49 protein-coding genes (2 of these 49 only partly in view) are annotated in these 57,671 nt (G+C 45.3%); 11 read left to right on the forward strand and 38 right to left on the reverse strand.

All coding sequences use genetic code 11. The annotated features are described in order from the left end of the window. The 5 genes from OM416_RS16600 to OM416_RS16620 form a co-directional block, all read right to left on the reverse strand. A protein-coding gene (locus OM416_RS16600) for a transporter substrate-binding domain-containing protein (protein ID WP_264931231.1) crosses the window boundary here: on the reverse strand, window positions 1-482 show its 5' portion. Its footprint begins 316 nt before the window's first position; 482 of the gene's 798 nt are visible here — the first part of the coding sequence; it begins with the start codon at window positions 480-482; its stop codon lies beyond the left edge, outside the window. 367 nt (window positions 483-849) lie between these two features. Beyond that, complete coding sequence (locus tag OM416_RS16605) at window positions 850-1,743, reverse strand: response regulator (protein WP_264931234.1); 894 nt, start codon at window positions 1,741-1,743, stop codon at window positions 850-852. Beyond that, window positions 1,715-3,034 carry an ATP-binding protein gene (locus OM416_RS16610; protein WP_264931236.1) on the reverse strand — a complete coding sequence of 440 codons (1,320 nt, stop codon included), beginning with the start codon at window positions 3,032-3,034 and terminating at the stop codon, window positions 1,715-1,717. The genes OM416_RS16605 and OM416_RS16610 overlap by 29 nt, the downstream gene beginning before the upstream one ends. Window positions 3,035-3,202: 168 nt before the next feature. Next, complete coding sequence (locus OM416_RS16615) at window positions 3,203-6,346, reverse strand: ATP-binding protein (protein ID WP_264931238.1); 3,144 nt, start codon at window positions 6,344-6,346, stop codon at window positions 3,203-3,205. A 3-nt stretch (window positions 6,347-6,349) separates the two neighbouring features. Then, window positions 6,350-7,507, reverse strand: coding sequence for a response regulator (locus OM416_RS16620; protein ID WP_264931240.1), 1,158 nt, complete (start codon window positions 7,505-7,507; stop codon window positions 6,350-6,352). A 168-nt stretch (window positions 7,508-7,675) separates the two neighbouring features. Between OM416_RS16620 and OM416_RS16625 the strand changes: the two genes are divergently transcribed. Further along, entirely contained in the window at window positions 7,676-8,173 is a 498-nt protein-coding gene (locus OM416_RS16625) for a DinB family protein (protein WP_264931242.1), read from the forward strand. 249 nt (window positions 8,174-8,422) lie between these two features. After that, the gene (locus OM416_RS16630; protein WP_264931244.1) at window positions 8,423-9,493 is read left to right on the forward strand and encodes an SDR family oxidoreductase; all 1,071 of its coding nucleotides are present in this window, start codon (window positions 8,423-8,425) and stop codon (window positions 9,491-9,493) included. 56 nt (window positions 9,494-9,549) lie between these two features. On the opposite strand, the gene OM416_RS16635 is transcribed toward OM416_RS16630, so the two are convergent. From OM416_RS16635 to OM416_RS16655, 5 genes are all read right to left on the reverse strand, one after another. Then, window positions 9,550-9,927 (reverse strand): winged helix-turn-helix transcriptional regulator, encoded by a 378-nt coding sequence (locus OM416_RS16635; protein WP_264931246.1) that lies wholly within the window; start codon window positions 9,925-9,927, stop codon window positions 9,550-9,552. An 83-nt stretch (window positions 9,928-10,010) separates the two neighbouring features. Beyond that, on the reverse strand, window positions 10,011-10,961 hold the full coding sequence (locus OM416_RS16640) for an SMI1/KNR4 family protein (protein WP_264931248.1): 951 nt from the start codon (window positions 10,959-10,961) through the stop codon (window positions 10,011-10,013). 214 nt (window positions 10,962-11,175) lie between these two features. Further along, complete coding sequence (locus OM416_RS16645) at window positions 11,176-12,801, reverse strand: rhamnogalacturonan lyase B N-terminal domain-containing protein (protein WP_264931250.1); 1,626 nt, start codon at window positions 12,799-12,801, stop codon at window positions 11,176-11,178. A 385-nt stretch (window positions 12,802-13,186) separates the two neighbouring features. Further along, complete coding sequence (locus OM416_RS16650; RefSeq protein WP_264931252.1) at window positions 13,187-15,295, reverse strand: TerD family protein; 2,109 nt, start codon at window positions 15,293-15,295, stop codon at window positions 13,187-13,189. Window positions 15,296-15,564: 269 nt separating this feature from the next. Next, complete coding sequence (locus tag OM416_RS16655) at window positions 15,565-16,158, reverse strand: cysteine hydrolase family protein (protein WP_264931254.1); 594 nt, start codon at window positions 16,156-16,158, stop codon at window positions 15,565-15,567. Between the two features lie 166 nt (window positions 16,159-16,324). Here OM416_RS16655 and OM416_RS16660 point away from each other — a divergent pair, with 166 nt between their 5' ends. Together OM416_RS16660 and OM416_RS16665 are read left to right on the forward strand one after the other, a co-directional pair. Then, window positions 16,325-16,942, forward strand: coding sequence for a TetR/AcrR family transcriptional regulator (locus tag OM416_RS16660; protein ID WP_264931256.1), 618 nt, complete (start codon window positions 16,325-16,327; stop codon window positions 16,940-16,942). Between the two features lie 32 nt (window positions 16,943-16,974). Continuing rightward, window positions 16,975-18,051, forward strand: a complete 1,077-nt coding sequence (locus OM416_RS16665) for a hypothetical protein (protein ID WP_264931258.1) — start codon at window positions 16,975-16,977, stop codon at window positions 18,049-18,051. A 121-nt stretch (window positions 18,052-18,172) separates the two neighbouring features. Here the strand turns inward: OM416_RS16665 and OM416_RS16670 are convergent, their stop codons facing one another. From OM416_RS16670 to OM416_RS16710, 9 genes are all read right to left on the reverse strand, one after another. Further along, window positions 18,173-19,678, reverse strand: coding sequence for a malate:quinone oxidoreductase (locus tag OM416_RS16670; protein WP_264931260.1), 1,506 nt, complete (start codon window positions 19,676-19,678; stop codon window positions 18,173-18,175). A gap of 379 nt (window positions 19,679-20,057) precedes the next feature. Then, window positions 20,058-21,029, reverse strand: coding sequence for a dipeptide/oligopeptide/nickel ABC transporter ATP-binding protein (locus tag OM416_RS16675; RefSeq protein ID WP_319951916.1), 972 nt, complete (start codon window positions 21,027-21,029; stop codon window positions 20,058-20,060). Further along, entirely contained in the window at window positions 21,029-21,826 is a 798-nt protein-coding gene (locus tag OM416_RS16680) for an ABC transporter ATP-binding protein (RefSeq protein WP_264931262.1), read from the reverse strand. Before OM416_RS16680 ends, OM416_RS16675 begins: the two co-directional genes overlap by 1 nt. Then, the gene (nikC, locus tag OM416_RS16685; RefSeq protein WP_264931263.1) at window positions 21,823-22,677 is read right to left on the reverse strand and encodes a nickel transporter permease; all 855 of its coding nucleotides are present in this window, start codon (window positions 22,675-22,677) and stop codon (window positions 21,823-21,825) included. The genes OM416_RS16680 and nikC overlap by 4 nt, the downstream gene beginning before the upstream one ends. Beyond that, entirely contained in the window at window positions 22,674-23,621 is a 948-nt protein-coding gene (gene nikB / locus OM416_RS16690) for a nickel ABC transporter permease (RefSeq protein WP_264931265.1), read from the reverse strand. Before nikB ends, nikC begins: the two co-directional genes overlap by 4 nt. Continuing rightward, on the reverse strand, window positions 23,621-25,171 hold the full coding sequence (nikA, locus tag OM416_RS16695; RefSeq protein ID WP_264931267.1) for a nickel ABC transporter substrate-binding protein: 1,551 nt from the start codon (window positions 25,169-25,171) through the stop codon (window positions 23,621-23,623). The genes nikB and nikA overlap by 1 nt, the downstream gene beginning before the upstream one ends. A 289-nt stretch (window positions 25,172-25,460) precedes the next feature. Beyond that, on the reverse strand, window positions 25,461-25,790 hold the full coding sequence (locus tag OM416_RS16700; protein WP_215077141.1) for a hypothetical protein: 330 nt from the start codon (window positions 25,788-25,790) through the stop codon (window positions 25,461-25,463). Beyond that, window positions 25,790-26,983: a WXG100 family type VII secretion target gene (locus tag OM416_RS16705; protein WP_264931271.1), complete on the reverse strand. Its 1,194-nt coding sequence runs from the start codon at window positions 26,981-26,983 to the stop codon at window positions 25,790-25,792. Before OM416_RS16705 ends, OM416_RS16700 begins: the two co-directional genes overlap by 1 nt. Window positions 26,984-27,168: 185 nt before the next feature. Further along, the gene (locus OM416_RS16710; protein ID WP_264931273.1) at window positions 27,169-27,972 is read right to left on the reverse strand and encodes a DNA-binding protein; all 804 of its coding nucleotides are present in this window, start codon (window positions 27,970-27,972) and stop codon (window positions 27,169-27,171) included. A gap of 218 nt (window positions 27,973-28,190) precedes the next feature. Here OM416_RS16710 and OM416_RS16715 point away from each other — a divergent pair, with 218 nt between their 5' ends. After that, the gene (locus OM416_RS16715; RefSeq protein ID WP_264931275.1) at window positions 28,191-28,538 is read left to right on the forward strand and encodes a helix-turn-helix domain-containing protein; all 348 of its coding nucleotides are present in this window, start codon (window positions 28,191-28,193) and stop codon (window positions 28,536-28,538) included. A gap of 136 nt (window positions 28,539-28,674) precedes the next feature. Here the strand turns inward: OM416_RS16715 and OM416_RS16720 are convergent, their stop codons facing one another. From OM416_RS16720 to OM416_RS16770, 11 genes are all read right to left on the reverse strand, one after another. Further along, the gene (locus OM416_RS16720; protein WP_264931277.1) at window positions 28,675-29,394 is read right to left on the reverse strand and encodes a hypothetical protein; all 720 of its coding nucleotides are present in this window, start codon (window positions 29,392-29,394) and stop codon (window positions 28,675-28,677) included. Between the two features lie 28 nt (window positions 29,395-29,422). Continuing rightward, the gene (gene dgt / locus OM416_RS16725) at window positions 29,423-30,847 is read right to left on the reverse strand and encodes a dGTP triphosphohydrolase (RefSeq protein ID WP_264931279.1); all 1,425 of its coding nucleotides are present in this window, start codon (window positions 30,845-30,847) and stop codon (window positions 29,423-29,425) included. 167 nt (window positions 30,848-31,014) lie between these two features. Then, window positions 31,015-31,635, reverse strand: coding sequence for a 7-cyano-7-deazaguanine synthase (locus OM416_RS16730; protein WP_264931281.1), 621 nt, complete (start codon window positions 31,633-31,635; stop codon window positions 31,015-31,017). Then, the gene (locus OM416_RS16735) at window positions 31,622-32,968 is read right to left on the reverse strand and encodes a nucleoside 2-deoxyribosyltransferase (protein ID WP_264931283.1); all 1,347 of its coding nucleotides are present in this window, start codon (window positions 32,966-32,968) and stop codon (window positions 31,622-31,624) included. The genes OM416_RS16730 and OM416_RS16735 overlap by 14 nt, the downstream gene beginning before the upstream one ends. A gap of 1 nt (window position 32,969) precedes the next feature. Beyond that, window positions 32,970-33,320, reverse strand: coding sequence for a hypothetical protein (locus OM416_RS16740; RefSeq protein ID WP_264931287.1), 351 nt, complete (start codon window positions 33,318-33,320; stop codon window positions 32,970-32,972). A 100-nt stretch (window positions 33,321-33,420) separates the two neighbouring features. Continuing rightward, entirely contained in the window at window positions 33,421-33,885 is a 465-nt protein-coding gene (locus tag OM416_RS16745) for an NUDIX hydrolase (protein WP_264931289.1), read from the reverse strand. A gap of 217 nt (window positions 33,886-34,102) precedes the next feature. Then, window positions 34,103-35,797 (reverse strand): diguanylate cyclase, encoded by a 1,695-nt coding sequence (locus OM416_RS16750; protein WP_264931292.1) that lies wholly within the window; start codon window positions 35,795-35,797, stop codon window positions 34,103-34,105. 336 nt (window positions 35,798-36,133) lie between these two features. After that, window positions 36,134-36,904, reverse strand: a complete 771-nt coding sequence (locus OM416_RS16755; protein WP_264931294.1) for an AAC(3) family N-acetyltransferase — start codon at window positions 36,902-36,904, stop codon at window positions 36,134-36,136. A 160-nt stretch (window positions 36,905-37,064) separates the two neighbouring features. Next, window positions 37,065-38,483, reverse strand: coding sequence for an L-arabinose isomerase (araA, locus tag OM416_RS16760; protein WP_017691494.1), 1,419 nt, complete (start codon window positions 38,481-38,483; stop codon window positions 37,065-37,067). Between the two features lie 272 nt (window positions 38,484-38,755). Further along, window positions 38,756-39,451: an L-ribulose-5-phosphate 4-epimerase gene (locus OM416_RS16765; RefSeq protein ID WP_036611813.1), complete on the reverse strand. Its 696-nt coding sequence runs from the start codon at window positions 39,449-39,451 to the stop codon at window positions 38,756-38,758. A 1-nt stretch (window position 39,452) separates the two neighbouring features. Then, on the reverse strand, window positions 39,453-41,069 hold the full coding sequence (locus OM416_RS16770) for a xylulokinase (protein ID WP_264931300.1): 1,617 nt from the start codon (window positions 41,067-41,069) through the stop codon (window positions 39,453-39,455). 435 nt (window positions 41,070-41,504) lie between these two features. Here OM416_RS16770 and OM416_RS16775 point away from each other — a divergent pair, with 435 nt between their 5' ends. The 5 genes from OM416_RS16775 (at window position 41,505) to OM416_RS16795 (ending at window position 46,984) form a co-directional block, all read left to right on the forward strand. Beyond that, the gene (locus OM416_RS16775; protein WP_264931516.1) at window positions 41,505-42,596 is read left to right on the forward strand and encodes a GntR family transcriptional regulator; all 1,092 of its coding nucleotides are present in this window, start codon (window positions 41,505-41,507) and stop codon (window positions 42,594-42,596) included. A 450-nt stretch (window positions 42,597-43,046) separates the two neighbouring features. Then, on the forward strand, window positions 43,047-44,123 hold the full coding sequence (locus OM416_RS16780; RefSeq protein ID WP_264931303.1) for an iron-siderophore ABC transporter substrate-binding protein: 1,077 nt from the start codon (window positions 43,047-43,049) through the stop codon (window positions 44,121-44,123). Next, window positions 44,116-45,156 (forward strand): FecCD family ABC transporter permease, encoded by a 1,041-nt coding sequence (locus tag OM416_RS16785; protein ID WP_264931305.1) that lies wholly within the window; start codon window positions 44,116-44,118, stop codon window positions 45,154-45,156. Before OM416_RS16780 ends, OM416_RS16785 begins: the two co-directional genes overlap by 8 nt. Further along, the gene (locus OM416_RS16790; RefSeq protein ID WP_264931307.1) at window positions 45,153-46,184 is read left to right on the forward strand and encodes a FecCD family ABC transporter permease; all 1,032 of its coding nucleotides are present in this window, start codon (window positions 45,153-45,155) and stop codon (window positions 46,182-46,184) included. The genes OM416_RS16785 and OM416_RS16790 overlap by 4 nt, the downstream gene beginning before the upstream one ends. After that, window positions 46,184-46,984, forward strand: a complete 801-nt coding sequence (locus OM416_RS16795; RefSeq protein WP_264931309.1) for an ABC transporter ATP-binding protein — start codon at window positions 46,184-46,186, stop codon at window positions 46,982-46,984. Before OM416_RS16790 ends, OM416_RS16795 begins: the two co-directional genes overlap by 1 nt. 61 nt (window positions 46,985-47,045) lie before the next feature. Here OM416_RS16795 and OM416_RS16800 read toward each other — a convergent pair whose 3' ends face one another. The 6 genes from OM416_RS16800 to OM416_RS16825 form a co-directional block, all read right to left on the reverse strand. Further along, window positions 47,046-48,260, reverse strand: a complete 1,215-nt coding sequence (locus OM416_RS16800) for a sensor histidine kinase (protein WP_264931311.1) — start codon at window positions 48,258-48,260, stop codon at window positions 47,046-47,048. 290 nt (window positions 48,261-48,550) lie between these two features. Continuing rightward, on the reverse strand, window positions 48,551-49,690 hold the full coding sequence (locus tag OM416_RS16805) for a 5-methyltetrahydropteroyltriglutamate--homocysteine S-methyltransferase (protein ID WP_264931313.1): 1,140 nt from the start codon (window positions 49,688-49,690) through the stop codon (window positions 48,551-48,553). 320 nt (window positions 49,691-50,010) lie between these two features. Then, the gene (locus OM416_RS16810; RefSeq protein WP_264931316.1) at window positions 50,011-51,864 is read right to left on the reverse strand and encodes a hypothetical protein; all 1,854 of its coding nucleotides are present in this window, start codon (window positions 51,862-51,864) and stop codon (window positions 50,011-50,013) included. An 11-nt stretch (window positions 51,865-51,875) separates the two neighbouring features. Then, window positions 51,876-54,167, reverse strand: a complete 2,292-nt coding sequence (locus tag OM416_RS16815) for a glycosyltransferase family 2 protein (RefSeq protein ID WP_264931318.1) — start codon at window positions 54,165-54,167, stop codon at window positions 51,876-51,878. After that, entirely contained in the window at window positions 54,167-55,261 is a 1,095-nt protein-coding gene (locus tag OM416_RS16820) for a bifunctional glycosyltransferase family 2/GtrA family protein (protein ID WP_169482594.1), read from the reverse strand. The genes OM416_RS16815 and OM416_RS16820 overlap by 1 nt, the downstream gene beginning before the upstream one ends. A 172-nt stretch (window positions 55,262-55,433) precedes the next feature. Further along, entirely contained in the window at window positions 55,434-55,622 is a 189-nt protein-coding gene (locus OM416_RS16825) for a hypothetical protein (protein ID WP_264931321.1), read from the reverse strand. 94 nt (window positions 55,623-55,716) lie between these two features. Between OM416_RS16825 and OM416_RS16830 the strand changes: the two genes are divergently transcribed. Continuing rightward, complete coding sequence (locus OM416_RS16830; RefSeq protein WP_264931323.1) at window positions 55,717-56,439, forward strand: YheC/YheD family protein; 723 nt, start codon at window positions 55,717-55,719, stop codon at window positions 56,437-56,439. Between the two features lie 83 nt (window positions 56,440-56,522). On the opposite strand, the gene OM416_RS16835 is transcribed toward OM416_RS16830, so the two are convergent. After that, window positions 56,523-56,864, reverse strand: coding sequence for a hypothetical protein (locus OM416_RS16835; protein WP_145150753.1), 342 nt, complete (start codon window positions 56,862-56,864; stop codon window positions 56,523-56,525). Between the two features lie 279 nt (window positions 56,865-57,143). After that, a protein-coding gene (locus OM416_RS16840; protein WP_264931327.1) for a DUF4303 domain-containing protein crosses the window boundary here: on the reverse strand, window positions 57,144-57,671 show its 3' portion. It continues 33 nt past the right edge of the window; 528 of the gene's 561 nt are visible here — the last part of the coding sequence; the start codon falls outside the window, past its right edge; the stop codon is at window positions 57,144-57,146.

The raw sequence follows: 57,671 nt of genomic DNA on the forward strand, positions 1-57,671 counted from the left end.
GCGAGATTGGCACCTGAGGTTCCTTTTTTAATCGCAATAATTTTTCCTTTTAAATCTTCAGGACTTAGGATGTCCGCGTTATCTTCATGAACGATTAAGGACAGACCGGCCTGATAATACGGTTCCGAGAAGTCCACTACTTTTTTACGTTCGTCTGTAATGCTAATGCCTGCAATGGCTCCGTCCAGCTGATTCGCCGTGATGGCTGGAATAATGCCTTTGAAGTCCATCGGTTTGATCTCTACCTCAAAGCCCTCTTCTTCCGCAATCGCGTTCATGAGGTCAATATCGATTCCTACATATTTGCCGTCCTTCTGAAACTCAAAAGGGGGATACGTTGCATCGGTACCAAATGTATATTTCTCAACAGCTGAACCACTTGCCGATTGTGCATTACTTTCTTCACCGGACTTTGCTGCACCGCAGGCACTAAGTGTTAGAGCAAGAACGGACGCCATTACAATGGATGCTACCTTTTTCATAGAAAAACCCCTTTTCCGAATTAGATTGGGATCGACCGAATCGACCGTTTGTATTTCAGCATTTTGCATAATTCGAATCAAAGGGATTTATGCAAAATGCTTATTCATGTACGTATTGTAGTTCGCTCCCTACGCCAACTTACAAGATCCTACATAAATTAATTACAACTCATGAAAATTAAATTAACATGTAATGTTTTTAAGTAGATAAACGAGCGAATATCGCTAATAAAAGATCCGTTTTCTGAGTTTTTGTGTAAGGTTATATAACAATGAAAAGAGTGATAAACAAAAAAAGCCGAGAATCCATGAAGGTGTTACCTTCGGGAATTCGGCTTTTGGATAAGAGATAGCATATCTCAGTTATTTAATTATTCATTTTTTCAATCGTCTCCATGTAGAACACATGCAGGAACTTTTTGATATTAACCTTGCCTTTGTCACCTGCCTGATCTTCTTCCATCGCTCTCATCTTCATCCGTACATCCTGGAAGTCAAAGTAGAGGGGCGCGTAATGCTCAAACTTATGGTTGCTATAATCGTTGAGTCCAATCGAGGCCATGTTGGTCAATGCGGCAATGACCGTTCTGCGAATGCGTTGTTCCATCGCCTTGCTCTCTTTCTCCACGTCTTTGGGCGTAGACTTGTAAGTCTGGGCCACCGCTTCATACGACTCCTTCAGCGGCGGCCACTCCCCGGCACGCTTCTGATCAATCGCATACTCCATAAGGGCCACAATATCCTTGCTACCACTTTCTCCTATGATCCCCAGATCCATCAGAATGCTTCTTGCCGCATCTCGCACCGTACGACCTTGGGCAGGGGCCGGCGCTTCCACCAGATTCAATCGGGCCATCGACTGCTTAATCTCCAGCACGTAACGTTCATACTTCCACTGTTCATTCACTTTGCTGAGCACATGCTCCACTTCCACCCGATTAATCGGTTTATGAATAAAGAATTCAATTCCGTTCTGGTAGGCCGCCCCTACCATTTCCTTGTTCTCCACCTGAGAGATCATGATGAATTTCCCGGTATATCCGCTCTGCCTCAGCTTCGCAACAGTCTCAATCCCGTCCTGATCCGGCATCAACAGATCAATCAGCACTACATCGGGACGCAGATCCATGATTATCCGTGCCCCTTCTATGCCGCCCTCTGCCATGCCTGCAAGCTCGCCGATTCCACAGGATTCAATGATATCATGCAGCATGCTCCGGCTCACCACATCATCATCCACGATTATGATAGAAAGTGTCATCGACATCGGCCCCCTTTATTAGATTCATCTTGGCAATAGCTATACCAAATGTAGTGCCTCTCGCTCCCGCAGGCGCCGATTGCACCGTAATCTGTCCCGCCAACGATTGAACGATATCACGTACATGGGACAAGCCAATACCCGTCGCGGCAATGCCGACTTCATTGAACTTCGTTGTATAGCCCGGTTCAAAGATAACATCCCGTTTGGCTTCAGGTACCCCTTTTCCAGAATCCATCACGACGAAATGCACGTCATCTTCCTGCTCATATACACGAATTCGGACCGTCCCATCATGCTCAATCGCCTCTACCGCATTGGCAATCAGGTTGTTCATTACCGTTAGAAGAGGAATGTAATACGGAGACTCACAATCATACTGTTGCTCGATATCAATCTCGACCTGCTTATGCAGCATCTCGCTGTATTTTCGGTTTGCTTTACTGGCAAAGTTAAGAACTTCAGATAGACTCATGTTGACCGCTTTTTCATTATCATACAGCTTCAGCAGACCCGCCAGAATACGTTGTGAATCCTTCTTTACTTCATGAATCTGCTGAGCAATACCCAGCGTGCGCTGACTGTATTGGTTCAAGTCCTGCTCCCGGAGATCGCGATATAGATCATAGCTGTCTGCCGTAATGCCTTCAATTGTATTCATTGCTTTCTTCAGGTAAAATACCTCGCCATACAGACCGGAGTTCACATTCAGCATCTGCTCCATCCGCTTCTCCTGCTCTGCATGCAAGAGCCGCATCTGCCTCACTGCAAAGCTGTTATATAGCCCAATGACGAAGTAACTTCGCAGACCACCCACCACAAGTAGATACAACCATTCCTTCATATAAAAGATATTGGTCCCGCTTAACATTCCGCGAAGCAGCAGCTCAACAAGATTAGAGGAGAAATCGATACATGTGATTAACCCGCCGAGCAGAAGAGGCTGCATCTCATGGAATTGATGCCTGAACTTGCTAAGCCCATAAGCAAAAACCACGTAATACACACCTGCCCCCAGATTGTCCCGCATGCTTTCCAGAATGGACACGGTCTGTACATGATTGATGAGATCTGCCGACTGGAACAGTAAATTCGCGATGCCTGTCAGGATTCCTGTCTTCACATAAGACAGATGCGGCATGATCATCAGCAGAAATAAAAGGATGCTGACCCCCAGCCCGATTCGGAAGTAGTCTTCCCGGAACGGATTTATTTTGAATTGTGCGCCTACCGCTGTGGCAAAGGCAATGGCCACCATCTGCACATTCTCATTTTTGACCCAATTGCGCATCGATCTCTTCACCCACTATAACAACGTTTAGCGCCCATTATCGGAATCCGCGCTTCTAATGTTAAATATACTAACATATGAAACAAGCATTAGAAATAATTAAAATTAGGGAATGGATACCCAAGCACAACAAAAAGGCCGGAAGTCATCACTTCTGCGGCCTTTTCCTTATATCTCATCCGGAATATCAAATGACACCATCGTTCCCTCACCCGGTTCACTTACAATCGATAATCCTTGACCATACCTTTGCAGTAATCTGCGGTTTGTATTCACAATACCTATTCCGCCTTTTCCACCGGGCGTAGCATGTAACAGCTCTGCAACCTTCTTCGGTTCGATGCCTTTGCCATTATCCTTCACCTCAATACGGGTATAACCCTCATGGCGAGTGATAGACAGGCATACCGTCCCACCCACATTTCGGCTTAATAACCCATGTCTTACGGCATTTTCGATCAAAGGCTGAATTGATAGCGGCGGGAGAAGCAACGGAAGGTCCGGCTCTACGTTTAATACCACCGACAATCGATCTTCAAATCGTGTTTTCTCAATAAAAAGATAGGCTTCCACGAGTTCCAGTTCGTATGATAATTTCACCAGTTCCCCTGTATTGAGATAGTTGAAGCTGATCCGTAAATAGGATGAGAAGGCCTCGCCAAGCTTTCGCATATGCTCTGTATCAATATCACTTAACACCATCAGTGAATTCAGCGTATTGAACAGGAAATGGGGCTGAATCTGAGCCTGCAAATAGGCAGCCTCCATGCGTAGGCGCTCTTGGATGGACTGATTTAACATGGTCAATGCTCTTATCCGATACTTTAGCTCCAACGCATCTACAGGCTTCGTGACATAATCATTCGCGCCCGACGCGAAACCCGTGTAGATATCTGGCGGCTGACTTCGTGCAGTCAACAGTAGTACAGGAAGCTCAGACATCGAGAACTGTTCCCGTACCTTCTGGGTTAACTCATATCCGGACATATTCGGCATCATCACATCTGTAATCAGTAGATCCCACTGACGTGTGCCGAGCAATTCCATCGCTTCCTGCCCCGAACGTGCTGTAGTTATATCGTATGGCTCCGTCGAGAGAATACTGACCAACACATCCAGATTAACCGGATCATCATCCACAGCCAGAATGGTGGCTCTCCCTTCTTTTAACAATGGAGCCATCTCCGCTGTCGCTGAAGATTCCACGTCTCCCATACCAGGGCGGGGTAGCAGGAAACCGCCAGGTGCATCTTCCATCATCTCCATCGCCTGCTCCCAGATTAGGGGAAGCTGCGACTCAGCCTGATGGGTAGTTTCATGCGCGAGCGGTAGATCGAAGCTGAATACCGAGCCTTTTCCGGGTTCCGACTGAACGGTTAGTGCCCCACCATGCAGTTCTACGAGTTGTTTGCAGATGTTCAGTCCAAGCCCGATGCCTTGTCCATCACTTATTCCATACGACCCTTGTTCATACGGAAGAAAAATACGCATCCGTGTGTCTTCATCCATTCCAATGCCTGTATCCGCCACATGAATTAGAGCATGTCCTTCACGAATCTCGGCATTTACGGAGATCGTTCCTTCCTCTGTATGTTTGAGCGCGTTATGCAGCAGATTATACAAAATCTGAACGAGTCTTTCTTCATCAGCCATGACCAAAGGGAAGGACTCCGGAATCTCCATATGCAGGCGGACCGGTTTCCGTTCTGCCATGAATTGCAGCATGGCGATAATGCCAGGTACCACCGACTGTATGGAAAGAGGAACCTGACGCAGCACAATGCGATGCTCCTTCAGCCGGACTACATCCAGTAGATCGCCAAGCAGATGGGACATCCGTCTACCGATCGTGATGAGCAGTTCCATATCCTCCAAGCTCCGTTCATCCAACCTGCTCTTCTCTCGGGTGACGACGTTATGGGCAATGTTAATGATCCCATGCAGCGGAGTCCGCAGTTCATGGGATGTATTCGCCAGGAACTGATCTTTAATTTTGTCACCCTTCTGCAATTCTATATTCAGCTTCATATTCTCACTGGCATTCCTGAAGTACTTTTTGAACCAATAGGCGGAGAAGCCGGTAATCGCAAAAATGATATCAATTGGATAATAGACTGTTGTCACATCTTTTGATGTCTCACTTGTACTCCACAACATATTGGATATGATGCCTCCAGCTGTCAGTAGCAGGAAAACCATATCCCGATCGGCCTGTTTCCTAAAGAGCATGACACCTACAATGTACAGGAACCAGAGAGAGGAGACGAGAAAGAAAATATCGATAAGAGAGTATTGAACCATAGCATAGACAACATGAATTGGAACCGCTAGAATAACGGCAATATAAGCTATTGTCATGACAATGCATAACTGAAGGCTTTTTGTTCGTATATGTACCAAGGTCAATCTCTGGAACAACAGCAGGATACAAGCATTTTGCAGCAGTAGACAGATCAGGCGAAGCTTGATCCCCCACGTATAGTTAATAGGGAGCCATAACATCAGAATATTATCATGACCCACCATAATGATGATGCCTACAGATAAGGTTAATATAGCTGCGACGAGTAAGGCCCGCTCCTGGGGGTTGAACACAAACAGAATACAGGCATACATGCCATGGAGTAATAAAATGAGAAAAATGGCCAGTTGAAAACCGATGGAATACCAACGTGCGTAATCAACCGCCGCCTGGGAACCAAGGCGAACGGGTTTGCCGATCCCGCCTATATACGGGCTATCATAATTGGCTACACGAATGAGCAATTCAATCTCTGTTGCGCCTTCATCTTCGTAGGTTGCCGTATAAGAGGTACTTCTCGGTTCATAGGTATCTGCATCCTCCGACACCTTCCCCATTCCGCCCACGATATCCCCATTGAGTTCAATTTCGGATGAACTTCGGATGTTTCTGAACCAGAAGGTCACAGGTACCTGGAGTGGATCAGTCAAAACACGCAATCGATATGTGGCATATCCAAGTGAACTCTCCTGATCCCGGTTCTCGGCATTTTTCCAATCTCCCGGAACCTGGACCACATCCGCCGGCTTCGACCGTACCCTATCCACAATATCCTTGCTGGTCAGTAATTCATTCGAATATAGTTCCCATTCTCCGTTCATATACATTACCGGCACTTGTTCCAGATCAACACCTCGCAAATCAACTACACCATTCACAGCGTGATGATCGTCCAAGGCAGGGAAGAACTGCGACCAGACCCAGCGCATACCAAGCAGTACGCCAAAAATAATCAGCATGATGATCATATATCTGTAACGGTTCACAGGTTTCGTTTGAAGTGATTTCATTATTTATGTTTTCATGACTTTGGTTAAACCGAGCTTCCAGTCCTGATACCATTCGCTAATGTTTTCACTGATCGGTATCTCCAAATCGTGCTCCATTCTGGTGGTTAAGAGACGATACTGCTCCTCCACACCGAGATCGTTGTGCATTTCATCATACAATTTCATTAGAACAAAATAACTTTCTTCCTCATCCGGAAGCATCTGCTGGATACGCCGCGTGCTCTCAATCACTTTCTCCCCCAGCCCCTGTTGCTGGTAATACAGACTTAGTTGTCTCATATGATACAACCACAGGTATCGTAATCTTTCCCGTTCAGGTTCAGCCCACATGTATTCGTAATTGCCAAGATACGTGCCCTTGTATAAATGAAGCGCTTGCTCATAGGCATGAATGGTACTGGCATCAACGACTTTCCATTGCCTGATCTCTTGTTCCCACTGCTCACTATCCAACTGAGCTTCACCCAATTCGAGCCGATAGCCGGCTTCAAGGTGTCCACTCTGAATCGTGATCATATCCATATCGCATGCTTTCAGGGTTTGGCGGACATGATACATCGTGGTGTAGAGTTGATGCACCGTCTTATCCTCTTCCAATTCAGGCCACAGCATCTCCAGCAACACACTGCGATGAATCGTCTGATTCCGGTGGTGAAGTAAATAGGCAAACAGCTCCTGCGCCTTGCTTGTGCGCCATTTGGCAACCTGGATATCCTGGCCTGGAAGCTTAAACTGAATCTGATTAAAACAGCAAATTAAAGGTACGATGGTATCCTTAGACCGCTGCTCGTGTTTTAACCTCAGTTTTTCCCGGACTCGACTCATCGTCTGCTTCAATCGATCTTTCTGGATGGGCTTCATCACATAATCCAAAGCCTGTAACTCAAAGGCATGCACCGCATATTGATCGTAACTGGTCACAAAAATAATCTCGGTTTCCTGCACAGAGGCCTGAATCTGTCTTCCCAGATCCATACCATCCATCTCCGGCATATGAATATCCAGAAATACAACATCAGGACGGTGCTCTACAATACCTGCCATAGCCTCTGTCGGATTCATGTATGTAGCGATAATTTCGATGTCGCTTACTTCTTTTTCTAGTGATTTTTGAAGGCCTATCAACGCTAGACGTTCGTCGTCAACCAATATCACTTTCACCGGAGCTTCCTCCTTGACCCGGAGGTCTTGAGATTTATTTTCACTATTATATCATAGGGATTTCAAGTATTTGGATTCGTGTTGTCCCTTTTTTAATTTTTAGCAATTTAATTGTATAATATATAATGCAGGTTAAAAGATCCGGTCTAAAAGAGAGGAAGGTTCCATATGTCAGATGCTAATCACAGCTTTGGACAAGCCCTTGTCAAATCATTAGTGGGGGAACGCGGTCATATCCGTATCGCTCGTGCTCTACCCGATATTGATGTCACACTTGCTGCTCGTACGCACGATGCTATGCCATATACCATCTATCAGTTGGTGAAGCACATGCATTATTGGCAGCAATTCATGCTCGAGCACTTGGAAGGACGTAAGCCACAGCTCCCTGCTAACGTGAGCGAGAGCTGGCCTGAAGAGAAAGGTCCACAGGATGAAGCTACATGGAAGGCAGATATCCAGGCATTCTTGGATGGGGTTGATCGAGCGGTAGTCATTGCGGAAACGGCACAATTGGATGATGCACTGCTCTATTTCCCAGGGGAAACCAAGGCAGGAGTTCTACGCAATATCGCATCTCATAACTCGTATCATCTGGGTGAGATTGTTTTGCTGCGTCGCTTCTACGGCGCATGGCCGCCTCCAGGTGGGGGATTCCCGGCGTAAACTATATTTACAACAGATCTATTGCACGGACATACAGACACATCTAAGCTGTGAAAGGACGATTGTTCCTTTTACAGCTTCTTGTGGTTACAGGCAAGTAGCATCACATTGAAGTACCAATTATAACTCCCATAACCTGCGCCAAGCTCATATATTACTTCAAAGTACGTATATGACTTTGAGGTGCGTACTTCTCATCCTTCTTTTTCTGACCCACAATATGATCAGAAGAAGAGAGGAGCATGTCCATTGAAACCCGAACAATCCGTTACCCGTTACACCGCACTTGTCATTGGTGCTGGAGGCGTTATTGGAAGAAACCTTATTGATTATCTGATGACACTTCCGCAATGGAATGTCATTGGTGTATCTCGCCGCGGAGGAGAAGATGCTCCCAAGTTACGTTATATATCAGCTGATTTACTGAACGAAGCAGACACACAAAACAAACTGAGTCATTTAACGACCGTTACGCATATTTTCTACGCCGCGTATCAGGATCGTCCAACCTGGGCCGAATTGGTGCAGCCCAACTTGGCTATGCTCGCCAATGTGGTGAATACGATTGAACCGATTGCCCCAAATCTCGAACATATCAGTCTGATGCAAGGTTATAAGGTGTACGGGGCACATCTGGGTCCATTTAAAACACCTGCCAAAGAAACAGACGCACATCATATGCCTCCTGAATTCAATGTCGATCAGCAACAGTTTCTCGAGGATCGGCAACTCGGAAGCAGCTGGACCTGGTCAGCACTGCGCCCATCTGTTGTATGTGGATTCGCCCTGGGTAATCCAATGAACCTTGCGATGGTGATCGGGGTATATGCTTCTATCTCTAAGGAACTTGGCTTACCACTTCGCTTTCCTGGGAAACCAGGAGCGTATCATTCGCTTCTTGAAATGACCGATGCAACATTGCTTGCTCACGCAACTGTATGGGCAGCAACTGAACCTCGCTGTGCCAATCAGGCATTTAACATCACCAATGGCGATCTGTTTCGCTGGAATGAACTATGGCCCAAAATCGCTTCATTTTTCAAACTGGAAACGGCTCCTCCACTGCCCCTCTCCCTTGCAACGGTAATGGCAGATAAAGAAGCTCTTTGGATTTCCATGATTGAAAAGTATGGTTTGGTAAACACCCCTTATGATGATGTCTCTTCCTGGGCATTTGGTGACTTTGTCTTCTCGTGGGATTATGACTTCTTTGCAGATGGTTCCAAAGCTCGCCGCTTCGGATTTCATGATTTCATTGACACTGAGGCTATGTTTATGGATATTTTCAGAAATCTACGTGAGCGCAATATCCTTCCGTAAATTAAATAAAATGCACAATAAGCCGATTCCCGAATTGCAGAATCGGCTTATATAAGTCACTCAACGTCAGTAGTAGTTGGCGGCTTAAACAGGATTTTTCCTCGATCACCATAAACATTCTCCACGTGTATATCGCCCCACCTACACATCAGATGAAGAATCTCTTTAAGGCTACATCCATACTCTGTTAACTCATACTCCACTTTAGGCGGGACCTGGTGATGGGAGATACGGACGATGATCCCCGCCTCCGTTAGTTCACCAAGCTGCTGAGTCAGCACTTTCTGGGTGATCGCGGGGATCAGCTTCATCAGTTCACCATTACGTTTCTTGCCAAAGGTAAGATGGAACAGAATAACGGGCTTCCACTTTCCCCCGATCACTTCAAGAAAAGCTTCAACTGCGGTGTTATATACTTTGAGCGGTTCCTCCATATCACCTTCTGCCCCCTTCCAGACAAAAGTACCTCCTAACGAATGATGTGTTTTTGCACAAAACAGTTTAAGGAAGTCGAATTCTAAACCTCCGGGGTCATTAATCCTTGGATAAACGTCTCAAAGTTCGGTGCCAGCGAAATAGTCTCTTTGGGATTCTCCCTTTTCACATAGACCACCTCGGGTTCTCCATCATTCCCGAATGAACGATAATCAAGCATGACAACCCCCGACTCCGAAGGAGATACTGCGATGACTACGCCAATCTCCGGATAGCCTTCACGTTCAATCAAAGTCCAGCTACCTTGTGCACCGGCTAATGTGCGAGGCTTCTCACGGCCAATGCCCAGTATGCCTTCAATTTCAACATAGTCCGTAGCTCCCGTATCTGTGTTCGCTACAGGGAAATAACGATTGTACGGAATACCGCCGTTATGTACCTTCATCATCTCAATGTAGGAGGCAGGAAGTCGAAACACCAATTGCTCCTCGACAGAGTCAATGAGACCATCACTCGGCGAGTTGGACACATAATGTTCCAGGGCCTGCTCACTATCGTTCCAGAATTCGCCGGATTCTGGTCTGGGAACCGTTGGAATGGTCGCTACAACGTCAACGGGTACACGGAATTCTTCGACAGCCTCTGGGTCCGTTTCAACTTCAGGTTCAGACTCGGACGGCTCCTCCATTTTACTTCGAATCCACTCCAGAAACTCCAGCGTATCTTCATCCTCAGGCTCCAATTCATCCGCTCTTTCGAACGCTTGCAGTGCATGCGCATATTGCTCCAGATAATAATAAGCCAGTCCAATCCGATAATGCCAGAGTGGGTCACCTGTTCCCTCTTTGGCAACTGTCAGGAATTGTTCGACCGCTTCTTCATACCGTTCCAGGTTATTCAGCGCTCGTCCCAAATGGTTAACCAGCTCATAATCTCTTTCTTCCACAGGAATCGCTTGAATTGCATCTACAATTTCCTGAAATTCATCTTCTTCATGCCAATCTTGCAATTGAACCAACAGATCGTCTCTCATTCCTTTGGCCTCCCCGTTCATTCACTCATGATTACGTATTGAAAATTATACCACTATCCGGATCACCATCTCCAGCAAAGCAATATCCTTAGGGATATCTTGAAACAATTTCTTTTCATTTCCGATGCCAAAGCTAAAAAAGGTAACCTGAACCCGGTTAAGAAAACCAGGCAGGCTACCTTCTTTATTCCTTCCACAACATTGCATTCTTAACTCAATTCAGCAGCTCAACACAATCGTAGACCCAACCTGCACTTAACCAGTTACCCAAATCACTGGAACCGCTGATCGGCGTAATTGTGATGGTATTGGAACCATTCACGAAGTAGGATGCTGGAACATTCCAGCTAAAGGTTGTGTTGTTGCCACGATACGTACCAATGGTGAAGCTACGAGAATTGGGCTGTGAAGACGCGGCAGGATTGGTTAAAGCATGTCCATTAACCGTTACACTAGGTCTGCCATTATTGTAGGCTGCGGTAATACCGATGTTGAGCATATGAGAAGATGCCGCTTGAGATGCATTCAAGTTAAACGTTATTGTGGTTGGAGAATTCTCACCACGGAACTGGATTGCCGGGAATCGATTGGTCGCACTACCGGTAGCATAGGTGACAGGCCCCCAGCTTGGGTTGCGACTATCGGACGGGTGACGAATCGGAATCGTCTGTCCATTCAGGAACTCTCGTGGTGTACCATCCCAGTTACCGATTCGCCAGATGCTTGCGGCTTGACTCGGGTCATTGTTAATCGTACGTGTATTCAGTGTCGTCGTTTGTCCTGCCGTGACATTAACCGTTTCCGTATATACGGCCAGTTCTCCCTTATAGGCTGTCATGGTGTACGTGCCCGGGATCATACTATATTTGGCGGCCGCCCCACTTGAAGACGTACCTACCCAATACTGGGCATTGCTATTGGCGAATCCAATTGTGTACGCATAACCTGTATCCATCCCGCTGAGACCATTGAGCACGACGTTCCCTCGACTGGATACCCAACCTTGCAGATTCAGACCAGACATCCAGCTAAAATCAGGTACACTCGGCGTACCATCCGTTGTGAAGATCAAAGCGTACGGCCCATGCAGACCCAGACGCCAATTTTCCGTCTGTGCATGTCCCGAGTTCATATAGTTATATACTTCCGTCTCTGTTCCACTTTGGAACTGGATGTCACGGAAGAATGGACCACCAGAGCTTTTTTCCCGATTGCCGTAGGCCATAAATACACCGACGCCATTCCCCGTAACTCCACGAACGGATAAATCTTTGGCCTGATCATTACCATAATATTTGGAGGCACTCTGGCCGTTTGCGAAACCAAATACATCCTGACTCTCGATTGCTCCAGTGTTACCTCGATTATTGGAATTCGCCGGAACACCTGTCAACACACTACCATCACCACGGAAAATGTACCGCAGCTCCCCAATCGAAGGTTGAGCCGTGATATGCGTTGCCATGTAAATGATGTTCTCACCACCACGCGAAGCATAATAGTGAGTTAGTGTGCTTGTCGATACCGTGATTAACACGGTTGATCCTGAAGGAGAGGTATTCCAAGTTACATTGGCGGAGGAGCCCAAACCTGAACCGATATGCGATCCCCTGTTGCTGTTTAGCTCCGTGCCGTTCATTTTGGCCGAGATAATATCCCCATTGGTTTTGTTCACCACGTAGACTAATCCTGAACCGGTGTTTACTTCAATTCTGGAGCCGTTATCGGTCACATTAATGGTTGCCGCGTGTCCGGTAGATGCAGGGTATACAGCAGCTGTTGCAATCATTACGACAATTAAAAATAAGCCAAGCGCTTTTCTCACTATACGTTGGTTCATAAGTAAATCGCTCCTTGGAATTCATTTTATAAAGCGCTTACATTATATTGTATAACAACTGACACTTCCGTCTTACATCGATATGTCTGCTAAGCGGGCATGTCCATCATCAATGAAATGTTATGTCTGCGTGCGTATAGCGTAGAGTCGTCACTTCAAGTGAATCTGATCTCTCCACCCCCTTCTTAAAACACTCTTCTAGTTACTAAAATCCTTACAATTCCAATAAAATAATACCATTATATTACATATATTTGCAATAAAAACGAACCGCAGATCTGGTCCCATTCCTTCTGAAGCGTGTCTGAAATGCAGAAAAAAGAGCAGCATCAGCTACTCTTTTCCTAATCTTGATACTCGCAGATCGCTATTCAAGTCAAACAGGTCAAACCAGATACTCCGCCATAATCTGCTCGATATCATACGGCGTAACGCCTTGATCCACCGAATAGATTGTATCCGCCTGATCCATTTTATCCACCAGTTCTCCTCTAGCTTTGGCATGAAGCATGAACAAGTCATGCAGATCGGGTTTGCGTAAATTCGTTAGCGCTTTGCCCATCAAGACCATGCCTTTTTGATTGCCTTCCACATTGTTGCAGTAATCCGGATGGCTTGTCAGCGCCAGGTCTGTCCAGATGACGGAACGTTCGACCAGGTCCATAATGACAGGGATCGCAATCTGCGTATCCGCGGTAATATCGATTTTGTTCGCTACGGTGGACGGTTCGAAAATCTCGCCAGACCCCGGTTTCTTCCTCATCATCCAGCCCACAAAACATTCGGGCAGATCACAATACGGATGACTGGTAAACGAAAGCAGTGTTGCTACCACATATCGTCCACCATAGGCCACGATGGATGGAATATGCAGATCAATAAACTCACTTGCTCCGTTAGGTGCGGTCACGATATCTCCGCTATGGACAGCCTTATAGTTAGAGGATCGCAGATTCGTATAGGAAATATGCTCTACATAGTTCCAGTCCTTATCGTACATCACTGCAGACAAGTCAATGTCCACGCGCCCTGTAGACTTGCCATCCACGTCTCCCTCTTTCCACCAGTTGAAGAAACGAATCGTATCTCCCTCTGCCATTGGCATACGGCTTCCTCGAACGATGGTACGAAGAGCCTTGCTCGCAGATCTCTGGGAAAAGGGCACCAGATAATCATGGAGCTGCGGATCGACATAGGTCTTCCCAAGCGGGGCAAGGGCAGCGAAGCGCTCTACCAGTGCCTGCTCGCACAATTGCACGACATCCTGACACGTGGTCTCATTGATCTCTGGCAGCTCATTTGGAACGGCAAAAGCTTTGGCTACATTGCCTTTCGGGAAGAAGACACGCAGATCCTGCAGTTCATTACGCTGGGCAAAATGCTGTCTGACCTGCAATAACACCGGGGTAGAGACTTGCTCCAGTACCTCGCCAAATGCCAGCAGTACATACGCTTCATCTTCGGTCACACGCAGCAAGTGATCCAGTCTTCTCGCGAATTCACCTGGACGCTGTGACAACAGATCAATCAGACTCCAGACATTCCGATATTGGAAGGCAAGCTCCACACTTCCGTTGAAGGTCGAATAAGGCTTATTATTACGTAAAATATCAAAGGCTTCTTCGCAGCGCGGATACCGAAGCTTATATTCCGAAGGATGCAGAATTTCGCCAAGGCGAATCCAGCGATCCTTATATCGAAGCATATCCTCCTTGATGGAACCGCATTGCTCCAATAATCCGAGCAAAAGACGTCTCTCGCGGCGTTTGAATCTCCGGAAAGGAGACGCTGCTGCCAGGCTGACATCACCATTGGACCACGCGACAGCCAGACGCAGGACATCACTTGCCGTTTTGAAATACGGACTGATCCGGTCGATGTTTGCTTTTTCATGCTTCAACAGCGAGGCGACCACAAAGCCCACATTTTCTTTGAACGGAATCTCGGTGGGTAATAGCGCATCCACTTCTTTCGGGTCTACATACTCCAATACCGTATCGATATCTGCCTTGTCTGTTTCCGAGATGGAACCCTTGGCTTCTATGATCTGGCGGATAAGCGTCTGGAATGCTTGTTTGTTTCCCAAACCAATGACTTTTAAGTCCGTCTTTTCCAGCAAAGGCATTCTCTCCACAGATGGTTGATCCGTATAGACCGCAGTCAGATTGGTCAGATAATGAATCATCGCATTAAGGTATAACTCCGCTTCATCCGCCTGCATTACCTGCATCGGGAATCCTGCATACATCGGTTTGTATTTCACATGTGCGCCGACCATGACTCTCAGATCAGCTACAAGTTGAATATATATTGCTTCGAATTGTTCCTTGGACAGCTGCCGCATCGCCTGCATTAACTCATCCGAGAAGGTGTATCCGAGTGATTCAATATTTTTGAGGGCAGTCGCCAGGTGTGTCTTCGGCAACTGTTGTTTCCCTTCGTTTGATTCGATAATAAGTTTGTTCGCTCTGCGCAAATAAATCGTATTGTTCATGATAAAAGAGTCCAGGAAAGCCACATCCCTATATAACGTGAAAGGTTAGGGTTAGAAGGAAGGAATGTGATAGCCTGGACGCCTCCTCTCTGAAATGAAATCTTCAGGAGAGCTGCGACCCTATTTTCGCCAATGAAGTTAGAAGGAAGGATCGCAATAGCCTGAAGGCCAGCGGTTCGAAGTTTGTCACCCAAACCTCTGGTGAACCCATCATCTCAGATTCCACGATCTGCCAACAGGGCGAAAGTATTACGACATGATAAGATGACCTAATTGGTACCGGATAACGAGTCCGCCCACTCGTCCACAGATCTAACCTCTGCTTGAAGAGGGAACACTTTTTCCGTAAGCACACGATGAACCTCGGGATCTGCATCGATGCAGGCATCCGAGAGCACGGTGAGCGCATAGTCTTTATCCGCCGCCTCCCTCAAAGTCGATAGAACAACCCCGCTTGTCGCAATCCCACTAAGAATGAGTGTGTCTATCTGTTGAGACCGAAGAATGACCTCCAGATCGCTTCCGGCGAATGCGCTGACCCGAACTTTGGTCACAATAGGCTCGTCCGGCTGGGGTTGCAAAGATTCATCAATCTGCACCGCTGCTTCCATGGCTGCCACCGCATCTGCTCCAGCTCCAGCCCGATCAGGGATTCCGCCGAACATTTTGTTGCGTGAACTGATCTCGGGATAACCCGGGCGGAATGCCACTCTCACGTAAATCACAGGAATCGCATGACGACGTGCAGTCTCAATCGCTTTTTGGAATGGAAGCAGGTCCTCTCTGTCTTTAACAAACTGGGACACGACACTCTTTTGCATATCCATGATCAGCAATGCACTTTTGCTCATTGAATGTGACATGTTATCCTTCTCCTTTGGAATTGGGTTAAGAAATTCAGAATAGTTCGTATATTATTCTCCAGTGATAAACGGAGGATAAGTTCCGTTTAAAATTATACGGAGGTGATCCTCCGTTTGTCAACCAACCAACAGTGGGGTATATTTATGAAAGAGGTGTGATCCCATAATGTCTAAAAACAATAATCCTACTCCTGACGGTGAGGTTACGGATAATGATTCCATCGTCACTCAGGTTCCAGAGAAGACACTGCGTGCAGATGCCAAGAAAAATCGGGATAAGCTGCTCCGTATTGCGCATGAAATTTTCAAAACGGAGGGCATTGCTGTCTCCATGGATGAGATTGCAAAGCGTGCCGGTGTTGGTATAGGCACGGTCTATCGCCATTTTCCAACGAAGGAAGATCTGTTCGGGGCCGTCATTGCCAGCCACAAGATGCGTCTGATGGAAGAGGCCGATCAATGGCTTCATCACGACGATCCGGGCGAAGCATTTTTTCAATATTTCACCAAGATCATAAGCGAGGGGATTGCCAACAAGGCGATTACCGATGCTCTGGTTAGCAGTCTGACCATAGACACGGGCCGCTCAGAGATAGCGAATGAGTTCTGGCGGGGCATTACCCAACTGCTTGAGCGAGCACAGCAACATGGCTCTGTCCGAGCAGATGCCAGCATTGAGGATATTAAAATCATGCTGATCGGTGTGCTTCAGGCCACCGGACATCGAGGAATTTTCCCGGAACGGGTTGTATCGATCCTATGTGATGGTCTGCGTAACGTGTAGAGAGAAATCCATACAAGAACTGAGGATACAATATGCAACTTCAAACACTATATAACGAATACCTCAACATCAAATGGAAACGCGGACTAACGCCTGCCCATACAGAACCTTTAATGTATGGCATATATGAAGACGATAGCGCTGACTTATTCTTGAATGGTCAATCGGATGAGACCTTTACGAACTGGATCTTTGAGCTACAGCCCAAAGATCCATATTATGGCGCCAAGCCAAACGGGAACCCCCTTCTCAGCAATGTTTTCAGCCAACTGAATATGTATGACGAACTCACCCTATATTATTTGTTGTTTACTATTAATACCACGATGTCAGTTAACACGTATAATTGTTACAGTGACATGAATGACTTGATGAAAAACTATAGCTTCTTTCAACTAGCTCAATTGAGTGAATTATCCAGATTGAGTGATGAACAGAAGTATGAGTTAAGGGACTTTTTCTTCTTTTTCTACCTTTACGCCCATCCGGTTAACGAAGAGACCCTCTACGCCTGTTCGTATAGCAGAAATGATCTCGTACATACAAAAACCAACATTAAGCTAAGAGACTACATTGCAGCGTTTCATGATTACTACAGCACACATCTCGAGATATACAACGAGCAAATTCTCATTACACCATACGAAATACAGGCCTGCAAACAGCTTACGCTCGAACTGCTACGAGCAATAGAGAGTAAATCACCCAAGCTAAGCATGCCCACGGAAGAAGGATTAGAGACGATCATCGGGCTGATTAATGATGTAGATCAGATGCTGCATATGTACGCGGAAAATAGAACGATGTTCTTTGATATCATACGAGATTTTCTGGCTGACCATCGCTTAGGCCCCTATCGTGATTATTGCTTCACGACATTACTTCAGAATTACGTTTTATATATCCTGTATTTTGATTTTAATGAAATTCAAGTATTAATAAATAACTTCAGAGGCACTCCTGTATGGTGCGGGATTATCATCAATAAAATATTCACAGATACCATTTTCATGCAAAAGATTATTAGACAAAAGCATATCAATTTTACGTCCTACCCTGAAGTTACTGCGTTTTTTAACGAGCACTCCAGAAATTTCTATCGGCTATAAATCTGGCGCTGACAAAAACAGCTCAGACATGATATATCAAAAAAAGAGCTAAGCACGGGATTCATCCCGGCTTAGCTCTCTTCTTTGGCCTGATTCTTATTTAACACGATTAGATTAATCGTTATACGTGCAGGACATGTTTTTCATCCGATAATCCCAGCGCTTTGGCTGTTGAAGAATGAACCTCTTTGAGCAGATCCAAGTTCTCTACAAGCGATATACCGTAGGAAGGAATCATTTCCTTGATCTTCGGCTCCCATGCCTCCATATGCTGCGGGAAGCAACGCTGAAGAATCTCAAGCATGACCTGAACTGCGGTGGATGCACCCGGTGATGCACCTAGCAAAGCCGCAATCGTTCCATCTGCAGACGTGACCACTTCGGTACCAAATTGGAGCGTACCCTTGCCACCTTGAACGGTATCCTTGATCACCTGCACACGCTGCCCCGCCAGAACCATATCCCAATCCTCGCTCTTCGCACCCGGAACAAAGTCACGCAATTCAGCCATACGTTGTTCCTTGGATAACATCAGTTGTTGGATCAGGTACTTGGTCAAAGAGATTTCTTTGACACCTGCTGCGAGCATCGTAAGCAGATTATGCATCTTAACCGACGTAATTAAGTCGGCATTGGAACCGGTCTTCAGGAACTTCGGCGAGAAGCCGGCAAACGGACCGAATAGCAGCGACTTCTTATTGTCGATAAAACGGGTATCCAGATGGGGAACGGACATGGGCGGAGCCCCTACCGAAGCCTTGCCATATACTTTGGCGTGATGCTGTTCCACGACCTTTTGATTTTTGCACACCATAAAGATGCCACTGACCGGGAATCCACCGATATGTTTACCTTCCGGAATGCCCGTCTTCTGGAGCAAATGTAGACTTCCGCCGCCCGCGCCGATAAAGACGAACTTTGCCTTATGGCGTTCGACTGTACCGCTCTTCAGATTTTTCACGGATAATTCCCATTGTCCATCGCTGGTACGTTTCATATTCTTCACGCTATGTTCGTAGTGGATACCCACGTGTTGTTCCTTCAAATGTTTGATCAGCATACGCGTTAAAGCACCAAAGTTAACGTCCGTACCGGAGTCAATCTTGGTTGCTGCAACAGGTTCATTACTTGTACGATCTTTCATCATCAGCGGCATCCATTTCGCCAGCTCTTTCTTGTCATCCGAGAATTCCATGCCTGCGAACAGCGGGTGATTCGACAAGGAGTCATAGCGTCTTTTCAGAAACTGGACATTGCTCTCTCCGTGCACATAACTCAAATGAGGAATCGGCATAATGAAATCCCGCGGATTACGAATCAGACGGCTATTGACGAGATAGGACCAAAATTGCTTTGAGATCTGAAATTGTTCATTCACTTTAATCGCTTTGCTAATATCTACGGTTCCGTCTGGTCGTTCAACGGTATAGTTAAGTTCGCACAATGCAGCATGCCCGGTTCCGGCATTATTCCATTCGTTGGAGCTTTCCTCTCCTGCAGTGGCGAGCTTTTCAAAAACCTTAATATTCCAGTCTGGTGCCAATTCTTTTAGCAAAGTTCCCAAAGTTGCACTCATAATTCCGGCACCAATCAAGATAACATCTGTACTCGTTTGTCCCTGGCTCATGTCTACCGTCCTTATATCCTATATTTGCCAAAAGGATGTAAGCGTTATCGATTTGGCATTTGCAGCAAGCCCATTCTTGAACGGGGTCGCACCTTCTCTGAATGATTATAACCTTGATCTAGTGTATCAATAATATAGAGCAATTTAAATATGCAATTTCAAGATATTTGCTATTCCATCAGTATACGCTAGTTTACATCGGAACGTTAGCCCGGTTATAGGCCTGAAAGATATATTTGTTCAAAACAAAGAAAGGAGCCCGGTTTTAGGGGGACTTGGGTGATCAAATGGATGCACTAAAAGCCGCTCTCGAATCACTTCGTAAGGCGGCTTTTTATATAAAATCAACGATTAACACCCCCGGCGTTTCCGGGAGTACTCAGAAGATTGAAATTAATTCTTTCGTATACGGATGGCGTTCTTCAGCGAACAACGCATCCGCGCCAAAGCGATCAACGATCTGACCTTCCCGCATGACGATGATGCGCTGGCTCATGCGATGTACCGCAGCCAGATCATGCGAGATGAACACGTATGACAGACCAAGCGATGTCCGCAGATCGGTGAGCAACTGCAAAACCGCACCTTGCGAGATCACGTCCAGGCTGGCCGTCGGTTCATCCAGAACGACAACGTCCGGCTCAATACCAATGGCACGTGCGATCGTGACACGCTGACGCTGTCCACCACTTAGCTCATGGGGGTAACGTCCAGCCAAATCGCTTGGAAGCTCAACAGCTTCAAGTAGCTTTTGGACGTAAGCCTCCTTCGACGTATAGGTAAAGTGGGACAACTCGGCGTTCCGTCCAAGCTGTTCGTACGGATCGATTAGCGAATCGGCAATCTTGAGCTTTGGATTCAGTGCAGCCATCGGGTTCTGGAAAACAATCTGAATCTTCCGGCGATGAGGTCGCAACCGTCGGCCGCTCAGCCGTGCGATATCCTGTCCGCCCAGTGTAATCGAGCCCTTATCTGCATCTTCAATTCGTAGCAGACAGCGAGCGAGCGTACTCTTGCCGCACCCACTCTCACCAACCAGGCCAAGACACTCGCCACGGTTCAGGGCGAAGGAAATATCATTCACAGCCGGTCGGTCTGCACCTGCATACGTTCGGCTAAGATGTTCCACGTGAAGCACAGGATTGCTGAGGATACTGGAAGATGAAGCATTATCTGAACCGGCGGTATTTTTATTCGTATCTGTATCTGCAAGATCTGTATCTGTAGTCGTTATGACTGCATTATCTATGTCTACATGGTTTACGTCTTTTGCAAAATGGTGGCTTCGCACATCAGATTCTTCTTCGGACTGCACGATTCCACGGCGTTCATCATTTGCCGTCTTCATCATTAGGTTCCTGCCTCCTTCAATCCCGACTTCAGCGAGCGACTCAGGACGGGAGCCGCATCAATCAACTGGCGCGTGTATTCATGCTGAGGATGATCGAGAATGCGATGCTTCCCGCCAGATTCAACGATCTGCCCTTCCTTCATGACAGCCAAGCGACTAGCATAGCGACGTACATGGCGCCAGTCGTGTGTGATAAATAGAATTGCACAGCCTGTCTCCGCTTGTTTGCGTGCCAGCAACTCCAACACGCGATGCCCGGACACACTGTCCAGTGCCGTTGTCGCTTCATCAGCGATCAGCAGACGAGGTGAGAGCATCAGCGAGGTGGCAATCGAGGCCCGCTGAAGCTGCCCACCGCTCAACTGGAACGGATAGCGACGCAGCAATTCAGCGCCAAGGCCAACCGATTCCAGCGCTTCCTCAGCCCGTTTTTTGCGGATGGCAGAAGACTTTTCCCCATGTACCTTCTGGTATTCATCAAAGTGCCCACCAATGCTGCGAAATGGCGTAAATGCTCCCTGATAGTCTTGAAAAATATACGAGATGCGGCTTCCCCGCAGGGCGCGCATCTCCTTTGGCTTCCGTTCGAGCAGATTACTGCCCTCGAACATGACTCGCCCCGACGCATGCAGGTTGGTCGGCAGCAGACGACCAATCGCTTGCGAGAGCAAGCTTTTGCCGCTACCGCTCTGTCCAACCAATGCCATGAATTCACCTTCACGAACAGCCAGCGAGACTTGATCTACAATCGTACGATCCCGACTGGAGATGCTCAATTCCTCAATGGAGAGAATCATGGCTGCACCTCCTTCTTCACGTCAAACCGGTCTCGCAGATAGTCGCCCAGCATGTTCGCAAGCAGCACTACCGAGACAATGGCGAGACCAGGATAGATCATCAGCTCTGGCCGAGACTGGAAGTAAGGCCGTGAGTCATTCAGCATCGCACCCCATTCAGGTGTTGGCGGCTGTGCGCCAAGGCCGATGTAGGACAACGATGAGATAAGCAGAATAATTTTGCCCAGATCAAGACTGGCTAACACGAGCACATGGCCTGCGATATGCGGAAGCAGATGTTTTCTCATGATATGACCATCCGAAAGTCCGTTGGTCCGGGCGATGCGAATGTAATCCTTTTGGGACTCCGATAAAACTGTACTCCGAACGAGACGGGCGTAACTGACCCACTTCACGATCACAATTGCTAACACCAGATTACCGATTCCCGCGCCAAGCAGGCCACTGAGCACAATCGCCACGATGGTATCAGGAAAAGCGAGAAAAGCATCAGCGATTCGCATGAACAACTTATCGACCCAGCCACGTTTGTAACCCGCAATCAAGCCAAACGGAATGCCGATAAGCAATGCAGCACCGAGTGCCAGCAAGCTATAACCCAGTGTTTGGCCGCCGCCAAGCAGCAGACGTGTCAGTACATCGCGGCCTAGATGGTCGGTGCCGAACGGATGAAGAGCACTTGCGCCCTGCAATCGTCCGCGTAGATCCGTTAAGGTGTGATCATGTTTCAAGTATAAAAAGGCATATAAGGAGGCCGCGATGACAAGCAGTGCAAACAGCAGACCAATGATCGCCTGCCAGCTATGTTTTTTAGATTTTGTAGGCGAAATGGGCAGGGAAGTGGTTTTCATCGGTGGGCCTCCTTTTCCTTCAGTTTCATTTCAGGATTCAAATAACGATAAGATAGATCAACCGCCGTATTCACGAGGAATACCACGATAGCCATGATCAGAATATAACCCTGGATCGTTGGATAATCACGCTGACGGATAGCGTCGACAACGAGCTTGCCGATACCCGGATAAGCGAACAACACTTCAATCACGACAACTCCGCCAATCAGGCTGCCGAGACTTACGCCAAATACCGTAATGACAGGCGGAAGACTATGCCGAAACGCGTGTAGCATGAAGATCCGGCTTTCGGATAACCCTCTTGCCCGGGCGGACCGAACGAACTCCTGACTGAGTGAATCTAGCAGGCTGGAACGCAAAAGACGCACATAAACGCTGGAGATGGCAAGTCCCAGCGTCAGAGATGGCAGAATAAGTGAGGTGAATCCATCCCGGCCCATGGTCGGCAGATTGCCAAAGCGTACGCCGAACATGTCGATCAGGATCAGACCCAGCCAGAAGCTCGGCACCGCGGCACCCACAATGGAGAGCATGCGGCTGCCGCGGTCAATCCAACTACCACGATGGAGTGCTGATAGCGAGCCGAGCGGGATCGCTATAACGAGCATGACCAGAAGTGCGCCAATCGTCAGTTCAGCCGTAGCTGGCAGCGCACGCATCAGGGTCTGCATAACAGGCTGGCCTGTTGAATACGACACGCCGAAGTCGAGTCGAACGAAATCGAGCAACCAGTTGCCGAACTGGACAGGAAGCGAATCATTGAAGCCCATTTCTTCGCGTACAGCTTCGACCTGCTCCTGACTAACAGACAGTTCGTCCACGTTCAGGATCGTCAGCACCGGATCACCGGGAGCCAGACGAATGAACAGAAAGCTCACAAACATAATGAACAACAAAAAGATAAATACCTCCAGGAACTTTCGAAGCAAAATGCGAAACATTACATCACATCCAGCTTATTGGTAATCATGTAATATTCACTGCGAGTGGTAAGCCAGTTCTTGATCTTCTTACCGTTGTAGGCAACGATTGTACCTGGATGCAGCACGAATGAGTTCAGCACGTTGTCATGCACGTAGTTGGCTGCCTTCTCGGCAAGTTCTGCGCGTTTCTCCGGTGCAACTGTGAGATTCAATTCGTCGATGATCTTGGTCAACTCCGGATCTTCCGATCCGCTGAAGTTAAGAGCACCCTTCGGATGGTATGTTGCATTCAGGTAATAGCCTGCATCCCCACGCGGAGCCGTCAAATTACTGTACGTCGCAATATCCCAGTCACGGTTGGATGCCATATAATCTTCTGGCGTGTCAATCTGGCGAATCTGCACGTCGATACCGATCTTCTTCGCATCAGATTGGAACACTTGAGCAATTAGTGGCAGATCGGCACGAGCCGAATACGTCAGCAGCGTCAACTGCAACGGTTTGCCGTCCTTGGTCATCACGCCGTTTTGCTGCGTGTACCCTGCTTCGTTGAGGTATTTTACAGCGACATCAGCTCCGGATTCCGTTGCTGTATCCGTATAGGTTGGCGCGAATGGCAGCGATGGCAAGAACGGGCCGATAGCAGCTTCGCCATATCCTAGCAGGATCGTATCCACGATGCCCTGACGGTCAATCAGCGCGTCCAGCGCACGACGAACATTGAGGTCCTTCATACTCTCCCGCTGCATGTTCATCGTTAGCTGATGCACGCGGAACGTCGATGTAGACTCCACCTTCATTCCGTCCATCGCTTTGAGCGATTCGAGGCTCTCGACTTCAGGACGGTATACGATATCTACCTGCCCAGATTTGAGCGCTAGTGTGCGGGCATTGGCATCTTCATTGAATGAGAACGTGATGGAATCCAGAGGCGATGCTCCGTCCCAATATTCATCATAGCGATCCAGTTCCAGCTTGCTGCCTGGGGTAAAAGAAGTCAGTTTAAACGGGCCCGTACCAATGGGCTTGTTCACAATGTCCGGCTCACTCACGTCGATAATCGCCGTGTTGGGATTCACCAGTTCCGAAGCGAACTCCGGGAACGGCTGAGTTGTAGTGATCTCCAGCTTGTCGCCCTCGGCTTCAATCGTATCGATCTTCAGCGCGTTCTGGATGGCTACATTCTCTTCCAGTGCCCGCTCAAGGGATGCCTTAACGGATTCACCCGTCATTGGCTTGCCGTTCTGGAAGGTCACATCATCTCGCAGGTCGATCGTCCAATGCTGACCGTCTTCGCTCTCCCAGCTCTCGGCGAGCCATGGAGCAACCGTCAAGTTCTCTTCATCGAGACGAACCAGCGTTTCCGTAATGCCCGCGCGCAGCGGCACATAGCTGGAATCCACATGTGGATCTAGCGAACTCGTGGAGAAGTTATATAGGAAGTGAACATTTTTATTATCGGTGGATGGTTGCGCAGCGGGACTGGACTCAGATGATCCGCAGGCGCTCAACAGTCCAGCGCTCAAGGCCAAGGAGACCAGCGCTAGCAGTGGCGTCTTTTTATTCAAGGTAATGCCCCTCTCTCTTAATCGTAATCATTATGATCTAAACAATGAGTATTATCATATCGTAATGATTACGTTTTGACAAGAGTTATGTTGGTGATGGAACGAGAAAAAATCCGACTCTCGGATGAGAGCGGATTCTTCATGTTTTTTGTTACATATGAGGGCTTAATTATGGTTTATTTCTGTTGCGCTAATTGTGTAAAAAGAGAGATTAATATAAAGTTACATGCCCTTCCAGCGAATGTGACCTAGCCCCTACCTTCATTAGTGCATAAGGTTTAAATCTTACCTAGAATATATAGAGTACCGTGTCTTCATTAATAAATGCATTAGGCAACACTTTTTGTAGATTCTCAATTCTCCCCTTCATATACTCTAAATCATTTCCATCCAAATTTTTTATTGACCATTCCTTCAAAAGCGCTAACTCAACTATTGCAGCTTCTAATTGGCTATAATTTATCTCAGATCCATCTTGAATAATTGTTATTCCTAATTCATGTATTGCTTTCTCCCAATGTTCTTCATAGAAATCTTGAGTTGATATATTCTCACTGAGTGTCAGCTCTGAATTCCGATCATTGATGTCACCGTTATATCTAAATAGACCTATGGACATTATTCTTTCCCTCCAAATTCAGCTGAAAAATTGTAATCCGGATATTTAGTTTTTAAGTTATTTAGTTCATTTTGAACTGCCGACCTTAACTTTGGAGTATCTGCATCAATTCTGAACACATACTTTCTAATGTTCGTTATATCCTCAAATAAGGGAACATCTTGAGAAACAGAACTGGACAGTTTCACTTCCGTTTGTTGAAGGGCTGTTATTCTGTTCGAACCCTTTTTAAATATCTGTTTAAGTGCCCATTGTTCTTCAGTTTGCGGAACATTGGGGTTATCCATGTACAATTTCTTCGCCGACTTATCCTCATATATTATTTTGTTTTTTAAATCTACCTCGTCAATTTCACTATTTAACTTACCATGAATGTTAACCTCTTTATAAGACTCTTGCTTAACTGGAAGTGGAGAAGATGGCCCTACCACTTTGCCATTCTTCGCCTTTGCAGCCTCAATATGCTGCTTAATCTTCGCCACAGCAGGATTAGAAGCTGGCAATCGATAAGGCCCTTTACCACCCGGCATGCTCCCACGAACCATCTGAATCGCCATGAATATCTGACTAAACTTCAGAGAGGTCACCATCATCTGAGCATACTTATCTGATACAGGCTCTCCCGTAGTAGGATGAATACCCATCTCAAACGCCTTGATCTGTAACGCAAAAATATCTTCCCCAGGCGGTTCAACGTTCACAGCTTGCATTCGATTAAAGTCCAGATTTCCCTGATCCCTCTGATAAGCCTGAAGAGCAGCCTGATCCGCAACACCATTCTCGTTGACAGGCATCCATACCAATTTACCGAACATATTGATTTGCGCCATCCGATAGCCCTTATCACCCGAACCTGAATCACCTGTTGATTTGGTCATCACAGCTGCGGCACCTACTGCTCCAATTGCACCACCCAGACTTACCTTCTGAGCATCTGCATCTTGGAAACGCGTGGCGATATCCTTCAATTCCTTGGATGTATTCACCATACTCTCCAGCGCTTTATCCAGTATAGGTCGTGACTGCTCGAACTCATAGTAAAATCGCTCCTGCGTCGCGCCCATCCACATCATCTGAACGAACATGATCTGTCTCGTCAGATCACTTCGTATACTCTCCAACTGTTGTCTGGCTTGATCCACCTGATTCGATACATGATGTAGTTGTTCAGGGGTAACTTTGATTGTACTCATACGTTTCTCCGCTCATTCGAAATAGGATTATCCTATGTTAGCAGAAGTTTAATATGTAAACTATCCGGCTAACATCCTGATTTCACCAACGTAAAAACACAAGCTGTGCTCCTCATCGGTGCTATGGTCCTATATGCATATACCCACTTCAAGGCATATCCTACCATTTTCAGTAAATACCTCTCCTACTTCATTTCCTCCAACATCACCCGATACCGCCCAATCTGCTCCACCGTCGCCTCTTCCCGCAATGATTCCAACAATGCCGTGCACCTTATAAAATACCGATCCATTCCAAGCTTATGCGCTAACCTGATTGCCTTCAAAATGAACTCCACGGCCCCCTGTGGTCTTCCCATCCACTGTTCATACAAAGCCCGCTGATAAAAGTAATGGTACGTATCATCGTTGTTTAAAGAATTCATTTCTCTGCCAACACCCTGTATCTGATCCTCGAACACATGTAATACCCGATCAATCTGCCATCTATGCCGCACTGCTGCTTCCGTAATCACTTTAAGACCCGCTAACCATTCCTCAGGATGCTCAAGCAAAAAGTTCACAAACTCCTCCAGCAGTTGCACCTGCCCGGCTTCAATCTCAAGAGCATACCGATTCACCTGTGCCTTATGCTTGAACTCCTGCGCCACTTGCATGCCTACCTCATCCAAATCCTCCATCCATCCCAGTTCTGCATATTGATCGATACATGCTCGCGCCTGATCTACCTGCCCCATCTTCTGGTGAGCCATGCCCCGCATTAGGTGACTGAACCCGTAATAGTAGACCAAGGGCCGCTCGATGTGTATATGTGGTGCAGGCACTCCCTTTGATTGATACTCCTGCCGCTCTTCATGGATAGACTCAACACATTGATATAACATGTCCGCCCTCTCCATCACCTTGTTCCAATTTTCAAAAGCCACAGCCATCTCCAACATTTCAACAATGATGTCAGGTTTGAGTGATTTTAGGATATATTTCCGCAAAGATAGTTCCTCCTTCTATGTAAGTTTAGGGATACTAAAACAAGTCAATTTTACGGTCACAAAAAACATTTTGTTCGATTTGCTTTTAGAAACTCCAAAGAAGTAGTACAATAAATTAAATATAGTACTTAATTGCAGTTATTTCAATATTTTTTACCGCCTTTGTATCTCTGCTAATTACATCAATACTCTCCTAACCTTTAGGAGAGGTGGTTATTATGACAACATTACGGAATTCGGTTGGTGAACGTATCAGGGCAATTCGTAAAGCTAAAGGCTTGACACAACAACAACTTGCAGAGCTTGCGGGCTTGGATGATGCATACATCGGGTCTGTAGAGCGAGGAGAAAGAAATTTTTCAATAGACACATTGGAAAAGATAGTTATCGGCTTAAAGGTCTCTGCCCATAATTTATTTGATTTTCCTCTAGCTGAACATGGTGAAGAGATTGATCGGAAGAAAGCAGTAGATGAATATATCATCTTGATCAGTGAGCTAAATTCAAGCCAGATTAAATCTATTAACAAGATTGTAAGCGAAGTCAAAAATGTTATTAAATATTAAGTTTATAACTTATAAAAAAAGATGAGCCCTGATTTTTCAGGCTCATCTAACATCATTTACAGTACCGAAATACTCATTCTTTATACATAACAATACACTATTATAGGCAGGTTTAATTTATATGAGTGGGCATCTTCTAATTTAATCTAAAAGAAGATATAGTAGTTAATTCATATTTAATATCCTCATAACTCAGCCTTGATTCTTTATAGTGAGCTATCTGTATTTTATAAAGATCAGAAATTATATGTTCTTCTTCTAATATTATTAATTTTTCAAACTCAGTAATGAGTTGTTCTGAATAATTAAGACTATACTTCTTCTTGAAAATCATAGCCCTGAGTAAATTAAGTTTCTTTTGGGGGTTATCTTGTAATACAATATCAATTACCTTTTTTTCTAAAGATTCATTTAACTCATTAAAGTATAGTATTTCTTTATTATAGTTATATACAATACCATCTACATTGAGATAAACAGTTTTAGTGAGATTTTCTTCACTTGGTACAACTTTTTTCTCTTTAAATGCCCACGTATTGTTCATGTCCCAAATATCAAATTCTATGTTATCAATAAGGACTTTGAATCCACCAAAGCGATTCTTTCTATAAGAATATTTTTCTATTAAGTTTGTGAAGTCAAATTTCGAATCATTTAAATCCGGATCAAATTTTATAGCTATATCAAAATCTCTTGGTAAAGAATTATACCCACTATTAATATAGCAATCACGTATAGATCCTCCAAAAAACAAAAGGTCTCCTATTTCGGACAATGAAGTAATAAAATTACTAGCTTCGATATAATCTTCTAGCAATAAAGTTATTTGATTTTTAATTTGAACATTGGTGTTCATGTGATCACCTTTTTTTATTAGTTATATACTAAGGTAGTTTAACCCCTAATAGCTGTTGATGCAAATTTACAGCATATGAGTCAGTCATTCCTGAGATAAAATCGGTAACTAATAGTAATCTATCGTACAAAGGTAACTTTCCAATCTCATAGTATGGTATTCCATCCTTTAATGTCTGAACATGCTTAAAATTAGCAGAAATCAAATGAAAAATTTTCTCTTCTCTAAGTTTGGCACGAGGTTTCTCTCCAATACTCAATACTGCGTCTACAAACAAGCTTAACAGATCAGTAATTACTCTATCTCCAACCAATTCAAGAGTTAATACTTCAGTATTTTTATAACAATATTTTATTGATATATTAGTTAAAATTTCTTTCAGTTCTTTTGCCTTGGAATTCTCTAACAGATCTCCACTAAAATCCCCTTCCATAATTAGATCATAGTTTACTTTAAAGGATTGGACAACTGCGTTGATCAAAATATTCTGGGCAGTTACCTTGAAGTTTTGTACATCCACCAATTCCTTATTTGGAACTTTATTTTCCACAGATTTCTTTCTGTACTTTTCAAGACGCTTATATTCATCATGATAATTAGCTTTGAGGAAATCAGATATAATACCTGTATAAATTTCTTCCCAAGGAACTGACTTTTTTTTCACACCATCCTCAATATCTGCTGTTAGGTAAGAAATATCATCTGCAGCTTCTAGTAAATATGTTGCGGGGTGCCTATGCGGTCCAATACCAACCTCACTTTGTAATATTTCAAATAATTTCTTTTCAGAATTGAAATATCCAAACTTCTTCTTCTTTTTAGCTAATTCGTGTTCAGAGGACCATGGATACTTCATTAAAGTTGCTAGAGATCCATATGTAAAATTTGCTCCATGCTCGTCATTTAAAAACTGCAGTTTCGATAAAATTCTAATTGCCTGTGCATTACCTTCAAAAAATTTAAAATCATTTTTTTGCTGATTTGTTAACGAAGCATATCCTCTATCATTAAATTCTTTTTCTCTTTCTTTATACGAATCACTTTCAAACCAATTTTCAAACCAATTTCTAATTACATCCTCACCATAATGTCCGAATGCAGGGTTTCCTAAATCATGAACCAAACAGGTTACTTCAACTAAAGATGCTAATTGTTTTGCTTGCCAAAAGTCCCTTAAAACTTTTTTATCTTCCATTAACCAAACGGCTACTTCCCAAGCAATGGATCTTCCCAATGAGGCAACTTCTAAAGAATGAGTTAGCCTTGTCCTAGTAAAATCATTTGTTTGTAAAGGGAACACCTGAGCTTTATCCTGTAGCCTACGTAGTGAAGATGAATAAATAATTCTTTCATAGTCCTTATCAAACTCATTCCGGTGTTTTTTCGTATATAAAGATTCTGAACTTCTAATTCTCTTCCCATTTAATAATTTATCCCATCTTAATCTTGCCATATGTCCTCAGCTCCAAATTCATAATTATTCAAGATATGTCACATGCATAACAGCATATTAGTTAAAGATGTATACTTAACAATTGATATTCTTTAATATGGTCAAAGAATACATTGAGACCGGAGTTATATCCTTAACAAAGAAGAACTTTTCTCTAAATTTCCTAACTAAAGGCTGTTGAGAGCACTTAATCTATCTACGCAATTAGGACATACACCACAGTGGACACGGCTATTTGCTTGACAAGAAAAAGTTAAAGAAATTGGCGCTTTAAGTTTAATTCCAATATCCGCTACTTCAGATTTTGAATAGTCTCTAAATGGCATATTTATTCTTACAGTTCCATATTCTTCGAGCATACTGCCTAACTTATCAAAAAAATCTTTTGAACAATCTATTTCTTTAGCGTGATTAGAGTTAATGAATGCAGAATAAACTTCTGTTATATTCTCAGATTGCGCTACTGATGCTGCCACAGATAAGAATAATAAATTTCTATAAGGCAAGTAAAGATTCTCTGCAGTAATGTCATCCTTCCACAAATCAGGTTCTTTTATCATGCTTGATTTTGACGAATTATAAATATCGCCGATTCGTACAACTCGAATTGAATCCTTATAATCATTAGGAATAACCTGAAGTAGAGTGTCGTACTCCCGTTTCAAAAAATGCTGTCCATAATCAATAAATAGAGGAAGTACCTTTTTTCCTTGTGATTTTAACCAATAAGCCATCACAGTTGAATCTAATCCACCAGAAGCCATTAAAAGAGCATCATATTTGTACATCTTTTTCACCACTTTCAGCTTGAACGTAAGTATATTCATAAATCGCATCAATAACCTCACCAAGTGTAAAGCAAATCCTACTGACTGTTTTTCTTAAGAATAAATTTCTTGCTGCCATTGATGGGTCAAAAAGTATCGTTGGTTTTCCTTTTGCAGCCATCCACCCTATTTCTACATAGGTACCAGGATCATCATTTAGTAATACTGCAACTAAAACAGAACATTTTTCGAGCAATAATATATCTTTGTTATATACCTCAAGCTGTTGAAAATCAGGTTCTACACCATTAATTAGACCATTCTCTTGTATTGGTCTGTGTGGGGAAAAATTATGATATTGTAGGGCCTCATATAGTTTATCAACCCATAAAGTATCAACATCCGGAAAATCTGGAGCAGCAATATAGACATGTTGTTTTTTTCTAGTTTCCCAGCTTAACTGTATTCCTTTTAACTCTTTAATTTCATTCTCACTAGGTAAATTATTTATCATTTCACAATACTCTTCATGCTTCCATGTGCTGGCGTACCACGCAGCTGAATAAGAGGCATTTCTAAGTGAAATTTGTACATCTTTCTCTGCATAAAAATATGATAAAAAAGCTGAGTTAAAGCAGTCCCCTACACCTACAGAATGGGCTGTAACCATGGGATATGCAGGTGTACCAGTCCAAATAGAATCCCTATAATATCTAGCTCCTCCTCTATTCTCCTTCAGTAATACAGATTTAACTTTTCCAGTATCGACAAGTGTAGCTAATACCGCACTACTACCTGAACAAATATCTTGAAAATACTTGGAAGATGTAGATATTATAAAAGTTTCTATTTCTATGCCCTTTTCCAGCAATTCTATCACCTGATCTACACCATACTGGCAATCTATATGAAGTCTATATGAATAATTTTGTATATTTGAGATCAAATAGTCCATTGAAAATTTGCCAGGATACAGAATGATATCTGTAGGTAATTCTGAGTTAAATGCTCTATCAATCAATTCATTAGACATCTCTGTTTCAAATTGCTTATATAATATATCGTTATATCCTTGATCTCCCGCTTCTACAGAATCAGATATAAAAATCACATTTGGACATCCATTAATCTCGCCCACGTGATACAAAGATGTAGCACACAATTGTTGAGCCCACTTGGAAATACTCGCCTTTAAATAGCTTGGAGAAATATATGCTAAAGAATATTCAACTGAATGGGCATGCAGTGCTCTTGCACTATGAAATATACCTCCTAGTCGTAAAATATTCTTATCCTCTTCATACGAATGCAAGTGGACATCAGTATAAACCTCACCAATAAGTAAAAATTTCATATTATTGTGCATCCAGATTTACCATAATTCTAGGTATTGGAGATTCTGTACTGAAAATAACACTACCTGTATATTTGTGTCCTTTTTTCATACAACCTAAAAGATAACTGAATCTACTAGGTATGTACCCTACAATTTCATGGTTTTCTGAGCTGATCACAACTAATCTACCATTAATTGTTGAACCACCTACTTCTACAGGATAATCTTTATCCGGCACTTTTCTTTGGTTATTATAGTATTGGGATAATGATACCTCTTCCAATAATACCTCTCTAATTTCTCTTAAACACAACTCCTTATTACTAGGTGCTTTTAAATCGCCAAATGAGCCTGTTCCAGAGCTTCCCATAGTAAACCTCCTTAGTACTAAATTACTACTTTTATATTAGACAAATAAATACAAAATCCTCCCTTTTATTGCAAAAAAATAAAGACTACAGTTGTAGTCTTTAGCTTTGTAAAGAAATATCGCATATTTCAAGCGTTTGTCTGTTATAGACTAGTTTTCCTGTGATAATTCCCTCGTAATCAGTTATATATGGAAGAAGATATGTCATACTTTCAGGAACTATACTACTTTCATAAATTCTATCAAGTTCAATCCAATCAACTTCGCCTTCATTAGATGAAATTAATTCTCCTTGAAAGCTATTAGATTCAAATAACATTAACACCTCTGTATCTATCTTTTTTGTGGTATCAGATACTGTCATTACTCCACGAAATTTAATACTATTCAAGCTAATTCCTGTCTCTTCATAAACTTCCCGAATGCACGCCTCCTTGGGGGACTCTTGTATCTCGACTTTGCCTCCTGGTGCATTCCAATAGCCTTTAAAGGGACTTTTGTATCTCTTTTGAAAGAGAACCTTGTCATCATCTCTTATAATACACAATGTAAAAATACTTCCCATATAATCACCCCATCTACAGATAAGGCCCCCGCTACTAAGATAACAAATTGCTTATGAGTCTTAAAGAGAACATATGCTTCATTACAATTATATTTATTTTTTACGTCTATTATATGTTTTTTATTAAAAAATCAAATATTGGAAATTTTATACCTTGTAGGTTTTCAAGCCCCTTAATATATCCTTCATGCTCGTGAAGTAGCCCGCTCTTGGCAATTCATACAACTCCCCGCTCAAACGCGGCAAACTCAATCCGATTACGCCCATTCTGCTTCGCCTGATACAAGGCCTTATCCACCGCAGCGAACAGCTGAGTCAAATACCCCTCCGGGTTGTCCGGTACATGCACAACTTCAAAGTCCTCAAAGGATAGAATCCCAATACTAATCGTAATCGACACCTGCGTAATCTCGTGATCCACCATAATGCGGTTGGACTCCACCGCTAATCTCACGCGCTCCGCGATCTGGTTCGCCAGATCATGCTCCGTGTGCGGAAGGTAGATCATGAACTCCTCCCCGCCATAACGCGTCAGGATATCGGTACTGCGAATGGATTGTTTAACCGCCTCCGCCGTGCGAACGAGCACTTCATCCCCGATGACATGTCCATAGCGATCATTGATCGCTTTGAAGTAGTCGATATCGAGCAGCAGGAGTGAGAATGGTGTTTTGTATTGAATATTGGTAATGACCTCATGATTCAGATGTTGGGTCAGATAACGACGGTTGTAACAGTTGGTTAAACTGTCCGTCAGGGCGAGTTCCTCCAGTTTGCGATTGGCCTCGGATAACTCCTGACGTATCAAATCTAGCGCCTGATTTCGCTCCTGAAGCGTCTCGTTCTGCCGATTCATCTCTTTCACATAGAAGCGCTCCTGCGAGACATCCTGGAACGTGAGAATATGACCGATCGGCACAAGAGCCGAATCCACAATCGGAGAAGATTGCAGGATATAGTGCCGGATATTGTTGTCCCGCTCCACGATCACTTCAATGTGAGAGAGGGTATTTTCTTTTTTCTTATAGTGATTCACGAACTCCCGACAGCTGCCCACAACATGAACAGACTCCAGAAAGGCTTCCATATCAAAAGAATCCCCCACATGCAGATCCATAAAGGATCGAGAGGCTTTGTTCGCTTCAACAATGACTTCATTCTCATCCAGTACCAGGATGCCATATGGAATGGTATTGATCACATCCTCATGGGCGATGGAGACCAGATCGAACACATTGTATCTTTTGATCACATAGACAAAGAACAGGTCCGACAGAAAGATCCCCAGCGAAGTCATACCAGGAATGATTGGCAACCAGCGGGCTAGAACGACATTCAGAATCGCATCAATCGTTGCAAAGACAGCCAAGACCAGGATGCCCAACAGGGTGATTCTCACCTGTTTTTTGATCATGGCAGACGTCTGCGAAGAATACACGGCCCGGAATAGAACCACGAGAGAAGTCAAGAAATAGCTCACCAGAATAGTCATCACAACCCAGAACCAAAGGCCGTAATCCCGCTCGATGTACCCGCCCTCCAGTGGAATCACGAACTCGTTCCATGGATTAGCGACCACACCTATAGCCCCGATCACCGCAGGGACAAATAGCAAGAAGGTTCCTTTTGCACTCAGACGCTCTGAATACCCGGTAATAAAGATCGTCAGTAGAAGCCACCCGCTCCCAAGCAAGGAGACCGCAACGAAAGATAAGGTAACGTAGAACAATTGCAGACCGGAATCATCCGTGAGCGTACTCGCAAATTGACAGAAAGGCCAGAGCATCATCAACCCATGGAATAAAAAGTACACCTTATGTAAGTTCGTAATTCTAACCGTAGCAAACACATATACACCTACACCGAACAATAGGACAAATAAAAAGAGATCATACCATACTAATGGGTTCACGAATCTTCTCCTTCTTAGATGCTACAATGACAACGTGGTTGTTCATGATTCTATGTGATACTTATATATAACTTCAATAAACACCTATACAATTCTTCTACGCCATACTTATTGGTTAATTTAACCATATCTTATCACACCACCCTAAGGGTGAGTAGCCCATACACTGGAAGTCCGACCAACCTCTGATCGAAATCCTGATCTATTTCTGATGATTTATGAATGCTTTTGAAGGTTTGGAGTACAAACAGGAGAGGAAAATCATCTGCTCGGGAGTTATTCAGCTATCATCAGGTGGTCGTATTAAGCCATCCGGCTACCGGACGGCTCTTTGTATCATTCGTTTACTTCATCCAGAGGGAGATTATCCGTGAATAGATCGGGGTTATGCTTGAGCATCTCCGTGATTACCTCTGCTGTCTTAGCCGCATCACACACTCTTACAACCGCATCCCCAAGTTGTCCTTTACGCATCGCGCCTTCGCGAACAAGTACCTCGTCTACTTTCCAGAAATGCTCCGACCATGGCAATCCGCAATGTCTGCGAGACGGTACCGAAATTTGGCTTCCATCTGGTAAAACCGTATACAGCATCTCATGCTCGTCCGTCATTCTGCCAGGGATGTCCACCCACTCTTCGACCCCATGGATAAATGTATTCCGCTTCAAGTCAACGCCTACTAACAAGATCGTCGCTTTCCGATCTAACAGTTTCCCCCATGCCGAACCTCTCGCACACGGTGTATCGAAGAGATGATCGTCCTTCGTAAATGCCACTGCGTCCCTTCCCAGTGCCGCTACCGAGTGTGTAGGGTGCCACGAACGAACCACGCCCGGACGTTTACGAAAAAGTTCAGGAAGAATACCCACGCAACAGGAAGAAGTTTCCACGTAAAACACTGGGTTATCCGCATTAATGGTAGACCACGTATGAGTGGGAAGCACTAACAATCCCTCTTTCATATAGTCGGTAAAAGCATCCAACACCGTATCCGCTCCACCTTCAACCTCGCCTAAACTCTTCATTGAAGAGTGAATGAGCAACGTGCCTTGCCCATCAACATTAAGCTGCTCTAGTTGCTGCATCAAGCTTTCTTTTGTGTACATATCTATCCTCCTCCATTTCTTATCCCATCTCTATGTAAAAGCAAATCCTTGCTCAGCTTCACATCATGCTTCTCAGCATAACAAACAAAGGGCCGAGGGTTAACCCCCGGCCGCAGAGAAAGAATTTGTATGAGTTCAGGCAGTAGCTGCCAATCCACTTTTACTTAATAATAACGTACTCCAGGTTCACCAGCTTCGCATACGTCACGATCTGGTCTGTGGTCAGGTTCAAGGATACAACCGTATGGTGACCACCACCATTTTCGATCCATGCTTTCACTCCATCTTGGAAGTTCGGCTTAACGCTCCACAGAACACGCGCTACCGGCAGGTTAGGAGCTGGAACGGTTGGCTCAAATGCAGATACTTCGTTGATCAGCAGTTTGTAGTGGGTACCGAAATCTGCCATGGATACCACGACACCTTCGCCTGCTTTGCCATCGAATACGAGACGTGCCGGATCTTCACGATCGCCAATACCCAGTGGGGACACGATGATTCTTGGTTTCGTGCTGGCAAGTGTCGGATCTACTTCAAGCATGTGAGATTGCAGGATCGCTTCCTGTCCAGCGGCCATCTCGTATGTGTAATCTTCCATGAAGCCCGTGTTCTCGTTATGAGCCATGATTTTCAGCAAGCGATCCAGCGCAGCCGTTTTCCAGTCACCCTCACCGGCAAATCCGTACCCTTGAGCCATCAGGCGTTGTACAGCCAGACCCGGAAGTTGTTTCATGCCATGCAGATCTTCGAAGTTTGTAGTGAAGGCACTATAACCACCTTCGTCCAGGAAACGTTTAATGGCAATTTCATAACTCGCTTGTACACGTACGCTTGCTTCCCAAGCTTCCTTGCTGTTCGTGCCATAATCGAATTCGTAGAGGTCTCCATACTGAGCGATCAGATCATCGATTTCCTGCTCTGTTACAGCGTTCACGTATTGCACGAGGTCGCCGATGCCAAAGTAATCAACCGTCCATCCAAATTGGATCTGTGCTTCTACTTTATCCCCTTCGGTTACGCCCACGTTACGCATGTTATCACCGAAACGAGCAACTTTGATGTTAAAGCTTTCATTATAAGCCACCGCTACGTCCATCCAGTCAGCGACCTGCTGTTGCACTTCTGGGCGCTCCCAGTAACCAACAACGATTTTATTTTGTTTTCTCAGACGGGCATTAATGAAGCCATATTCACGGTCACCGTGTGCCGCTTGGTTCAGGTTCATGAAGTCCATATCGATGGTTGCCCACGGAATGCTTTCATTGAATTGGGTTGCCAAGTGAAGCAAAGGTTTTTGCAGCAATTTCGTACCACGAATCCACATTTTCGCCGGGGAGAATGTATGCATCCATGTGATGACACCTGCTACTTCATCGCGATAGTTAACTTCCTTCATCGTACTCGTGATTTTATCTGCGCTTACCGCCAGATCCTGCAATACGAGCGGGTATGGCAGTACGCCGCTGGCATTAAGGGCATCCGTGATTTTCTGTGCGTTAGCTTTTACTTCGCCCAGTGCTTCTTCTCCGTACAAGTGCTGTGAACCGACGACAAACCAGAATTCTTTTGCTGCTGACATATAATCATCCTCATTTCATTATTTTATAGTTGAACCAATGGGTTTACACTAGCACACTGCGCAGCCAGAATAATCTTTCGATCGCTGGTTATCCCCGGATTTTTTTGAATCCCTTTTTTAAAGGGAAAATCCGTTGATAAACGCGAACGCTCCGCTTCTCCAGCTTTCTTCTGTCTTCTCCGTTATCGTGTAAAAAGTATAGTTGAACAAGTCATTCCCACACCAAACCACTTGTAAGCCAGAACATGCTTCCAGTCACTGTTATAACCTAATTACTTCTGTCCGTAATATGCGTCTTTTCCGTGTTTTCGCAGATAGTGTTTATCCAAAATGCCTTGTGGCAGTTCCTTCGCGAAGTTATTCAATTGCCGCGCGTACAGGTTCATTTTGCACACTTCCTCCAGCACGACACTGTTCACCACCGCAGACTTGGCATCTTTCCCCCACGTAAACGGTGCATGACCATGGAGCAATACTGCTGGAACAGCCATAACATCAATGCCACGCTGTTCAAACGTTTCAATAATGACGCGTCCCGTCTCCGCTTCGTATCCACGATCAACCTCGTCCTGATTCAGGAAACGTGCACAAGGCACTGCTCCATAGAACGTGTCCGCATGTGTGGTTCCCATTACAGGTACGTCCAGTCCGGCTTGCGCCCAGATAGTCGCCCATGTGGAGTGTGTGTGCACGATGCCACCAATTTCCGAGTAATGCTTATATAGTACGGCATGTGTTGCGGTATCTGAGGAAGGTCTCATTTCTCCCTCCACCACGTTACCGTCCAGATCAACCACAACCATGTCGCTTGCTTTCATCGTATCGTAGCTGACGCCACTTGGTTTGATCACGAACAGACCGCTTTCCCGATCAATTGCGCTGACGTTACCCCATGTGAATTTCACAAGTCCATGCTTGGGCAGTTCCAGATTTGCCTGGAATACCTCTTCTTTCAGTTGTTCTAACATGTTATTCCCTCCCGTTCTCTACCAGATGATCTACGGCTGATTGCTCAATCGTGAGCCCACTCCGATAGCGTTCGATAAATGCTTCAAACCCTTTTACATCCGATGCATCCGGTGCCACTTCCACTCCCTCAACATCGTTGAAGACCTTCTGCTCCAGGAACATATCCAGGCTCTCCTCTTGATCCTTGTTGATCATGTACGAGGCCAGAAGCGCCATGCCCCATGCGCCGCCTTCACCAGCGGTAGACATTACCGACACCGGTACGTTCATCGCAGCAGCTACAATCCGTTGCCCGACGACAGGCGTTTTGAACAGGCCACCGTGAGCCAAAATGCTGTCAATCGCCACATTCTCTTCCTCCGTCAAAATGTCCATACCGAGTTTGAGTGCACCGAATGCACTGAACAGATGTGTCCGCATGAAGTTTGCCAGATTGAAGTTACTTTCTGGGGAGCGGACGAACAATGGACGGCCTTTCTCAAGTCCCGTAATGTTCTCGCCTGAGTAGTAACCGTAGCTGAGCAAGCCGCCACCATCTGGGTCTGCCTCCAAAGCCTTGTTAAACAACACGCTAAACAACTTGGCGTTATCCACTTCATATCCCATCGCTTGAGAGAATTCACGGAACAGTCCAACCCATGCGTTGATATCACTGGAACAGTTGTTGGCATGCACCATCCCTACTGGACTGCCATCCGGCGTGGTGACCATATCGATCTCGGGATACACTTTGGACAATTCCTTCTCCAGTACGATCATCGCAAATACGGATGTGCCGACGGAGATGTTCCCCGTACGTTTTCGCACGCTATTCGTTGCCACCATACCCGTTCCGGCATCGCCTTCTGGCGGGCAGAGCGGAATGCCTGCTTGCAGATCTTGTGAAGGGTCGAGCAACTTGGCTCCCGCTTCCGTCAATGCACCTGCATTCTCACCAGCGAGATATACCTTGGGCAGAAGGTCCTCGACTTTCCACGGATAACCTTTGCCTGCGATCTGTTCGTCGAACTGTTGGATCATGGATGGGTGATAGTTATGTGTAGACTCGTCTATTGGGAAAATGCCTGAAGCATCGCCGATCCCAATCGCCTTATTGCCCGTCAGCAACCAATGGATGTATCCAGCCAGAGTTGTCAGGTGATCGATCTGTGGCACATGCGCCTCTTCGTTCAAAATTGCTTGATACAAGTGGGCAATGCTCCAACGTTCAGGAATATTGAACTGCAGAAGATCCGTTAGCTCCCTTGCAGCTGCTCCCGTCGTAGCGTTACGCCAAGTGCGGAAAGGTACCAGCAGTTCACCCGCGCTATCCAATGCGATATATCCGTGCATCATGGCCGAGAATCCGATAGAACCGACCGTTCGCAGCGTAATACCGTATTGCTGTTCCACATCTTGCTTCATCTCACGATAAGCGGTTTGCAGACCTGTGATGATATCCTCCTGGTTGTACGTCCAATATCCATCTTTCAGGAGGTTCTCCCATTCATAACTGCCTGATGCGATGGTCTCAAAACGCTCGTCAATCAACACCGCCTTAATCCGCGTTGATCCAAATTCAATTCCGAGCGAAGTAGCGCCCTTGGTAATAGCTTCTTTCAAGTCCAGTTGACTCATAATCACGTGTATCCCCTCTCCGGTCGCGATTTCACATCCCAAAGGATGCATATATAAATTGAAGCTTCTACTCATGGCAGTGACTAATCACGAATTTTTGTATAAATGCTTCCTGTTGTGTTTTCAAAGAATGCGCTTTCCTTTTCTGACAGCCTTAGTATATTTTTTGTACGTACATTTGTCAATAATATATAAGAGTTATACTTACAAAGTGTGTATATTGCACTCTATTTGAATATTCAAAGGTCTTAAATAGTTATAAATCGGCTATGCTGTAAGGTACACCTCTATCTAAAAAGGCCGGATATGTACGGTTTATTTCAAAAAATGTGCTGTTTTATATGCATTCAAACTGAATCATGCTAAAATATGTACGTACAACTATTTGAACAACAACGTTGATATAGATGAGTAACGATGAAAGAAGTGGACTACGTGAAGCCAAAATACCAGGTCATCATTGATGATATAAAGAGTCATATCCTTTCGGGGACATATAGCATAGGCGAGCAGATCCCTACGGAGTCGGCATTACAGGATAGCTACAACGTAAGTCGCCAGACGGTGCGAAAGGCTATTTTGGAGTTATCAAACGAAGGGTTTTTACGAAGCGAAAAGGGTTCAGGAACTTACGTTAGTAATCAGTATCGATCACGATCAGGCGGCCATACGTCGAAGAAAACGATCGGTGTGATCACAACATACATCTCGGATTACATCTTTCCGTCCATTATCCGCGGCATTGAGAGTCGTCTGAATGAGGACAACTACTCGTTACTGCTGGCCAGCACCAATAATGATGTGGCACAAGAGAAAAAAGCACTTGAAATGATGCTCTCCTACGGCGTGGATGGCCTGATTGTCGAACCGACCAAAAGTAATCTGTACAACCCAAACATTGCATACTATCTTTCCTTCAAAGAGCAGGATGTGCCGTTTACGATGATTAATGCGTTTTATGAAGAGCTGGAGGTTCCGTTCTTCTGTCTGGATGACGTGCAATCCAGCTATCTTGCCACTCGGGAATTAATCGCCAAAGGCCACACCCAGATTGGTATTATTGCGAAAATGGATGATTTGCAAGGCAAGTACCGGATGAAGGGATACATCAAAGCACTCGGTGAAGCAAAGTTACGGTTCCATCCTGAGCAAGTGCTTTCCTTTGATACCGCATCGAAGCAAGAACTTTCCTCCAATGTAGCAGCGTATCTGGACGAAAACAGGGATTCGCTCACCGCGATCGTCTGTTATAACGACGAGGTGGGACTGGAGGTCGTGCACGCCTGTAGGCAACTCGGCATCTCGATCCCGGATGAGTTATCCATCATTGGACAGGACAATTCGTACATCGCCAAGAACGCCAACATAAGGCTTACAACACTAACCCACCCCCAAGAGCAAATGGGCCGCGATGCTGCCGACTGGGTGATCAAGAATCTGCAAGGCAAAAAGGATCTGCCCACGAACACCTACTATCAGCCCGTGCTGGTTGAGGGAGAGACGGTGAAGGAGATCGAAGTAGAATAATATTGTTGCGGGACGGGCGGTAAGTTGTTACCGAGCGATCTTTTTCCAGTATAAATTAAAGAAGGCCCTCAGAATTATCTGCGGCCTTCTTTGTTATTGTTCAATATAATGAGGAATTCGTACATAACATCTTCTCAAACAGAAACTACTTCGTCTGATCCGCTTCATCACTCACCAGACTTACAAGGACGCCTTTCTTCTCCATTTTTCAGTTAAGAACGGATATTAGAATACCTCCCTAACAAATGTAGCCCTAATATGATATAACCCTTTACAATTTTTTCATTGACACTGCCTTTGATAAAAAGATATATTTATTGATGTTGATAATCATTATCAGATATATAAAACGTTTTATATATCTACTTTTTGCATTCCAACGGATGTAATTGTTCAACCAGGATGTTCAGCACTACCAAATACATTTTACGATTCAGGAAGGGGAAACACATGAATACAAAGAGAAAGTTTCCATTAACAGCGTTACTGATATCACTAGTCTTTATCCTGGCATTAGTTGGTTGTGGAAGTAAGACTGCAGAGCCAGCAGCAACTCCTGCTGCAGGTGACACAGCAGCTACCGAAACACCAGCCGCTACAGATGAGAATGCCGGATATCCAATTACAATTAAACATGCTTTGGGCGAAACGGTTATTGAGAAAAAGCCTGAACGTGTAGCTACAGTACAATGGGCGAACCAAGATGTCGTTCTCGCTCTTGGACAAGTTCCTGTAGGTTTCTCGGCAGCTAACTTTGGTGTTCAGGATGACAGCGGACTGCTGCCTTGGACTGCGAAGAAACTCGATGAACTCGGTGTAACCGACCCGAACGTTTTCCAAGATACAGACGGTCTTGATTTTGAAGCGATTTCCGATTCCAACCCAGATGTTATTCTTGCAGCATACTCCGGTATCACTCAGGAAGACTACGATCTTCTTAGTGAAATTGCTCCGGTTGTAGCTTACCCAACGGCTCCATGGGCAACGACATGGCGCGAGCAGGTTTCTTTCAATGCGAAGGGTATGGGTATGGAAGCAGAAGGCGAGCAACTGATCAAAGATACGGAGGCTATGGTTAACGAAAAATTAGCTGCATATCCTCAGATCAAAGACAAAAAAGTAGTTTGGGTTAACTTCTCCGCTGAAGATATGTCCAAACTTCATATCTATACACCTGTAGATTCTCGTGTATCTTTCCTGGGTGAGCTAGGATTGGTTATTCCAGAAAGTATCACAAGCCAAATTACAGACCCTAACAGCTACTCCCTGAGCTTAAGTGCAGAGAATGCTGAAGCCCTTAATGATGCTGATATCCTCGTTGGATACGGAAATGCCGAGTTGCTGAAAGCCATTCAGGCTGATCCGTTGCTGGGTAAAATCCCTGCGGTTAAACGTGGTTCTGTAGCGTTCATTGAAGCAGACACACCTTTGGTTGCTGCTGGAACGCCAAACCCACTTTCCATTTCCTACACAATCGATGATTATTTGAAATTAATTAGTGGAGCAATCGACAAAATCAATGAATAGTACATCGGTTCCGAATGAAAACCGAATACGTGCACATGTCCCCAAGAACTTCATCTTGGTGTTAGTGATTTGTTTTATCCTGCTCGGTGCAACTATGATTGCCTCACTGGTCTTTGGCTCTAGACCCGTGAGGTTTCATGAGTTAATCGACGGATTATTTCACCCGGAAGTAGACTCTTATGGGGCAAACATCGTGCGCAAACGGATCTCCCGAACAGTCTTCAGCTTGTTATGCGGGCTAGCACTCGGCGTATCAGGAGCACTTATGCAAGCCGTTACCCGGAATCCACTTGCCGACCCAAGTATATTGGGAGTCAATACAGGGGCATCTCTGTTTGTGGTTATGGGTATTGCATTCCTGAACATCAGCAGCGCCAATCAATATATCTGGCTGGCACTGGCCGGAGCTGCAATAACGGCTGTGTTCGTATTCGGAATCGGCTCAATGGGGCGTGGCGGAGCCACGCCCATTAAGCTTGTTTTGGCCGGAGCGGCCATCAGCGCCGCGCTCTCCTCACTCGTCACCGCCATTATGATCCCTCGTTCGTATGTCATGGACCAGTTCAGGTTCTGGCAGGTGGGCAGCGTAGGATCGGCAACCTGGAGTGGAATCAGTACATTCATCCCGTTCCTGCTCATCGGCATATTCATTGCGTTTCTTACAGCTCCGGCTCTGAATGCGCTGGCTTTGGGTGACGATGTTGCAACAGGACTCGGTGTGCGAACAGGGACACTTCGATTCATCGCGGCCCTTGCAGGGGTTCTATTATGCGGAGCAGCTACTGCACTGGCTGGACCTATTGGTTTCATCGGATTGCTGTCTACCCACGTCATACGCCTTATACTGGGCCCCGACTTACGTTTTGTCATACCCATGTCAGCCGTAGCTGGAGCAATCATTCTAACGATATCCGATGTCGGCGGCAGACTGATCAGCAACCCCGGAGAGCTTGAAGTCGGTGTCGTCACCGCATTTATAGGTGCTCCAATATTAATCATCCTCGCGATGCGATCGAAAGTGCGTTCATTATGAGAGATCAATCGATTGAATTTATTATGGCGGGCAGACGTCATCGACGTCGCCGCTGGATACTTGTCACCAGTCTCCTTGCCATACTTGCATGTGCTCTTTGCTGTGCCATGCTTTTGCTCGGCAACACAATCTATCCGGTTAAAGATGTCATCAGCTCCCTTTCGGGAGAGAAGATCAAAGGTGTCTCTTTTGCCGTAAATACCATACGTCTACCAAGAATGCTTACAGGTCTCTTTGCCGGATTTGCCTTCGGTATTGCAGGTTATACCTTCCAGACCATGTTGCGGAACCCGCTGGCGAATCCTAATGTTATCGGGATCACATCAGGTTCAAGCGCTGCGGCTGTGTTTTGTATCGTCGTGCTTCATGCAAGCGGAGCCATTGTTTCCCTGGCTTCAGTGATTGCAGGTCTGGCTACGGTGTTGTTCATCTATGTACTCTCCAGAGGAAAAATATTCTCCATCGGAAGGTTAATACTGATCGGGATCGGTATTCAAGCCATGCTTGATGCGGTCATCTCCTATCTCCTACTGGTTAGTTCTGAAAAGGATATCCCTGCCGCAATCCGATGGCTCACAGGTAGTCTGAACGGCTCTCAGATGAGTGCACTACCACCTCTCGTGATTACCGTGCTAATCTGCTCACCCATCATCATGATGCTCGGCAAACACCTTAGTATATTGGAACTCGGAGAACAATCGGCGTTTTCACTAGGCGTAGACACGGATAAGACCAGAATTGCGCTTATTGTGAGTGCGGTCTGCATGGTTGCCATTGCTACCGCCACTACAGGCCCGATTGCCTTTGTCTCCTTCCTTGCGGGACCTATTGCGAAGAGACTCGTAGGTGTTGGCTCTTCGAACATTCTCCCGGCAGGTCTGGTTGGCGTCAATCTGGTTCTTGCCTCAGATCTCATCGGACAGTTTGCTTTTGAGTACAGATTCCCCGTAGGCGTCATTACCGGATTACTCGGAGCACCGTATCTGATCTTCCTGTTAATCCGAATGAATCGTAAGGGGGAGTTATAATGAAACCGACACATGTATTTGAAGCGAAACAACTCGTTGCCGGATATGAAAATAAAACGATTATCCACGGTGTGGATATTGTTATACCGAGCAACCAAATAAGCGTCATTATTGGCTCTAACGGCTGCGGTAAGTCTACCCTTTTGAAAACGATGGCCAGGCTCATTAAGCCTACATCCGGCAGCATTACGCTGGACGGCAAAGCCATCAGCAAGATCCCGCCCAAACAATTGGCTCGTGTGATCGGGTTACTTCCGCAGTCTCCTATTGTTCCGGAAGGCATTTCAGTAGCGGATCTGGTTGGCCGTGGAAGATTCCCACACCAATCCTTGTTCAGCGGATGGAGCAAGAAGGATTATGAGGCTGTGGCCGAAGCCATGACCATTATGAACATTACCGAGTTTGCCAATCACAATATTGATGAGCTTTCAGGCGGACAACGTCAGCGTGTGTGGATTGCCATGGCGCTGGCGCAACAGACGGATATCCTCTTTCTCGATGAGCCGACGACCTTCTTGGACATCACGTATCAAGTCGAGATTCTGGACCTGCTTACTGAGCTGAATCGTAAACATGGGACGACAATTGTAATGGTACTGCACGATATCAACTTATCGGCACGGTATGCAGATCATATTTTTGCACTTCACACCGGAAAACTTGTGGCTGAAGGCAAGCCCGCAGAGGTGATAACCGCCCCACAGGTCAAAGACATTTTCGGATTGGAATGTACGGTTATTGAAGACCCCGTTTCGGGATCACCGATGGTGGTGCCTAAAGGGCGATATCATGCGAAATAGACAAATAGCGGCAGTTGCGACAAAGATCTCTTTGTCCTAACTGTCGCTATTTTATTTTGGTCTAATCGGTTTTAGCTAGAAAGCGAATAGTTACCGAGGTCCCCTGACCTTTGGCGCTGTGATATTCGATCGTTCCCTCATACTTTTCCACGATATTGTAGCAGATCATCAATCCCAGTCCCGTCCCATTCGTTTTCAATGAATAAAACGGTGTCCCCAGTGACTTCACCTCTTCCTCTGTCATACCACTTCCCTGATCCGTTATTCTCATCTCCACCCACTGCTTCTCTCTCTTCGTTGTTACTTGGACGGTTGTACCCGCATCCGAAGCTTCCAGTGCATTTTTGATAAGATTGATCAGTAACTGCTTGAACTCAATGGTATTAATGAGAATTATACAGTCCTCTTCCACCTGTACCTCCATATGTTTATTCGACAACATCGCATAGGAGCTGAGCAGACCTGTCACACCCTCAAGAACCTCCTTCACATCCACCTTCTCTGGTCTCAGTTCTCTATTCGGTTTGGCAAGAGTCAGAAATTGAGAGGTCACCTGCTCGACGGTATTGAGTTCATCAATCATTAAGGCAAACTTATTCCTCACTGGTTGCTCAAAAGAGGCATCTTCTCGATACAACTGCAAAAAACCTCGCACAACTGTTACTGGATTACGAATCTCATGTGCAACGGCAGCAGTTAAATGGGCGATCATCTTCAATCTCTCCGATTGTTGTAGTTGCTCAAAATAAAGTTCCTGCTTTCTCATTCGAGAAAAGGTCAGATGAAAAATAAGAAATAAAATGACCTGACTTCCCATAATATTAATAAAATTGCCTACCACATCCGTATGTATATATGCATACTCGTTCTCTTGGTTATACAGAAGATTGTAACCAAACGTAATGAGAATCAAAATTCCATTTAGAATCAGCGATAAATAGAATAATTTCAGATCATAGAACAAGATGGCCAGAGCCGGAAGAAGACAAATAAGGATATAGGTTGTCCACGACTGAGGATACAAAAAAGAAAGCGTATAGAAGTATGCAAACCCCATTAGAATGATGCTTAATCTGAAGGGAAACGTCTCTACCTTGGGATACAGCAATAAACATACGGTCAGAACGGTTATGCATAGACAATGAACCACATACCCCACCGTAACCCCGTTCAATTCGGTTGTAGACAGGACTAGTCCCGATAGCATCAGAGCAATGATCGTAAGCATTGATATATAATACGTTTTGCGATTCATCTGACTGTGCAATTCTTTCATGAATTCACCACTTCTAAATGGATTTAGACATAGGTATGCGGCAAGACCCTCTTGGAAGCCCCTATTGAATGCCGTTTTCCGCTTTCTACAGTATCATTGTATCTTATTTAACGGCCTGCATATATGGGCTCTGATCAAATTGGTGATTAGCTTGAGACAGCATCATTAGCATCGACTAAAAAAGAGGATTACACTAAAAAGCCATACGGAAGATAGTCCGTATGGCTGAATTAACGTTTTATTTTACTTATGCATAACACATACGTGAATGATGAATGACGGTACGAAGGTTACTTCCAGAGCTCTTCAGCAATTTCCTTAATAAAGGCTAGCTTGCGCCATTGCTGTTCCTCGGTCAGATGGTTACCTTCTTCCGTGGAAGCGAAGCCGCATTGCGGGCTCAGGCAGATTCGATCCAGATCAACATATTGCTTGGCTTCCTCGATCCGTTTCAGAATATCTTCCTTGTTCTCCAGCTCTCCAAATTTGGAAGAGAAGAGGCCTAGCACCACCTGCTGATTATCCTTCAGGAAACGAAGTGGCTTGAAATCACCAGCCCGTTCCGTATCGAACTCCAGGTAGAAGCCAGAGTAGTTATCGATGCTCAGAAGTGTCTGCGCAATCGGCTCATAACCGCCACCGACTCCTGCAAATGTTGATACGTAATTACCGCGGCAGACATGGGTCGTTACCACGAGGTCTTCCGGCAGGCCGGATACCACTTCTTCGTTCAGTTTTGCAAGTTCGTTTGCATACTCTTCCACATTGACGCCAATCTGCTCCATCACTGCGATGAATTGCTGGTCACACAGTGCGCCCCACGTGCAATCATCAATCTGGATGCTGCGGCAGCCAGCTTCATAGAAGGCCAGGATGGATGCTTTGTACGCCCCGGCAATGTCCGAGAGAAGCTCTTGGCGGTTCGGATAGATAGCTTGTGTACTTTCTTTGTTCTCTGCCCGGTCCAATTCGAACAGGAACTGTGCAGCTGCTGGGATGGATTGACGAGCAACAACGTCTTCGCCAGCCGCAGCTTTCAAGAAGGCATAATGTGCTACAAATGGGTGACTGCTGTAACTAATTTTACCGGTCAGGCGAGCTGTTTCCGGTCTGGATGTCGCACCGTTGAATCGATAGCCCTCATCAATGATTGTCCGCTCAACACCATCCAGTCCCCAGAAGAAGTCCAGATGCCACCAAGAGCGGCGGAATTCGCCATCGGTTACCGCTTGAAGGCCAACTTCTTTTTGTTTTTGTACGAGTTTCACAATCTCGGCGTTCTCTACTTCATTCAACTGTTCCGCGGTGATTTCGCCGTTCTGGTATTTTAATCTGGCATCTTTCAACGCACTCGGGCGCAGGAAACTACCAACAATATCATATCGAAATGGAGTGACGGTTCGCTGTTTAGGTTCTGTTTGTATGCTCATAGTTTAATCTCCCCGTATATCATTATTTGATTAAATATAACATATCCGATCGGAATAACCGTTCTACGAAAGAGTTATAGCCCGTTATAGTTATTAGCTATAACGGGCTATATTTAAGGAGAGTCTATATAATAATCAAGTGAATCAATTTCATAATACCTTTAGCTGCTTCAATGAAGGCTAGATATAGATCAAAACGGTTCATTTTGTCTATATCTAGTTACAAAAATCCATTTTTAGTGAGTTATGAAATTGATTCAAGTACTCAATCTAATCTTACCTGACCTGATGATCAGAACAGGATTTCAACACCTATGATCTCACGTCAAAGTAAGAACGATCTGATCCCCGGAACGGGTGATTTTGTAGATACCCTCCTGCATGTCTATGCCATAATGCTTTTTCAGTAACCACTTGGCATTGAGATCCGTCTCCACGACCACCAGATAATCGTAGCCGCTCAGCAGGTTGTTCATATTGTCCTCATAGAACAACACGATCCCGTCCACATGTGGAGCATACAAGAAATACTTCCCTACATATTGCATGTAATAGTTTGTGACCTGCTGGTCCCTGTCTGAGGCGTAGAAGAGATATCTGTTATTATCCTCCTGCCCACCTGAGTACCACCGATCACCAGTAACCGCATGAATCTTGTAAGGGAGCGTTGTATCATAGCTTTGGGCGATAGAGACGATACCATTGTATTCGGACAAAAGAATGGTGGCGGCTACCGCCATACAACCAATAATTCCTTTTTGATAATGCCCCTTCGTCTCAACCGTCTTAAAGGATTGATAATCAGGCACTTCACCAATCCGATAGTGGAATGAACGCTCCAGGTCGATCGCAGCGCACAACACTAGCCCACCGGCGAACAGCACCACGATACTCGATGCATAACGCTCAAAGCCAGCTAGGACAATCGCTTCATCCAGTGGCATGGAGAAGAGGTACAACGCCAGAATGCCTGTATAGTACAGTAACAGAACAACGTCCAGCGCAATTAGTGCTTTCCATAAGTTCCACTTCTTCTTAAGCACCACGATGGCAAATACAGAAGCTGCGATCGCGATAAGTTGGAAAATAACAATCCCGATCACGGGTCGGGTCGTCAGATCCGTACTGGCCTTCAGGAAAGTCCACAGAATCTCCTGCATCTGCTCCGGCGTTTTGCCGGCCTGAATCCCCGAAGTAGCGACATCGAACTTGTTATCGATGCCTTGGAACACCGTTGCCATTCTCCAGCTCCAGCCGAAGTAGGGAATAAGTGCACCACAGATCGTGCCCACTACAGCGAGTGCTGTTTTCCAACTGAACTTTTGCTTATGTTTTAGCCATGTATATACCAGAAAGATCAGGCCGATGGCGGCGAAAATAATACCCGTACTTTTGATGATGGTCAGCAATCCCGCAAGCGGAAGAACGACAATACATGCCTTTTTGATCTCATTCCGATATTGGTAGATCACCGCCAGGATCGCGAGCGCGTAAATCGGAAGCAAGAAGTCTACAAGCAGATTGGTGATCCGAATCGTAAGATTGAAAAATGAAAGTGTAGATAACCCAAGTCCGAGAAAAGCGTACAAAAGAAAACGTTTCTTCTCCGAAACGATGCCGAACATGGCATAAAAACAGGAGAAGATAAGCAGACCTTGTGCCAAGAGCATCACGGACTGGGAGTGCCCCATGAAGCGACAGACATAATAAATAAATGACGAAGTCCCCAGCGGATAGTTTTTAAAATCAATCAGGCTAGAGTCTGGCGTCGGAAAGGCATCTGTACTCAGCATCTGCTTCAATACGATAGCCCAGTGGGAGAAATTATCGTAGTGAGTTAATTGGTTCTGAAAGAGTACCAGCAAGAAAACGAAAGTCCCTGCCAGGAATGAAAATTGGAATATGGAAAAGGACATACGCAATGATGCCCCTTGGCGCAGTCTGAGAAACAACCTCCGCCCATACAAAAGCAAACCTGCAATCAGAATGACAAGGCTGCCCGTGAAGAGCTGCCCTGCCAAACCACTCAGAAAAACAAGGCAGGCAATCGAGGAAAACACGAATACAGGGATAAACTCCCAACGTAGTGAAAGTGTCTTCCGTACAAACTGCATATAACCAAGAAAGGAGAATATCAATAAAACTCCCATCACAAAATGAAGCACAATGAGCATCTTTATCTCTCCTAACCCTCTCTGGTGGCACGATCGGAATGTGGCTGTATCAAATCAGTCAGCAATTGGTCAATCAGGCCCTTCTCCACAATATCATCGATATTCTCCACCGAGAGAAGCACCTCGCGCTCACGGGCTGTCGTTTTTCCCGTATGTTTCAAAATGACTTCAATATCACTCTTCGTATAAAAAGTAACGACCGCTCCTGCCGCAATGTCACCATGGAAACCCGTCGCGGAAAAGAAACGATAATTAAAGCTGCGCAGCGTACAGCCAGCATCATTGGTGAAATGAACTGGAAGCTGAAGAGAAAGTCGCGGCATTTTCCGCTGATCCGATCGGGGTTGAACAATACGTTTTTTCACATTACGAAGCATATCGTCATAAGCCGTATCCCACAGGTTCATCTGCTCTGGCAACGAGTGTTTACGGTCATAGATAATTTGCATATATTGGCGGTTATCATTCTCATCAATCGGCTGAACCGTTGCGGAGTAACGCCAGCCCTCTCCATCCTGTTTCACATAAACGATGACTGCATCGAGGTTGGCCTCATACCGATCGGTTTTCACGATCAGAGAGATGATTTTCTGTTCAGCCAAGTAAATAGGATAAGGCACATAGAAGGCAATACCTTGTTCGGATACATCAACCGTTTTGGCCTGATATCGCAGATTGTTAGCTTGGTCGTAGATCGTAACATCCTCCTGTGCCCGAATCCGTTCTGTCTCCCGATACGCACGGCGGCCGACCATGAAGAACAGGGCGTAACATAGCGCAATCATGTTATGAATCAGCCAGAAAATAATGATACTGCTGAAGAAGAGCGCAATGCCATACTTTCCATTGACATACCGAATCACAGCTGCAATGGAAAGCAAAAGCAAGAAGATATGCGGAAGTGCATATAACAGCGCAGACATCCACTGCCGACCATTGGCTCTGCTTTTGTTGGTAACCTTGAATTTTTTCTCACGAATGCCCAGCGTCTCCAGGAGAACCGGCCAGATCAGATAAGGCATGAATATGGTATCAATAACCTGACTCCATCGCTGATTCCGAATATTACTGGACAGATATCGCATGGATACACTGTAGAAGAAATAGGATGGAAGCCAGAAAATTAAGATTTGCCAGAAGGTTGTGTTCACAATCTGGAAGTCGAATAACGCAAACAAAATAGGCGCCAAAATGAAAATCAAACGGTTAAAGAAGGACCACCAGTATAAGAAACTGCTTAAGTAGGTCACTCTCGTCCAGAAAGGGAGCTTTCCAGATATGGGTGCACGCGTATTCTGCAGGCTCTGAATAATCCCCCTTGCCCAACGAATCCGCTGCTTAATCATGCTCTTAACTGTTGTTGTCGTCTGCCCGGCAGCTTGAACCTCTTGAGTCGCATAGGTAATATAACCTTCCTGCTGCAAGCGGATGCTTGTCTCAAAGTCCTCGGTGATCGTATTCAGCGGAAAACCTCCGATGTCTTCCATGCCTTGCCGGGAAATGATCGTATTGCTTCCTGTGTAGGCTACCGCATTGGAGGCGTTACGCAGGATGTTCACTTCTCTGGAGAAGAAATCCTGTTCATTCGGAATGCCTTGCTCTGCATACAGGTTAAACTGGAATAGATCTGGATTGTAGAAGCTCTGTGGAGTCTGTACCAGACCAAGCTTGAACTTAGGATCCATTTCATCCTCTCGGCGAAGACGCCATTCCTCATTCTCCTTAATGAACGTGGAGAGCAGGAAATAAGGGACTGTTTTCATCAGAAAGGTATGCTGTGGGATCATATCTGCATCAAACGTGGCAATGAGCGGAGAAGAGCTTTTACTCAGTGCATTGTTCAGGTTACCAGACTTGGCATCCTTATTTCCGGGGAACCCCAGATATCCGACACCAAATTGTCTGGCAAGCTCCTCCACCTCAGGTCTTGCTCCATCGTCACAGAGGTAAATATGAACCTTCTGCTTGTCCGGATAGTCCATGAACGTACAGGCATTAACGGTTTTATATAACAGATCGACAGGCTCATTATGGGTAGCGATAAATACATCCACATCCGGATAATATTCCGGCGGAACGGTTGGAAAGTCGAGCTGTGTACGTTCTTTTTGCATCTTTTGAAAGAATAATTCAAAGGTTGTCAGTACGGTGACCGTTTCAGCTACAATCAGCAGCATACCGAAAATGACGTTCAGAACGCCTTCACCCCATGGCAACGTAAAGAACGTACGCCATACCAAATAAATCGACATCAGAATCATCGTGATGATAAAAAAGATATTCTGTCTTTTTTCGTTTTGCACTACAGCTGCTTCCTCCTTGCTGCAAATACCCATCTTCGCTGCAATTGGAAACTGAGCAGGAACAGCAAGGCATCACAGACGAATTTCGCCAATTTCTCATCTACGAAGAGAACGGTATGGAATATATATACGCCGGTACTGGAAAGTAAGATCACCACTCCGCATAACGTGAGATAGCGCCATAGACTTCCTTGGCTATCCTCCTTGCGGAATACAAAGTGTCTGTTCAGTACATAGTTGACTACAATAGAAATAATTCTCGCAATCACGGTTGCCAGCAGAATTCTTAAATAGTGCTGTTCACCCAACACGGGCCGCAACGCGTCGATCAAAAACCAGGCGATACCCAAATCGACAACCGAACTGGCCACCGACGATGAAATGAACCGCAGGAAATTGGAGAACAACACCCCCATGACCCGGGCACTATCCTGGATCGCTTTAAAATGAGTACCCGCATTGCCATTTTCATAAATGACTTGAATAGGCATGGTATGGATCGGTATTCCAGATTGAATGCACGAGATGAGCATCTGTAGCTCATATTCAAATCGAGTGCCGCGAACATCCTGCATAAACGCAAGTAACCCCGGACCGAAAGCACGAAGCCCAGTCTGGGTATCCGACAGCTTTTTACCATACAGCATGGCAAAAATAAAGGAGGTCATCCGATTGCCTAACAGGGACTTTGGAGGTATGTTCCCCTCGCTGAAATTCCTTACACCGAGAACCAATGAGTCCGGATGAAGCCTGGCTTCTTGAGCAATCCGGTATACATCTTCCGCTGCGTGCTGTCCATCTGAATCAGCGGTTACGACGAAGGAAGATACATCGAATTGCTTTCCAATATACTCAAATCCGGTCTTGAGTGCTGCACCCTTCCCCTGATTTTCCGCATGCGTCAACAGAGCACAACCGTTCTCACGGAGCTCCTCGAAAATTGACTGGTAAGCCTCACCAGATCCGTCGTCCACAATAACAATATTCGTCAAGCCATACTCTCGCAATTGCCGTACATAGGCTGGAAGTCTCTCATCCGGTTCAAGCGATGGAATGAGGATGATCGTTTCGCCGTTTTGTTTACCCTTAATCATCCTAATGAGCCTCAATTCGACATATTTTCACAAATTCTTTTGGAATATTGTGAGTATAACATCGAAAGGGGGGTCAGTAAACGAGCAAATTTGTAACCTACTGGTAAAAAAGTTGTATTATTATATGTACTCATATATAGGTGAAAAATACTAGTCAAACGTTAGTCTAGCACTACTCAAATAACTGCACATTCGGCTCTCGTTTCAGCACATGTACCAGCATGGCATGCAGTTGTCCACGGTGATGATAGAATTGCGCCTGTGTGTCGAGAAGCCACTCGAAGCGTGAATGAACGCCTCCCCAGAATGCAGTCGTTTCTCCTAATAGTTCATCTTCCGTCTCCATCGACCGATTGTACATGCTTGGACTTACAAATCTAGACGAATGGTCGCTTATGCGGATCACGAATTTGAATTAGAATTACCGTAGACGATTGAAAAAGGCTGTGATTCCAATGTTATTCGAAAGAGACAAATGGTTGCAGTATGGCATTCTGCGCGATGAGCCCTCTCTCGTAGCACGGTTGCCAGAAACACAGTTGCTTGAGAAGGATACGTTAACGAAGATGCTTCTTCAATATCCCAGCGTTGTACTAAAGCCCCGCAATGGCAGTTACGGAAAGGATATCCTGTTCATTCAACGAAGCGGTGCAAATGCTTATCTTATTCAAAATGAAAATAAAACGGTCACCATGAGAGACAACGAGCAGTTACTCGAATGGCTCGAACAAACAATCAAAAGTGATGAATATATTGTCCAAAAGCGTCTGCAGCTTGCTCAAATTAAACAAAAGCCGTTCGACATTCGGATCATGGTCCAGCGTAAAAAAGGCTCCTCGTCCACTTGGAACGTGACAGGCTCCTACGCTAAAGTTGCAGCCCAAGGATATCTAGTCACTAATGTGAACAAGCGCACCATCCCCGTGCTTAAGGCCCTAAAATTAGCTCGATTAGGAGATCGGCTTTTGCTTGCCAAAGCCGAACAAATTGCACGATTAGCTGCCCAACGATTGGGTGAGCATTACCCCATGATTAGACAAGTCGGGTTCGATATAGCCGTCGACAAGAAACGGCGAATCTGGATAATCGAAGGAAATTATCAACCGGATTTGCGCCCTTTCCGGCTTATGAAAGACTCCTCGATGCACCGCAGAATATTATGGTACAAGGAACATTAAAGCGAAAAATGACGACCTGCCTTCTATCCTGGCAAGTCGTCTCTTCATTTTTGATAGCTAATCTCGATATTGACCTGCTTCGGTTATTTCCGGCAGTTTCTAGTCGCACTTGTAACACGTGTCACTCGGAACTGATTTACCCCTACCTGTATAATGGCGAACTGGCTGTACGAAGTACCAGATGACGTATACGGTTCTGCTTCAATATTACCACTCGGCGTTCTAACTGTTGCGGTGATTCTGGTTACCAGGCAGACTCCACGGCCAGAAGATCTCCAAGTCTGGTCACGCTGAACACTATAACTATCGTTACTACAAAAGATGGACGCGTACTCTACTCCACCATACGCATTAAACGAAGTAGAGTTAAAAATCTGAACGGGGTCGTAACCACCTCTAGGTGCTCCAGGTCTTCTATTTCCCATTCTCAAAACCTCCTTTTTTATTGATAGTCTATTAAATGCAATTAAATAGTTTTGGTGAGGTATAAATGTGGACAAGGCAGAAAAAAGTACGTTTGTCCGGTGGTCGAGGGGGAAGTGGGAGTTTCTGATGTCGGAGCTCAAGCACGAAAAAGAACCACCTTTTAATGTAAAAAGGTGGTTTGGAAAATTGGATCGTCTACTATTTTCCGATTCAATAAGATTGCCGAGATTAAGTCGTATGTACGCCTTGTGAGCTTCGTAGTAAAGCTCCTGATGCCCCTATTCTGCTGCCTCCGCCAACCATGCTTGCATAGCCGGAGTTTCCGCCCGATTCAAACGTAAGGCAATTTCAGTATTGTTCTCATCTGGTGGTATGACTTCAACAAGCACACATACGGATTCTCGCATTTGGTTTAAGGCAAATATGCCTTCATCATCGAGCATTTTCATCGCCAGCTCCATGGCTTTCAGCCTCACATCTAACTCGCGATTCCAATCATCAATCTCCAAATCCGCAATGAAAGGACGCTCGTTAAACTGTTGTTTGACACCGTCAAAGTTATCATCCCCAAAACAACAATAGGGCGAATCCGCATACGACCATTTGATGAGTTCCGCCATCGTTGATACCGGCGTGTCACTTTCCTCTGCTTGCCTAGCCGACTCCAACTCTAAAGCTTCCCACGACCAAGCAGAGATGCTTGGCGCATGTCCTTCGCCAGTAGTGTATAGCGTACAATAATAGTACCGTTCACCATTTTCAAAAAGAGTGCAAAAAGACGTTCTGGCGGCAGCAGCGATCTCTAT

It is taken from the genome of Paenibacillus sp. LS1 (genome assembly GCF_026013365.1).
Lineage (GTDB): Bacteria > Bacillota > Bacilli > Paenibacillales > Paenibacillaceae > Paenibacillus.

Excerpts from the sequence above, each read along its gene's own strand:
- OM416_RS16735 (WP_264931283.1), bottom strand. The coding sequence starts at position 32,968 with ATGAAATTTTTACTTATTGGTGAGGTTTATACTGATGTCCACTTGCAT.
- nikB (WP_264931265.1), bottom strand. The coding sequence starts at position 23,621 with ATGTTTCGCATTTTGCTTCGAAAGTTCCTGGAGGTATTTATCTTTTTG.
- OM416_RS16820 (WP_169482594.1), bottom strand. The coding sequence starts at position 55,261 with ATGATTAAGGGTAAACAAAACGGCGAAACGATCATCCTCATTCCATCG.
- OM416_RS16830 (WP_264931323.1), top strand. The coding sequence starts at position 55,717 with ATGTTATTCGAAAGAGACAAATGGTTGCAGTATGGCATTCTGCGCGAT.
- OM416_RS16835 (WP_145150753.1), bottom strand. The coding sequence starts at position 56,864 with ATGGGAAATAGAAGACCTGGAGCACCTAGAGGTGGTTACGACCCCGTT.
- OM416_RS16755 (WP_264931294.1), bottom strand. The coding sequence starts at position 36,904 with ATGTACACAAAAGAAAGCTTGATGCAGCAACTAGAGCAGCTTAATGTT.
- OM416_RS16670 (WP_264931260.1), bottom strand. The coding sequence starts at position 19,678 with ATGAGCCAGGGACAAACGAGTACAGATGTTATCTTGATTGGTGCCGGA.
- OM416_RS16810 (WP_264931316.1), bottom strand. The coding sequence starts at position 51,864 with ATGCTCATTGTGCTTCATTTTGTGATGGGAGTTTTATTGATATTCTCC.
- OM416_RS16785 (WP_264931305.1), top strand. The coding sequence starts at position 44,116 with ATGAATAGTACATCGGTTCCGAATGAAAACCGAATACGTGCACATGTC.
- OM416_RS16700 (WP_215077141.1), bottom strand. The coding sequence starts at position 25,790 with ATGTCCATAGGTCTATTTAGATATAACGGTGACATCAATGATCGGAAT.
- OM416_RS16705 (WP_264931271.1), bottom strand. The coding sequence starts at position 26,983 with ATGAGTACAATCAAAGTTACCCCTGAACAACTACATCATGTATCGAAT.
- OM416_RS16615 (WP_264931238.1), bottom strand. The coding sequence starts at position 6,346 with ATGAAATCACTTCAAACGAAACCTGTGAACCGTTACAGATATATGATC.
- OM416_RS16635 (WP_264931246.1), bottom strand. The coding sequence starts at position 9,927 with ATGGAGGAACCGCTCAAAGTATATAACACCGCAGTTGAAGCTTTTCTT.
- OM416_RS16655 (WP_264931254.1), bottom strand. The coding sequence starts at position 16,158 with ATGTCACATTCAATGAGCAAAAGTGCATTGCTGATCATGGATATGCAA.
- OM416_RS16665 (WP_264931258.1), top strand. The coding sequence starts at position 16,975 with ATGCAACTTCAAACACTATATAACGAATACCTCAACATCAAATGGAAA.
- OM416_RS16610 (WP_264931236.1), bottom strand. The coding sequence starts at position 3,034 with ATGCGCAATTGGGTCAAAAATGAGAATGTGCAGATGGTGGCCATTGCC.
- OM416_RS16765 (WP_036611813.1), bottom strand. The coding sequence starts at position 39,451 with ATGTTAGAACAACTGAAAGAAGAGGTATTCCAGGCAAATCTGGAACTG.
- nikC (WP_264931263.1), bottom strand. The coding sequence starts at position 22,677 with ATGAAAACCACTTCCCTGCCCATTTCGCCTACAAAATCTAAAAAACAT.
- OM416_RS16770 (WP_264931300.1), bottom strand. The coding sequence starts at position 41,069 with ATGAGTCAACTGGACTTGAAAGAAGCTATTACCAAGGGCGCTACTTCG.
- OM416_RS16790 (WP_264931307.1), top strand. The coding sequence starts at position 45,153 with ATGAGAGATCAATCGATTGAATTTATTATGGCGGGCAGACGTCATCGA.
- OM416_RS16645 (WP_264931250.1), bottom strand. The coding sequence starts at position 12,801 with ATGAACCAACGTATAGTGAGAAAAGCGCTTGGCTTATTTTTAATTGTC.
- OM416_RS16780 (WP_264931303.1), top strand. The coding sequence starts at position 43,047 with ATGAATACAAAGAGAAAGTTTCCATTAACAGCGTTACTGATATCACTA.
- OM416_RS16740 (WP_264931287.1), bottom strand. The coding sequence starts at position 33,320 with ATGGGAAGCTCTGGAACAGGCTCATTTGGCGATTTAAAAGCACCTAGT.
- OM416_RS16625 (WP_264931242.1), top strand. The coding sequence starts at position 7,676 with ATGTCAGATGCTAATCACAGCTTTGGACAAGCCCTTGTCAAATCATTA.
- OM416_RS16715 (WP_264931275.1), top strand. The coding sequence starts at position 28,191 with ATGACAACATTACGGAATTCGGTTGGTGAACGTATCAGGGCAATTCGT.
- OM416_RS16795 (WP_264931309.1), top strand. The coding sequence starts at position 46,184 with ATGAAACCGACACATGTATTTGAAGCGAAACAACTCGTTGCCGGATAT.
- OM416_RS16730 (WP_264931281.1), bottom strand. The coding sequence starts at position 31,635 with ATGTACAAATATGATGCTCTTTTAATGGCTTCTGGTGGATTAGATTCA.
- OM416_RS16640 (WP_264931248.1), bottom strand. The coding sequence starts at position 10,961 with ATGAGAGACGATCTGTTGGTTCAATTGCAAGATTGGCATGAAGAAGAT.
- OM416_RS16605 (WP_264931234.1), bottom strand. The coding sequence starts at position 1,743 with ATGACACTTTCTATCATAATCGTGGATGATGATGTGGTGAGCCGGAGC.
- OM416_RS16800 (WP_264931311.1), bottom strand. The coding sequence starts at position 48,260 with ATGAAAGAATTGCACAGTCAGATGAATCGCAAAACGTATTATATATCA.
- OM416_RS16720 (WP_264931277.1), bottom strand. The coding sequence starts at position 29,394 with ATGAACACCAATGTTCAAATTAAAAATCAAATAACTTTATTGCTAGAA.
- araA (WP_017691494.1), bottom strand. The coding sequence starts at position 38,483 with ATGTCAGCAGCAAAAGAATTCTGGTTTGTCGTCGGTTCACAGCACTTG.
- dgt (WP_264931279.1), bottom strand. The coding sequence starts at position 30,847 with ATGGCAAGATTAAGATGGGATAAATTATTAAATGGGAAGAGAATTAGA.
- OM416_RS16805 (WP_264931313.1), bottom strand. The coding sequence starts at position 49,690 with ATGAGCATACAAACAGAACCTAAACAGCGAACCGTCACTCCATTTCGA.
- OM416_RS16660 (WP_264931256.1), top strand. The coding sequence starts at position 16,325 with ATGTCTAAAAACAATAATCCTACTCCTGACGGTGAGGTTACGGATAAT.
- OM416_RS16745 (WP_264931289.1), bottom strand. The coding sequence starts at position 33,885 with ATGGGAAGTATTTTTACATTGTGTATTATAAGAGATGATGACAAGGTT.
- OM416_RS16825 (WP_264931321.1), bottom strand. The coding sequence starts at position 55,622 with ATGTACAATCGGTCGATGGAGACGGAAGATGAACTATTAGGAGAAACG.
- OM416_RS16680 (WP_264931262.1), bottom strand. The coding sequence starts at position 21,826 with ATGATTCTCTCCATTGAGGAATTGAGCATCTCCAGTCGGGATCGTACG.
- OM416_RS16675 (WP_319951916.1), bottom strand. The coding sequence starts at position 21,029 with ATGATGAAGACGGCAAATGATGAACGCCGTGGAATCGTGCAGTCCGAA.
- OM416_RS16650 (WP_264931252.1), bottom strand. The coding sequence starts at position 15,295 with ATGAACAATACGATTTATTTGCGCAGAGCGAACAAACTTATTATCGAA.